This window comes from Brevundimonas sp., from assembly GCF_018608325.1.
Taxonomy (GTDB): Bacteria; Pseudomonadota; Alphaproteobacteria; order Caulobacterales; family Caulobacteraceae; genus Brevundimonas.
Window position 1 is genome coordinate 3,521 of the sequence record NZ_JABAZW010000013.1, and the last position, 51,092, is coordinate 54,612.

The following is a 51,092-nucleotide window of genomic DNA, read 5'->3' on the forward strand; positions in this document are numbered from 1 at the left end:
AGGTCGCGACGACCCGAGGCGGCTTACCGCGCTTCTTGAGGTCTGCTTTCGCGGTTTCAATGGCGACGCGAGAGGGGTTGCCGAACAAGCCTAGGGTCGCGACGACAACCCCGTTGTGCGGTTCGAGAAGCTTGTCCATCTCTATGATGCAGGAACAGGTCATGCTGCAGCTTCCATGCTCACCGGAACAGCCAGGGCCGAACCCGATGGATTGTTGTCAGGGGAAAAGCCGTCGTCGTTCGTTGCGCGGAGGCGGCAGTTCATGGCCTCGCCAAGACGGACGGCGCGTTCGACAGAGCGGACCTGAAGCTCGATCAACGTCCCGAGGATTTCACGGGTGAAGGCGTCTTCCTCAGGGTGGTTGAGATGGCCCCAGAGCTGCTGCTCCTTGCGGATTTCCTCAATGGCCGCGTCGATTGCCGACATGGTCGCACCCTCTTTGAGGGTGTTGATGCATTGGGCGCGGTTCATGCTGCGTCCTCGAAGACGCTCAGCCGAAATACAGGTCGAGCATCGATCAGCACGAAGGGTGGCTTTTGCCGGGCGTTGAAGCGCTCGAACCGGGCGTAGGTCACCGCCACATGTTCGGGTGAGTTCCAGCGCGTGATCGTAACGGTTCGGTCGGCGCGATCCTTCGCCGCCACCGGCGTGTCATGGACCTCTCCGTCGAACCAGCACTGTGTGATTGCCAGGTCGAAGTTGCTGACCAGTTGTTCGCCCGTGAATGGGCCGACGCTGGGGCGGGCGATAATCTGGACCGGAAAGCCCCGGAACGTGCCGTCAAGAACACCCTGGACAGCATTCACCCAATCAGGCGCGTCCTCGTATTCAGTATGATCCATCAGCGAGATTTCAAAGCCCGCCGCCGCCAAGGCGACGATCTCTGACTCCAGCTCGTATGCGCTGCGAACATCCACGAAGATGTCGATGTCCTTGGCGTCTACGTCCAAGAGATGGTCGCGCACCGCGCCGCCAGCGATGACCACGCCAGTGCCGAAGGCGGCTACGACAGGCGCCATCATGGCATCCCAAAGCGCCGGACCATTTTCAGCAGCCGGGATCATGCCGCCACCTGCGTGATGGTCGGCTCGCCACGGATCGCGGCCCAGCAAGCGTCTTCGCTCGCATAGACGGTCAGATCATCAGTCTGGTCGTACTCGTTTTCCCAGCCGTCATTGGTGCGGGTTTCGGAGACTTCCATCACCAGCCAGCCGCCGAAGACGGCAACCGGTCGGACGGAGCGAAACTGGCGGCGACCGAAGTTGTCGGTCGTGCGGAGTACGTAATCGTCAAACTTGACGGCGACGTAGGCGCTGGGGGTGTTGGATTGGGCCTGCATCACGCCACCGCCTGAAAGCTCGGCGAGACCATCGCGCCAGCGACTTGCAGCAGGACGGCGCGTTGAGCGGGGTGCAGTGCGGCGTACAGCCTTTGGAGTTCATCCGAACCCGGTGGGTTGCCAGTCGACAGGTCGCCCATCGCCTCCGCGAGAAACTCCACCGGGGAGCATCCCAGCGCCTTGCACATGGGAACCAGCGTCGAGATGGCGACGCGATTGACGCCCCGCTCGTACTTCTGAACCTGCTGAAAGGTCACGCCAGCTGCCGACGCGACCTGCGCCTGGCTTGCTCCGCGCTCGCCGCGCAGACGGCGGATCGTTGCGCCGATCTTCTGGTCGATTTCGTCTTGGGTTTGCATCAGCGCGCCCCCAGCGGAGCAGCGGTCTTGGCGACTAGCTGGCGTTGAAGAGCAATCTGTTCGGCAAGACCGCGGAGAGCGGCTTGGTAGGCGGTCTGGCGATCTGTGGCGGCGGTCTGCATCAGTCCCTCCTTGGGCGTGGAGGAATATTCACCTGAGATGAATGTTCACGTCAAGTGAAAAGTTCACCTGTGGTGAATACACGACCGATCCTGACGCCGACGTTCTGGACAACGTCGGTTCGCCACGGAATCAGTGGGCCGTTAACGAATGGGCGGGATATGAAGAAACAGCCTCGATACTGCGTAGCTCCGTTCCGCCGCCGAAAGGGCGAGTTGGAGCCACGCGATATCGTTGAATGCTTGGACGAGAACACAGCCTTCCGGCGCGGAAAGGCCATGATGCCGCGCGTGGACGGCATGGTCTTTTTCAAGATCGAATGCCGCGAAGACGGCGACATCTGGAGTGAGGTCGAGCTTCTAGCTACGGTTGGGGAGGTTCCGCCAGAGACAGAGGCCGCCTAGTCAAAGCTGTTGTTCACCTTTGAGGTGCCGGAGCGGGGGCATAAAGAGCCAAGGCAACACAACCAGACTCGACTCTTCGACCCAACCTTGGATAGTCAAAGCTACGCTTGGGAGGGCTTGATGCCAAAGAAGGTCACAATTCAGTATCGCCAACTGAAAACGGAAGGGCTGTGGGAGGGCGTCGAGCTCAAGAACATGCTTGTAGACGTCCTGCGCCGACAAGGGCGAGGCGGTAAAGTCGTCGCTGAGAATGCAAAGTTGCGGATCATTGATATTGATCAGGACAACAGCTTCGTAATTCTGAACAAACTATCAGATCCGACAACCTGGGACGGACCAATTCTGTCCGGACAGGTCATTCACTTGCAGGAAGGTTCAGACGTTCACGCCGTCCTGCAGTCACTCGATGACGACACAAACGAATTCGTCGTCCAAAACCTGAATGTCGGCGAGACCGCACGGGTGCTCAAGGGCGCCCTCTATTTTGCCATCGTCGGCAATCACGTAGGCCTTATTGAAGGCCAGCAAGTCCGAGGGCGAACGCTTGAGCGATACCTGACGGCCCTTTTGCAGCAGTCCGAAGAGCTCGAACCGGGGCAGGCAGTCATCCTAACAAGCAAATTCCTAAGTGGAGACGGGAAAGAGCTGTCTGAATCGTCCGAGATCACCGTCGCTGCCGTCCCCAACAAAGGCGACGGAACCCCAAGCACCGACCGCGCGACACAGATAATAGAGCGGGAGGCGGCTAGGGCGCGTGAAGAGGGCGCAACGGTTTTTGACGTGCTGCGCACTTTGAAGTGGGCACCCGAAGCCATTGAAAGCCTGAGGGCCGAAGTGCCAGATGATGGGTGGATTGAGGGCTTCTTCAAGGTGCTAATTAAGGAGAAGAAGAACCGCAAAAAACCCATCAGTCGCGCCACCATCAATGAGGCTTTACGCAATATTGACGCAGCAGACCTTGGGCTGCGTGGCGAAGGAAGCGAAAAAGGCGGCATTGTTAAGCTGTCAACGCAGCGCCAAGTGGAGACCGACGGGTCGCTTCTAAATCCCACCAGTGCTATGGAACAGATTGTGAACGCCCTTAGGGACTGGTCTGTCGCTGGAAAGATCGATTGCGCCTTCGAATAACAGACGCGCTGGCAATTTTAGTTGGCCTCGCATTGGGGGTCGCTCTGCCGTCAGGCACGTTTAACGGCGATCCTGGTCGTTTCTTGGTCACGTTCCTAGGATTGATGGCAGCAAGCATTCTGCCATCAATCTCATTGATTCTTGGTAGCATGACGGCGCAGGGGCGGTCGGTCCATGCGCTAGGGCAACTGGGCGATGAGCTGGAAGCGGCGGTCGATGCCCTCTTTTTGATTTTCGGTACAACGGCCTTGGTAGTCATGGCCCTGATTGCCCTTGCGATCCCTACGCCGGCCTTTTTGGGGCCACCACTAGTTTCTGTGATTTTGGAGCGAACTGGCCAAGGATTTGTGGCCGCCGCGACTGGGCTAATTTTGGTCCGCAGTAGCCAAATACCAGCAATACTTCGCCGAAGCTTAGCTATCCGTCGTCAGATCGCGATTGAGGAGGCGAAGCGTCAGACCTTGGCCAAGGCTCCACCAACGCATGCCACACGAAGCGGCTTTCCGACACATCCTGATTTTGGCAAGACGGTCGACCTGAAGGACATTCAGAAAGAGTGACGCTCAGCCATTCGGCAGATTAACTCGCCTTACGACGCGACGGCTTTGCTGTGGGGGGAGCCACCGCTTCCGCGACATGAATGGCCGCTGGCGCAACAACCTCGTTCAACACGCTCTTGAGTCGACGAAGCTTCATCGCCTCCTCTGGGGGCATTAGAAGCTCATGAGGCGCTATGTTGATGAAGGCAGCGATCTCGTGGATCTCCGACGACTTCGGCTCCTGAACGCCATGCCAGACCTTGTTCGCCTTGGCGGGAAGCCAGTCCAGTCCAGTCACCAGATCGCGCTGCTTCTTGCCCGCGACGGCGAACCATTCCTGCAAATACCAAAGAGGCGTCTCGGGTGCGGCCATGTTCACATCATGCGAACACGCGCTTGAGACGTCTGTAAGCCCTAAGTGAAAATCTTTGCTTGACCGAATGTTCACCTGAGGTGAATATACGTCATGACCCTCGCTCAACACCGTAAGTCGCTCGGACTGTCGCTTGAGGCGCTGGCCATCAGGCTTGACCTCGCCCCATCTAGCAAGAGCTGGCTGAGCGAAATCGAAAATGGACGCCGTGACGCGTCGCTACGTTTGGCGCTGAAGATCGAGCGCTGGAGCAATGGCGCCGTCCCCGCCGCATCCATCTGTGGTGAACTTCGCAAGATCGCGAACGACCCGTCACCCCCATCCGCCGAGGCCGCATAGATGGCCCAGGCTCCGAAATCACGCCGCGTACAGTCTGGCGTGACCGTCTCGCCGGGAGGATGGCCCCTCCCCCTCCACCGATCCTCTCGGCGGGACACCCTCACATGCTGACCCCGGATGAACTCGACGAGCTTCGGGAGGTGTTGCGCCAGGAACTGGCCCGCGCCCTTCACCCGAGCGTCCTGCGCCCGGCCACACCCCTTCCCGCCAACGACAGGGCTCCGCTCACCCCAGAACCGCCCGAGGCCGCCTAAACAATGACTGACACCCGGACAATTCCGCTCACGAAGGGCTACGAGGTTGTCGTTGATGCCGCTGACTACGGCTGCCTGGCAACCTACCGCTGGCAAGCAAAGGTGGTAAGGCGCACTCCAGCCTCTAAGCCGCATATCTGCGCCGTTCGATCCACCGGCGGCGGTGGCCGCAAACGCATGATCTACATGCACCGTGAAATTATCGGCGCAAAAGCGGGTGAGATCGTCGATCACATAAACCGCAATCCTCTCGATAATCGACGAGTGAATCTTCGGATTGCGACGCGGTCTGGCAATGCGGTGAACCGTGAGTACGTCAATCCGACAGGATTCCGGGGCGTCCATCCGGTCAAGCGGCGCTTCCGCGCGTCGTTGTCGGTGGACGGCTTCGTTCACCGGACCGCCATTTACGACACCCCTGAGGACGCCGCTCGTGAATACGACCGGCTCGCCATGGCGCACCACGGCGCGTTCGCCGTCGTCAACTTTCCAACGCAACCCACAGAACCTCCGCCTCTGAACGCTGCCTGAGTAGGCCCGAACAGACGAGCGGTCAGCAAATAACGAAACCAGATCAAACGGAGAACACTGTGAGCGCCGCGTTCGTCAAATCCCTGACCCGACAGATTGAAGATCGTATGGGCGGAAGCGCCAAGGCCGCTGCAGCTGCTGGCGTCTCTCAGGGCCGCTGGTCCAGCTACGTCAACGAAGGCAACGACGCCTACGCCACCACGACCATCCCGCTCCACCGCTTCATGAAGGTAGCGGGACCGGACGAGAAGTCGGCCCTGCTGAGTGTCTGGAGCCACGACTTCGCCACGCCCGGCGATTGCCTGAACACCGAGGCCAGCCAAGTCACCGAGGCGTCGGCGGAACTGCAGCGCGTCGTGCGTGAGGCCAAGGCCCGAGCTGGCGACGGCCCGATCTCACAGATCGATCAGGCCCGCATCCTCAAGCTGGTCCTGATCGTCCACGCCGAAGCTGACGACGTGCGCTCCACCCTGATCAACAAAGGGGCTGCGTGATGGGCGCGCTATGCCAGACGCCCACCAATCAGGGGCAGCACGTCTTTCGCATAGGCGACGACCGGGCCGTAAAATCGGTAGCTGGTCACCGGCTGCTGGCTGATGGGCTGGTCTCACTAACTCTTCCGCCAAGGCCGCTGACCGAGTCGGAAGCTAAGCGGCTGGCTTGGGGAATCCTGGCAGACCTTGCGCCGGATGAAGTGGCCCCTATTCCGCAGGTGGTGAACTACCGCGAAAGCGGTCGCTGTCAGGTCCTAACCCATCTGGCCGAAGGTCCCCGCCGCATACCCCAGTTGGCGGACTTGCTGAACTGGAACAGGCGCACCGTCGAGAGGCGGCTGGCAGAACTGATAGGCGACGGTCGCGTCAAGCGTGTCGCCCACTCACCCTACGACATCACTTTCGAAATCGACCGGGAGGCTGCGTGATGTTCGGCTTCCGCTCCCGCAACCGCGTCACTCGCGCCAAGGCCGCTTTCGAGGCGGCTCACACCGAGCACAAAGCCGCCCAGCGCCGCCAAGACACCCGCCGAATGTCAATCGCAGCGGCAAACCTTCGGGCTGCGAACACTGAGTTGATGGCCGCCGAAGCCGCCGCTCATCCCAAGCCCGCACACCTTCCAACCCCACACGGAGCCTGAACATGGCTGACGACGCTAATTTCGATGCTGGACCTGACGTCCTGAACTCTGCCGCCCAAGGTCGCCTGCGCAGCATCATCGAGCGTGTCGAGCGCTTGGAAGAGGATAAGGCCGCCGTCCAGAACGACATCAAGGAGGTCTTCGCCGAAGCCAAGGGTGAAGGCTACGACGTGAAGGTGCTGCGCAAAGTCATCCGCATCCGCAAGCAGGACAAGGCCAAGCGTCAGGAAGAGGAATCCATCACTGACCTGTACCTCTCCGCCCTTGGGGAGATCTGACCATGGCTGGATCAGTCAACAAGGTCATTCTGGTCGGCAATCTGGGCCGCGATCCGGAAATCCGCTCCATGCCGAACGGCGACCGCATCGCCAACCTGTCGATTGCGACCTCGGAAACCTGGCGCGACAAGTCCTCGGGCGAGCGCAAGGAAAAGACCGAATGGCACCGTGTCGTCGTGTTCAACGACAACATCGTCAAGGTCGTCGAGAACTATGTGAAGAAGGGCTCGACCGTCTATATCGAGGGCGCGCTTCAGACCCGCAAATGGACCGATCAACAGGGCGTCGAGAAGTACTCGACCGAGATCGTGGTCAGCCGCTTCAAGGGCGAACTGACGATGCTGGGCGGCAAGCCTGAGGGCGCCGATCGCGCCGACGACACCCAATCTCACCAATCGACCAGTCGTCAGGACAGCTATGACCTGAACGACGATATTCCATTCTGAGGGCTCGCTCATGGCCCGTCCTCAGACCCACACCGTTCAGCAGGCCTACATCGGGCGTGACGGCAAGCCCCGCTGCTTCGTCAAAGGCCACACGCTCCCCCTGTTCACGGACAAAATCCTGAACGAGGGCGACGCCGTCGTGATCCGCGGTAATCGCGCGGAGCGTCCAGCATGACCCGCGCCACCAACAGCGGACACCCCGGCGCTGGCCAGTACGCCACCAGCCGTCGCGGCGGCGTGTCCATGAACGACATCTGGCAGGCACAAGAAGCCATCGGGCAGCGCGCTACGCCGTCGATGATCGCCCGCTACCTGGGCCGCTGCGAGATCGACGTGCGCGTCCTGATGACGCCGGAGGCCGCAACGTGAGTGCCGGTCCTGAAGCCCGCCTGCAATTTGCCGTCGCCCGCTTCCTTGGCGTCGCTTGCCCAGACCTTCTGTGGTCGCACTTCCCGGCTGGGGAAGACCGCAATGCTATCGTGGGCCGCAAGCTGAAGGACATGGGCCTCAAACGGGGCTGGCCTGACATCATCCTATGCCTGCCGGGCGGTGTTTTGGGCGCCATCGAACTGAAAGCCCCCACTGGTCGCCTGTCGCCGGATCAAATCGCCTTCCGCGAAGCCCTGATCGCCGCTGGTGGTCAGTTCGCCCTGTGTCGGTCACTGGACGACGTAGAGGCCTGCCTTGCCGCCTGGAACGTCCCGCTACGAGCGAGGGCGCAATGAGGGTCACTGGTCAGGAAGTCATAGCCTATGTGGCGGAATTCTACGATCTGAGCGTTGGCGACCTGAAGGGAACCAGTCGGGCAAGGCGTCTGGCTCGGCCACGCCAGATCGCTTGCTATGTGATGCGGTGCGTCTGCCCGCATCTGAGCTTTCCAGCCATAGGACGCCTTCTTGGGGGGCGCGACCACACGACTGTGCTTCACGCAGTGAGCAAGGTGTCGGAGTTGATGGCTGACGCCCACGGATTTGAATCCGATGTCGCCGACATCCTGGCCCACTTTTATCGGCCAACGTCAGCGGACCTATACCTGCGCGCACGGATCATTGACGCTGAGCGTCACCTTGAGGCGCTGAAGGCGCAGGCTGCTGGATCACCCGCCCTGTTCGAGGCCGCAGCATGAGCGCCATCGCTTACTTGCAGCGACTTCTCGACGCCGGACTAGCCCTGGACGTCGCCATGATCGCTGCGCGTGAGCATGAGGCAGTGATGGCTGAATCCGGCCCACGCCGGTCAAAGGGAGCGCTACGCCAAGCTCGATACGAAGAGCGAAAGCGTCAGAAAGCGTCAGAAAGCGTCAGAAATGACGCTTCTGACGATACTCCTTCCCTCCCTTCTTCCCCCCACACCCCCCAACAACCCACCCATCCACGGGGAGATATATCTACCCCGCGCGAGAAGGCCGTTTCGAAGGCTGACCACGCCAAGGCCTTCGTCGAGTTCTGGACTGCCTACCCCCGGAAAGTCGGCAAGGACGCGGCGGCCAAGGCGTTCACCAAGGCGCTGGCGCGGGCAGACGGTCCAGACCCGATTTCAACGATCCTCGACGGCCTGCGCAGAGCCCTCCCCGGCTGGGACGATCCGGAATTCATCCCCCACCCGACCACCTGGCTGAACCGAGGCAGCTGGAACGACGACGCCCCCATACCCCGCCGAGATCACCATGACCGCCCTGCAAACGATCACCGCCCCCGCCCTTCCAACGCCGCGCCTTCCCGTGCCGAGCGTGGTCAATCAGCCGCTCTTGCAGTGCTTGCTCGCCGGGGGGCTCTACCGAGACAAGATCAAGGCTGGAGTGCTTTCGACGAACCACCTTCCGGACCTGCGCCAGCTGGTGGCGGAGCTGGAGCCTTCGGTTCGCCCCGCCACGCTGCCTGAGGCCGCAGCAGTTCTTGACCGGCTGTTTGCCCACTACTTGCGGCCAGACCTGCCGAACCACATCGAGGAGAACCGCCTCGACGACTGGTACGACGACCTGGAGGGCATCCCGCTGGACATCCTGCAGGCGGCTGCGCGGGACTGGCGCCGGAGCGAGGCCAAGTACGCCCCGACGCCCGGGCAGTTCCTCGAAAAGACCAAGCGCTACACCGACCCTCGGACCTACGCCTACAACATCGGACGCATGGTGATTGAGGCTTTGGAACAGATCGAAACCCAGAAGGCCGCAGCATGAGCAAAGCCCGCATAAAGAACGGCAAGCCCAAGATCCGCTCCAAGGGCGGCCGCCCACGCAAGGAAGGCGCACGCTATCCCTCAGGAGAGCTTCGCCCCGCTGGTCCGAACCCCGAGGTCATCGTCCGCCGCAAGGCCCTATGCGGAGACATCACCATGGCGACGAACCCCATCGACGTGATGCTGGCCAATCGCTGGATCACGGAGGACCAGCACCGCACCGCCGCGCGCTATCGTCAGGACCATCGATCGGCAGCCCTGTGCGGTCCGACCGTACCGACCCAGCGCGACCTTTCAGCCCCAGAAGGCGTCGACACCCGCGACCAGTCTTTCGCCACCATGCCCGACAAGGACATCGCCGCCGTATGGGATAGCGCCATGAGCCGCACGCCGCCTGCCGCGAATGACCAGCACGCCGGTCAGGCCCGCGCGATGGACCGCTACCGTGAGGCCAACCGTATCCTGACCGTGGCCCAGCGCAACGAGGTCAACGACGTAGTGCTACTCGACAGTTGGCCCCAATGGGTTCTCCAGCGCCGCGCCGGGAACTTCACGTCGTCATGGGAGAGAAAGCGCGAGCTGTTGATCGACGGCCTGGACTTGATCCAGGAGATCTATGGCCCACGGAGGAAGGCGGCATGAGCAAGGATCTGCGCCCGAGACGCTCCCCTTGCTCGACCCAGGTCGCCCCTTGATCAAGCCAACTTCTCCAGCGAAGCGTCATACCTCTCACGAGCCACTGCGAGCGTAGCGCGGGCCTGTGTTCTGGATGGCTCGTCCAGACTCTGGCGGAAGCCTTCATGAGCGGCGCACAGAGCAGCTAAAGCGCAGTCCCACTCGACAATATCCGGGTCATTGAAGTCGATCATCTGCCCGATCCTTCCCTCACATTCTGAGTAGGAACGGCCCAGACTGATAATCCGACCTGCGGCCAAACTTCGCGGCAGACCGAAGCGTGCCTATGAAGGATGCTCCTGCGCAGCCAATGCCTCCACGAGATCGGTAATCGCCTCGCGCTGACTGGCTGGAAGATCACCCCACGCCCTGAGCAACCGCTCAGCGCCAATGACCGTGGTCTCTTCGGTGCCGTAAAGCTCTCCAATGCTGCACCGTAGCACCTTGGCTAGAGCAGGCATTTTGTCGGAGGGCACCCGGTTCTTGCCTACAAGGTATTTCTGCACTTGCTGGAATGAGACCCGCAGGGCGTCGCCAAGCTGGGCCTGGCTCAAACCAAGCTCAGCTCGACGACTGTTTATATTCTCCGCAATTCGAGTCGTGACTTCCTTATCTTCCGCCATCTCGGCCATGCCGCACTCCCACTGAAACGCTTGATCACAAGGGCGCCCGACTGAAAGCTAACGCAACGGCACCCTCAGCGAAATGACGTCTGGTTATTCGAGGCGTTGAAACCCTCCAGATGCGTCAAGGTGATGTGCCGATTGGCTGCAGAAGCCGCGCCAACCTTCTCAGTCGGAACTATGTAGTCCAGTCACGTAGTCGCATCCGCCTGAGTCTGGCGTAGCACGCCCTCAACAAGCAGCAAGGTTCGCAGACGTAGCAATAATTTACAGTTCAGGACGATAATTATTCGCAATCAAGCTTTACTGTATCGCAAAACTCTCTAACGGTTTCGCCGCGCAACTTTAGGGGGCGTGGGGTGAGTGCCGAACCTTCATTGGCTGCGGCGCTAGGGGCGGCCCGTCTTCCCTCCAAACATGAGGCCGGGCCGCTCTTCCTCTTTTTTCTGACCGAGTGAGTGCGGCATTCTTACTCAGCGAAATACGGCGAGACCCCGTATTTCTACGTAATCAGAATTCAGAACCAGTTAACCGAGCAAGCGCAGCCTCAACGTGCCAGCCTATGGAGGGAAAGATGGCGCGTAAGATCGGCTTTGACCAAGCTGTGAAGCTGCTAGGACAAGCGAGACTTCTTCCAGAGGAAGAAGCCCCAGACACTGACGATCTTGAGAAGATCGTATTGCGCCAAACGCCCATGCACTGGGAACAGGCGGCCACCATTCTCGACGAAGTTGCGTACAATATGCAGGCAGGCGCCAGGTGCGACGGCTTGGACATCGCTGCTGTAAACCGCATCGGGTTCTGGCTACGTCAGCTTGACGTTGATGAGCGCATCAAGACCGCGACCTCTGTTCACGCCGCACGCAACAAAGCTGCTTGACGGCGAATCCGAACCAGCCAATAATTCGGCAAATGAAAGCCTCGGAGTTTTGCGCTCCGGGGCTTTTTCGTGCCCGACGCACACGCCAACCTGCGACATTCCGTCAATCGGGCAACCATCTCCCTGCGTTGACTCCAGCGTGTAGACAAGACGATCCTCAGTTGCCCCAATCAGAGGGCTCAGGAGGATGATTTGTTCAACGCCAAGCGAATTGCCGTAGGTTTGTCTTCTCTATCCATTCTTGCTGCTGCCGTTGCAGTAGCAGCTACCGCGCCCGCTCAACCCGCAGCGGCTGCCGGTCAGAGCTCCTTCCGGATCTACGAGTTCACCTACTACTCGGATGCAAATCATTCGACCGTCGTTGGATATGCCCGGCAGGCTTGCTCGCCAAATGATCCCGGCTTCCAACAGTGGGGAACGGTGACGCAGTACGTCGTGTCCAATCCAATAGGCTACTGCAGCCCTGATGATGGCGGTGTGATCCACTAAGCTTCGGCTGACGAATAGCTGGAAGGCCCCAGGCGTCGCCCGGGGCCTTTTTCGTGAACCAGCCTAGCAGGTAAAGGGCTGGAACGTTTGATGAAGCGTCCTCTGGCCATATGGCCCGCGAACGGTCCCATCACATTCTACAATGCGATAACCGGTCTCGTTGGTGTGCTCGTAGGTTGAATACCAACGGTAGACACCAGGCGTTCCGGGGGGCGGATAGTTTGGATCAAACTGCGCATTGGCCACGGTCGTCGGCACAACAAAAGCGGCGGCAGTCAACGCTGCTATAAAGAGCTTCTTGAACATTCTTTCCTCCACAATCCCCGCACGTGCGGAAACCAACCCAATCATCAATCGGTGATTGTGGCAGTTAAAAACCTTGTCATTGCGGTTGACTGGGAGCCCGCTGACCATGTTCGGAACTACGGGAATGGCTGGATCACCAAGGTCACCCTATCAACCACAGGTTTGCGCGGAGATTTTACCAAGCCTTAACTCCCGGCAACTGAAGCAAGAATTCTTTTCTAGAAGCGGGGGCTTCAGTTGCAGATCATCAGCGGCTTTTCAGAGGTGTTGCACCGTGAACTGATGGTTTCAGGACACGAGCACGTCTCCAGCACCAACGAGATTGCCTTCAGCGTGGGCGGCGTCAGCGCCAAGATGCGAACCCGTGAACCCATCATCTTGGCCACCGGAGATCGGATTGCCGTTTGCGGAGAGTTCGGCAAGGGCGGCGTGTTCAACGCCTACGCTTTGATGAACTACACACGCGGCGTCTCCGCCAGCTGCGCCGCCAGCGCAAACGAGATACTTGGCGTAATCTTCATCATCTTTGGTGCCGCGTTCGCAATCGTGGGTGTCGGCCTTCTGTTCGTGGCACTCGGCATCTGGCTGCTGAGAGAAAACAAAAAAATGAAGGCGGCCGAGACAATGCTGCACGATCCACATAGTCGAGATGCTAGCGCGGGGTCGGCGGCGTAGCATTGCGGTTCTCACCGCCTTGGAAGATTATCAATCGCAGGTCGGACGGGAGAGCGTCGCCCGAGGTAACCGCCCCGCCGATCTGAGGCTATCCTGCGTCGCCGTCCCGCTACAGCGGACTTGAACGGGACCGGCCGGACGTGACCGGCCGGCAGGGTCGAAAGGTCCGTCCCGTGAGAATACGGAGGGCCGATGCCCGCTCTCTCCAACCCCAAGCATGAGCGGTTCGCTCAGGCCTTGGCCAAGGGCAAAAGCCAAGCCGAGGCCTACGCTGACGCTGGCTACAAGCCCAGCGAGCCGAACGCGTCTCGCCTGACAAGTAATGACAAGGTGCAGGCGCGCCTCTCAGAGCTTCAGGAACGCGCCGCAACTCGCACCGAGATCACGGTCGCCAGTATCACTGAACGCCTGCTCGCCATCGCCACCAAGGCTGAGAAAAGCCGGGAGGCTCCGATGCTTCAGGCCGCACGAGCCAGCCTCATGGACGCTGCGAAGCTGAATGGCCTCGTCGTCGACAAGTCATCGATCGACGCCCGGGTTACAACGCCCAAGACGCTGAACGACTTCTATGGCGGCGAGAGCGACGCTTAACCCGGCGCTTCGGGATTTCTGGCGCACACCCGCCCGCAACAGGGTTCTGAAGGGCGGCCGGTCTTCATCGAAGAGCTGGGACGCAGCAGGGTTCGCGATCTTCCTCGCGGCGAACTATCGGGTTCGGTTCCTCTGCACCCGCCAGTTCCAGAACAAGATCGAGGAGAGCGTCTACACGCTCCTCAAGATCCAGATCGAACGCTTTGGCCTGAAGGCCGAGTTCACGATCCTGAACAACCGGATCGTCCACAACACGACCGGGTCAGAGTTCATCTTCTACGGCCTGTGGCGCCACATCGACGAGATCAAGTCGCTCGAGAACATCGACGTGTGCTGGATCGAAGAGGCCCACAACCTCACCAAGGCGCAGTGGGAAATCCTTGAGCCGACCGTTCGGAAAGACGGCTCGCAGTTCTGGATCATCTTCAACCCACGCTTGGTGACGGACTTCGTTTATCGGCGCTTCGTCACGAACACGCCACCTGACACCGTCGTCAGGACGATCAACTACACCGACAACCCCTTCCTCTCGCCTACGATCCTGAAGGTGATCGAAGCCAAAAAGGCGGAGGACGAAGAAGAGTATCGCCACACCTACCTCGGCGAGCCTCGGGAAGACGACGACGCGGTCATCATCAAGCGCTCGTGGATCCAGGCAGCGATCAACGCGCGGAGTGTGCTTGGACTGCCTGCGTCGGGACGGCGCCGCATCGGTTTCGACGTTGCTGACGGCGGCGATGACAAATGCGCCACGGTCGAGGCATGCGGGATCGAAGCTGTCCGGGTCGATGAATGGAAGGCCGGTGAGGACGAACTTCTCAAGTCGGCGTCTCGCGTTCACGTCCAGGCCGTCGAGAGCGGTGCCGAGATCGACTACGACAGCATCGGCGTCGGGGCCTTTGCAGGCGCCCATTTCGCCAGCCTGAATGAACAGAAGGCTGCGCAGGTCGCCTATCACAAGTTCAACGCCTCGGGCGCGATCCTGAACCCCAAGGCTCGGATCGACCCAAAGGACCCGAAGAGCCCGCTCAATGCGGACTTCTACCTCAACCTCAAGGCTCAGGCGTGGTGGGAAGTGGCGGCCCGGTTCCGCAACACCTTCAACGCGGTCAACCGGGGCATGCAGTTCGACGAGGGCGAGTTGATCTCGATCTCTCCCGACTGCGATCACCTCGACACCCTGATCGATGAGCTTTCGACGCCACGGCGCGACTACGACGGGAGCGGCAAGGTGAAGGTTGAAAGCAAAAAGGACCTGGCCAAGCGGGACATTCCGTCGCCGAACAAGGCTGATGCGTTCGTGATGGCGTTTGCCCAGCGCGAGGCTGGCTCCACCGTCGCCATGTTCCTGAAGAGCAGGCACCGCTGATGAGCGCCCGCCATATGCTCGTGAACCGCGCCGTCCGCACGCTGCAGGCCATGTTCCCCGGCTTCGGGTTCGGCAGCCAGAAGCACAACCACGCGGCGGACTTCGGCTATCCCGACCAGATCACGTTCAACGAGGCCTACGACGCCTACTGCCGCAACCCTCTGGCCCATGCCGCTGTCGAGAAGACGGTCGGCAAGACCTGGGAGGACAACCCCTTCCTCCAAGAGTTCCAGCGGGACGGGACCGAGAAGGGCGACCAGGGCGAAACCAAGGGCGAAGCAGCCATCCGCCAACGGTTCGCCGATCTGCGCGTCTGGCAACATCTCGCCGAGTGCGACCGGCGTGGCCTCGTCGGCGGCTATTCCGGCCTGATCCTGCGCCTTGCCGACAACAAGCAGCTACGGGAGTCGGTTGACCGGGTTCCGGGTGGTCTGGACGGTCTGGTCGAGGTCATCCCGGCATGGGAAGGCCAGCTCACAGTCAACGAGTGGGACCAAGACGAACGCTCGCCCACCTACGGTCAACCGAAGATGTACGCCTTCGCGGAATCGGCGGTCGGCGACGCCAAGCAGCCCCGCCAGTTCAGCATCCACCCCGACCGGGTCATCATCTGGTCGCGCGACGGCACGCTGAACGGTCGCTCAGCTCTTGAGCCCGGCTACAACGCCCTGCTCGACCTGGAGAAGATCAGGGGCGGCGGCGGCGAAGGCTTCTGGAAGAACGCCAAGTCCGGTCTCAGCCTGGAGATCGACAAGGACGCCAAGATCGAGAACATGGCCCAGGCCATGAGTGTCCCGGTCACGGAAGTGGTCGACAAGATCGACGAGCAGGTCGAGGGCTTCAACAAGGGCTTCGACAAGTCGCTGCTGCTCCAGGGCATCAAGGCGACGCCCGTGCAGGTCACCCTGCCGTCGCCTGAGCATTTCTTCGGCGTCGCGCTTCAGTCGTTCGCTGCGTCCTGGCTGATCCCGCTGAAAATCCTCGTCGGCTCCCAAACCGGAGAGCGCGCCTCGACTGAGGACAGCGAGGAATGGGCCAAGGTCAACATGGGGCGCCGCACCAATCAGGCGATCCCGGCCATCATGTCGTTCGTAAACCGGCTGGAGCGCTTCGGCATCCTGCCCGCCAAGGACTGGCACCTCGATTGGTCGGACCTCACTGAGGCTTCCATGGGCGAGAAGATCGAACGCGCCTCCAAGATGGCCGACATCAACCAGAAGATGGGTGATGAGGTCGTGTTCACCGGCGACGACATCCGCGGCGTTGTCGGCATGGAGCCGCTGAGCGACGCTGAGAAGTTCCGTGACGAGCCCTCAGATGACGATGAGGCTGACGCCCTCGGCGCACCGAAGCCCGCCCCCAAGGCCGATCCGGCAGACGCGGCCTAGCCGCACCATCCACATTTCAGGAGGCCGCCTTGAAGCAAGTCAGGGTGAACATCCGCTCGGTCGCCAACGCGGCCACAATCCGCCGCGAGCAGCGCAACGGTCGAGACCTGATCATCGTCCCCAGCGCAACGCTGCCCGATGACGTGGTCATGAACGGCATCCTCTATCCAGCGGATGAAATTGCCAAGTCGTTCAAGGGCCTGGAGCGCACTCCTGCACCATTGGGTCACCCGACCCTAAATGGCCGTTTCCTGTCCGCCCGCGACCCCGAAGGACTGAACGCCCACTACATCGGCGCCTGGAACGAAAACGTCCGTCAGGAAGGCGGCCGCGTGCTGCTGGATAAGGTGATTGACGTAGAGGTCGCCAACCGCACCGAGGGTGGCAAGTCCGTTCTGAGCGCCATTGAGAAGGGCGGCCCGATCCACACCTCCACAGGCCTGCTCTGCCGCCTTGAGGCCGCAAATGGTCAGGCGGGGCACTCCAAGATCGCACGCTCCATGGAGTTCGACCACGACGCCATCATGCTCGATGAGCAGGGCGCGGCCACGCCGGAGCAAGGCGTCGGGATGCTGGTCAATGCTCAGGGCGAGCAAGAAGAAATCGAGGTGATCAACTCGGCTTTGGCTGAGGCGGATCGCGACCTCGATTGGGCGCTGGAATCCGTCGCCCGGGCCTTGGAGAAGCGTGAACGCGCGCCCCTCCTCGACCGAATGAAGACCGTTCTCCTCCAGGCGCTTGGCCTTGAGGGGTCTCCCTCTGAACAGCTCAATAAGGACGCTGAAATGACTGTATCGAAAGAACAGCTCGACGCGCTGTCCGCGAAGGTTGACGCCCTCTCGGAAAGCCATGCGAGCATGGTTGCCTCTCACAACGAGGTCGTGAACTCCATCAAGGTCATGACGGACGCCCACGCTCAAGCCGTGGCGAACCAGAAGGCGCAGGACGTCGCCGAGCACACCGATCTGGTGGGCAAGGTCGTCGCCGCCAACCTCCTCGACGAGGACACCGCCAAGGAGCTGACTCTGAACGCCCTGCGCAAGCTGGCGCCTCAGGCCACTCCCGGCAAAGCCGCCGCCCTGAACGCCGCCTACAAGCCGACCGGCGCAAAGGCCGAATACCAACTCCCGGAAGGTGACTGATCATGGCTCGCTACAACAAGATCTTCGCTGGCCCCTACACCGAGGCCACGCCTCAGGTAGCCGAGCGCCCCGCCGCCGCCGCCATCACCCCCGGCCAGCTGATCGTCATCACTGCCGGCCAGTTCACGCCTGCGGGCGCTACGACTGTCGGCAAGGTCTACGTGGCGCAGGACAACTACCTCGCCATGGAAGGGGTCGATACGCCCTACGCCATCGGCGACACCGTTCTGGGGCTGGAGCTGCTGGATGAGCAGTTCTTCAACGTCCGCGTCGCCACAGGCGTGAACGTCGCTCGGGACGCTGCTCTCGTCCCCGGCGCTAACGGCACGGTCGCCCTGGCCACGGCTGGCGGCAAACAGGTCGTCGCCACGGCCGAAGAAGCCTTCAACAACACTTCAGGCTCTGCCCAGTTGGTCCGCGTTCGCGCGGCCAAGGGCTACCTGACCGCCGCCACCTAAGGAGGATTGGCAATGCGCTATTTCGACAAGCAGCTCGTCGCCAACTCCAAGCTTCATGCTGGATGGTGGCAGGACGTCAACACCGACCGCAACTGGTTCCACAAACAGGAAAACGACATCGCAGCGGTGGCCAACGCCGCCTCTGTACTGCCGCGCGACGCCTGGCTGGACCTGGACGGCATCACGCGCCGCGTCATGCGCGCCGATGAAGGCCAGACCTGGATGGGCGACCTGATGCCGCTGGCCAAGGCTGTCGATATCGGCAAGCTGGTCCACCTGACCCGCGTGTCTTCGGACGCTGGTTCGGTCACCCGCTCCATGAGCGGTCAGGTTCCGGTCGCACTGGACAAGGTGACCTACGACTATCGCGGCACGCCGGTTCCGATCTTCTCGACCGCATACGGTCGCGAATGGCGTGAGTGGAACACCCTGCAGTCCGAGAACTTCGACGCCCTGTCGGACGATCAGGAAGCCCACACCGCCAAGATCCGCCGCGATCAGGCGCTCTACGTCCTCGACGGCGACCCCACGATCTCGGTCAAGGGCTACAAGGCGTTCGGCATCCGAAACCACCCCCTGTCCAAGGCGATCAACCTCGGCTCGGGCGCTGGCGGCGCGAACATCAATCTGGTCACCGCCACGCCGGATCAACTGGACGCGTTCTTCACCGGCCCGTTCGGAGCCATGCTCGACGCCAACCTGATCGTCGGCAAGGTCAACCTCTACATCTCGCCTGAGATCGCCCGCTCCTGGGACCGTCAGCTGTCCGGCTCGGACGGCCTGAAGGAAGGCAAGATCATCGACTTCCTGTCGAAGAACCGCCGGATCAACAAGATCTCGGTGACCTACGAGCTGACGGGCAACGCCTTCTTCGGCTTCGTGCCGAGCGCTGAGTACATCCGCCCCCTGGTCGGCATGGCGCTCAACACCACAGCGAAGGCCCGCCAGAACCCCACGGACAACTACCAGTTCCTGATCATGGGCGCGCTGGGTCTGGAAATCCGCGCCGACTTCAACGGCAAGGGCGGGGTCTTTTACTCCACCGTCGTCAACTAACACGGTCGGGCTCTGGCTTCGGCTGGAGCCCTTCCCACAGGAAGGATCGCATCATGCGCATCAAGATCACAGGCGGCGGCATCTTCGACGGCAAGGGCCAAGAGATCGCGGCCGGCAAGGAATTCGACATCGCCGACCCCGAACTGAACGAGGACGGCTCCGAGGTCGCCCCGCACCCTTGGGCAGGCCGTTTCGAGGTCATCTCGGGCGGCGAGAAGCCCGGAAACGATCAGCCGCCACCCGAGTTCGTCGCTCCTGTCGGCCCGTTCACCGCCAAAGAGAAGTCGCCGGGTTGGTGGTCGATCTTCGACGGCGCCGACCAGCCGGTTGGCAAGGCAGTCCGCAAGGCTGATCTGGACGGCTTTGACACCCTGTCGGATGACGACAAGCTGGAGTTCGCCACGGCGAGCGCCAAAGCCGCTTTCGACAAGGCCTGATCCGATGGCGGGCTATGGAACAGACGCAGCATTTCAGGCGTGGTTGACCGAGAACGGCCACACCCTGCCCGCTGCCGCCCCATTGCCCGCCATCCTTCGCCTCAGGGCGTCCAACTACATCGACGGGCTGTATGAGGCCCGATTTCTCGGTGACCGCACCGATCCGCTGAACCAGGAGCGCGCATGGCCACGCACCGGGGCGGTCGTCCAGAAGGTCGCCGTCCCCTCTGACGTCATTCCCCCTGCCATCGACAAGGCCGCATACGCTGCCGCCCTGTTTGAAGGTCAGAACCCCGGTGCCCTGTTCGTCTCCGCGTCATCGGCTGGCGCGATCAAGCGCGAGAAGGTGGACGTGCTGGAAACTGAGTATTTCCAGGGCACAGGCGACGCTGCGGCAGACGCCACGATCAAGCTGAGCGCCGTTGAGGGCCTGCTCGCTCCATTCCTTCGCCCCATCGTGACCGGCGTCAGCCTTGGCTTGTGGGCCGTTGGATGACCGCGTTCGACTACGCCAAAGCGGCGAGGACATCAGAGCGCCTGCTCCGGAAGTTCGGCGCGACCGGCGCGATCCGACGCACCACCACTGAGGGTGGGTCATCATTCGACCCTGAAAGCGGCACCGAGGTCGTCACAGACCACCCAGCCATCATGGTCATCACCGCCTATTCCTCGCGGGACATCGACGGCACGCGCATCCTGGCGACGGACCAGAAAGCCCTGCTTGAACCCGCGCTGGGCATTGAGCCCACAACCTCCGACTTGCTGGTCACCGCCGATGGGTCCACATTGACCATCGTCAACGTCGATGTGCTGAGGCCTTCGACCACGACGGTGTTGTGGAAGCTGCAGGTCAGGCGATGAGCACGAAGAACTCGATGATTCTGGCGACCGCCACTCTGCAGGACATCATCAGCAAGGGCGCAGCCATGAACGGCAGCGCTTTACGCGGAGACGGCGCGGAACGCCAACAGCCGATCCGTGAAGAAGCCCACGCCCTGCTTGACGCCTACCTCGACCACATGGCCGACGCTGGCACCCACGCAAGAGTACTGCTCAAGGACTGATCCATGGCCAGAACCCGTGCGACCCGGCAGGTCTATGCCGACCTGCTGGCTCGCTATGGGCAACAGGTCGCCGATGCATTCTTCGAAGCGCTCGACACGATCAGGTCAGGCGTCGAAATCCAGCGGGTCACAGCGGCCCTGGCGAATGGAGACATCGAGGGCGCCATTGAGGCCATGCACCTCGACCCGCAGGCCTTCAACGGCATCGCTGACAAGCTGAGAGACGCCTACTCCGAGGGTGGCAGGGTCACAGCGGAGTTCATGCCGAAGCGCCTGCCGAGCGGGGCCGCATTGGTCGTGCGGTTCGATGGCCGAAACCTCGCCGCCGAGGCCTGGCTCTCTCGCCACTCGTCGGAACTGATCACCCGGATCACCACGGAGCAGGTCCAGTCGGTCAGGGCGGCGCTCACGGAATCCATGCGGCGGGGCGTGAACCCGCGTCAGGCCGCTCTTGAGATCGTCGGACGCATCAACCGGGTGACCGGCAAGCGCGAAGGCGGCATCCTCGGCCTCTCAGCGCCTCAGGAAGCCTATGTCCGCACCGCTCGGGACCAACTCGCCTCCGCCGACCCCGCAGGACTCAGGGCATATCTGACGCGCTCACGTAGAGACAAACGCTTCGACCGATCGGTAACCAAGGCCATTCGTGAAGGAAAAGCGGTTGATCCTGAGATCGCCGCCAAAGCCGTCACCGCCTATGAGCGCCGCCTCCTGAAGCTGAGGGGCGAAACCGTCGGACGGGTCGAAGCGATGACCGCGCTCCAGCAAGCCAAGCACGAGGCCTACCGCCAAGCCATTGAGGCCGGGAAGCTGGAAGAAAACACCGTGACGAAGGTCTGGCGCTCCGCTGGCGACAACCGGGTCCGTCACACCCACGAGGCCCTGAACGCCGAGAGCGTCAGGATCAACGAGGCCTTCCAGAGCCCGTCAGGCGCCCTGCTCCGTTTCCCGATGGACACCAGCCTAGGCGCTGGACCGGAGGAGATTGTCGGATGTCGTTGTGATTGCGAGTATCGCATCGATTTCTACGCAAACCTCCGGTGAACCATGGACGAAGCTCGTATCCGCCAAATCGTACGTGAGGAGCTTCGGGCCGCTCTGGCGGAGCAACGCGGCGCCCCCGCGTTCGGACAAGCCTTACAGACAACACCAGACATAGGCGCTCCACGGTCACCTGATTGGGAGGAGCCCGCTCAAACAAACACGAACCCAAGATTAGCTCGACGCTTTGAGAGGTGATCCATCATGGCCCAACGCTCGTTCTCCGCAACGGTCAGCGAGTGGGTGGCCAAGACCAAGCAGCGTCAGGAGGCGGTCTATAAGGGCAGCGCCCAAACCATCGTCTCGTATATGCAGACGACGCGGGCGGCCGGGGGAAATCTCCGGGTCGACACCGGCTTTCTCCGGGCCTCACTGGTCGCCACGACCGGCGCCATCCCTGCTGTCACCTTCAAGCCCGAAGGCATCGACCAGTTCTACTACGACTCCGGACCGATCAATTTGGTGATCAGCGGCGCGGCGATCACCGACCCCATCATCGTCGCCTACACCGCGAACTATGCCCGCGCCCGCGAGTACGGTGCCAGAGGTCAGCCGGGCGACCGCTGGGTAGGTCTCGCCGCTCAGCTCTGGGTCGGCGTCGTCCAAGCTGAATGCGCCAAGGCTCAGGCCTCCGTTGCTTCCCGTGGAGGGTGACCCATGGCCGATCCCGCAATTGTCGCCCACCTGCTGCTGACGCGCTGTGAGGCGCTGAACGTCGGGACGCCGAAACTGCCGGTCGCCATGCCGGATGTGAAGTTCGTCCCTCCCGTGGACGCATCCAAGAACCCACTGCCCTACCTCCGCGTCGATCTCTTCGACAATCAACCCGTATGGCAGGGCCTCGCCTCCGGCCGCATCGACCAGGGCCTGCTCCAGATCATGATCGTCTGGCCCAAGGGCAAAGGCGTCGTCGCGCACCGCCGCGCCGCCAAGCAGGTCATGGATCACTTCGCCAAGGGCACACGACTGTTCGGTCCAGCCACCCGCATCACCGTGAACCGTGAGCCGGTGCTGGCCTCTCCGATCATGGGCGATGTCTCGACCGAGACGCCTGTGACGATCTTCTGGACTGCCGTTTAGGCGACCAGACGCCCTAGCCGAGATGGGCGCGGCTTCATCACAACTGAAGGAGCCTCCCATGGCAGAAACCACTTCGGCCGGCACCATTGTGTCGATCGGTCCCGTAACCAGCGCCGCGACCGAAACTGCACTCAAGGCGTTGACCTATGTCGTCGTCAACAGTGCCGAAAGCCTGGGCGAAATCGGACCTCAGGCGCAGGACGTGACGTTCACCCCGCTCGGCGGCGCAGACGTTCAGCACCTGAAGGGCGCGACCGATAACGGCGCCACGACCGTCACCTGCGCCCGCGATCCGCTCGATCCCGGCCAGCTCGCTCTCCGAGCCGCGTCCAAGACCAAGCTGCAATACGCCCTGAAGATCGAACTGGCCGACGCCGCTAAGGCCGGTGACAAGAACACGATCATCTATGTCCGCGGTCCCGTGATGAGCGGACGCCTGAACGTCGGCGGGGCCAACGACGTGACGAAGGTCACGTACGCGGTGGGCAACAACGTCTTCATCGAAGTGCCCTCGACCACCACCCCCTAATCGTTTCCCCCAAACTCTAACGGTCAGGTCGCGCCTGACCGTCCTTTTGAAAGGACATCACCATGTCGCTCGCCGCCCTGAACACCGCAGCAGCCGCCAATGAAGGCCGCGTTCTGACGGTCCTGCACCCAACCGAACGCACGCCTCTGGTGGGGCAGAACGGCAAACCCGTCACTATCACCCTGCTCGGTCAGGACTCGGACATCTTCATCAAGGCTGAGAACGCCGCCCGCGCCCGCGCCATGGAGCACCTGTCGGAAGGCGGCAAGTTCTCGCCCGCCGCCTCCGATCTGCAAGCCTGCGAGGCGCTGGCTCGGTGCACTCTGGACTGGTCCAATATCCCCAAGGGATGGATCGACGGCACCGACGACGAAACCCCCGCCAAGCACTCTCACGAAACCGCCGTGGCGCTGTATCAGAACCCTGGCGTGAAGTGGCTTCGGGACCAGACCGACAAGTTCATCGCGACCCGCTCGAATTTCTTGAAGGCCTCGCCGAAGACCTGATCCGCTTCGCCGAGGCCGTTCACCGGAAGGGCGCGAAACCGCCCTTCCCGCCTATGCCTGGGGCTCTAAGCTTCGTCTGGCTGGCGTTCGTGGATCTCGCCGGAACCCGCGAAGTCGGCATGGCAATGGGACCGATCAGCTTTCGCGAGATCGAGGCCTATCAGGGCCAAACGCATGCCCATCTTACAGCTTGGGAAGTGAAGCTGATCCGTCGCCTGGATGCGGCGGTCAGGGTGGCCATGACCACCACGGCCCAGCCTCAGGGGGTTTCACTCAAGGACACGGACGGCTTGAAGGCCTTGTTCAAGGGCATGGCCGCCCGGAGGGTTAAAGCGGACAGTCCCGCTTAAGCCTCCCCTTTTTCCGGCTCTCTACCTCGGCGTTTCTAGGGACGTGTCTTCGAAATCGCAGTTCCCGCATTTGCGCGTGACGTCTTTGGCACCCAAGCGCCCAAAACGGCCCGTTGAGGCCACTGACCTAGTCACGCGAAACTCAGGCGCTCCGCAGGATGGACAGGGCGCCCCTTGAGCTTTGGCTGGCCTCCCCTCCAGCTCAGCCAAGCGTCGTTCTAACTGGTCCACTCTATCCGGCAGCTCTTGTAGTCGCCGCCAGACCGGAATTTTATCCAATAAGGCAAGGAGATCGCCTGTGAGCGAAGCCATTCAGATTTCCCCGTTTCATCATAGCCAAAGCGGCATGACTCGATATCCGCCGAACGTGGAGCAACTGACGGTGGAAAAACAAGGGTCGTTCTGGATTCTGACCGCGCGGCGAAACGACGTTACCCTTCGTTTTCCACTGGACGAAACAGATCGGACGAAACTTGCCGCCCTGCTGTCCGATCATGGCGAGGCGTCATGAGCCTGTGCCCCTCGGCGTGACGGATCAACGTGACCGTGCCACCTTCCCGCCCCTTAATGGAGGGCGATATGTGGATTCGAGGATTGATTGTGGGTCTTGGGGTCGTGGCGCTGGGAAGTTGCACTCGAGAGGGCAATGCCGAGGTCAGCGCTGAGGCAGTGGTGCGCGCCTCACTTCGGGACCCGGATTCCGCAAAATTCAGCGACGTCACCGCGCACAGGAGCCCAGTGGGGACGGGAGCGTCACCGGCTCCCATTCAGGTTTGCGGCACAGTGAATTCGCGAAATGGTTTCGGCGGCTACGTCGGCCCCCGGCGGTTTATCGTCACCGATGGCACGGGTGTAGCGATCATCGACCCAGCCGGTGACGGCGGAAACGAAGTGTTTGAGGCTCTGTGGGCAAGCCACTGCATCAAATGACTCTCAGCGCCCCCTCCACTTGACCAACCAAGGCTCGCTTCGGCGGGCCTTTTTCTTTGGAGGTCACCATGGGTGATCTGGCAGTCCTTGGCCTTCGCATCGAGAGCCAAGAGGTTGAAGCGGCGAACCGTCGCCTCGACAGCTTCACGAGCTCGGCAGACGGCGCCCAAAGGGCAACCGATCTCTTGGGAACAGGATCGGACAAAGCTCACAGCGCGATTGCGCAGTTGATGGCCTCCATCGATCGCACCACCAAGGAAATGCTGGAGCTCCAGCGGGCCCAGCGACTGGCCACCGGGGCAGCAGCGGATCAAACGGGTGCGACCGCTGCTCTGACCAAGGCGACAGCCGACCTCAACGCCCAGATGGCCCAAGCATCAACCTCGCACCTGCGGTTCGGCTCTTCGTTCAAGACGACGCAGGATGGGATGGGGGGCGCTGCCGCTGCAGCCGGGAACTTCGGCAACGCCATCGAACAAGCCGACGCTCATGTTGCAGCGTACCTAGCCAGCATGGCCTCGGGGGACAAAACCCACAAGTCCGCCGCTAAGTCCCAGGCTGAAGTCACCAAAGGAGCGAAAGACCTCGGAGCGGCTCTTGGCCGAATGGCCGGTGACGCCGTGACGGGGCGAGCATCACTAGATGGCCTGGCCACCAATGGTGAGCGCGCTGGTCGGGCGCTATGGAGCATGGGTGGACGCGCCGCTCTGCTTGGCGGAATTCTGACCGGCGTAATCGTTACAGTAGGATTGCTCGCCAAAGCATTCCGCGATGGCGAACGAGACTCCAATAAGTTCGCCAATGCCATTGCCATCACAGGCAACTACGCCGGCATCACCACGGCCCAGTACGAGACCATGGTGAAGGCTGTGCAGGGCGGCGCAAACAGCGGATTTGGTACGGCTAGGCAGACTCTTTTGGGGTTGGTTTCAACTGGCAAGTTCACCAGCGAGACGATTCAATACCTCAGCCAGGACATCATCAAACTCGCGCGCTTCACAGGCCAGTCAACGACCCAAATGTCCGGCTATTTTGCTGAAATGGGCGACAAGGTCGGAGACTTCGCCGTAAAATTTAACAGCAGCTACCACATGCTCACGCTGGCACAGATTGAGCACATCCAGTTGCTCGAAAGCCAGGGCAAGACGACAGAGGCGCGGCTTGAACTGGCTATCGCCATTCACAAGAGGCTCGGTGAGATCGGCCCCGAGAATCTTGGCTATCTTGAGCGGGCCTGGAGAGGCGTAGGCAGCGCGATTTCGTGGGCCTGGGAGCAACTAAAGGGCTTCGGTCGTGATTCTGGGATTGAAGCTCAAATTGACCGGATAAACGGGGCTCTCGCTGCAAACGAAAAGAAGATCGGCGTTTCGCCTGCTTTTACCCAGAGGCTATTAGCCGAGAGGGCCGCGCTGCAGGCAACACTGGACCAAAACAAAGCCGCCAGCGACACGGCCCGCGTCCAGCAGGAGGGCGTTGACGCAGCGGAGCGCCTACGGACGACTTGGGCCGGCATGGGCGACAACGTCGCTCGGGCGCGCACTGAAATCGCCAAGTACCGCGCTGACATTGATGCCGTCCGGCAAGCCAATCCCAACAGCCACAACATTCCGTCTGCCGCTCAACAGGCGGCAGCTGAAGCGGCGATCATGAAGAAATACACCCCCGAAGCCACCGCGGCGGCAAACAGGGCAGCTAGCGCCGCCCGAAGCGCTGCTGCTGCGGCAGAGCGTCGAGCTGAGTCCTTGGCGCGCGAACTAGAAGGAATGAGGCAGACCGCACGGGCCAACCATGATCTTGCCGCAGCCTATGGCGTTTCCGATGTCGAGGCGCTGAAGGCTGCTGCTTCAGCAGAGGCAGTAGGCCGTGCCATCAGGCGCCAGGGAGAGGTCTCGGCCTTTGTGGCGGCCCAGCTTGAGTTGAACGCCTCCAAGCTGGCGGCATCATCGGCGCAACAGGCATCAGATCTTCGGTTCGCCGCCGAGGGCCAGGAGCGCATGAACGCGGCAGTCGCCGCTGGTACGACCACGACGCAGGAAGCCACTGAGCTACTTTCTCTGGAGGCGCACCTACGCCCGTTGATAGCGGCTGCTGCTGCCGTCGAGGGAGGTGCCAAGGCCGACCTGCTCCGCCAGATCGAGGCTGTAACGGCCGCGACGAAGCGGATGAATGCTGCGACGCGCGAAGCGTCGATCATCCAGGCTCAAACCAACAACCGCGACCGCCTCACCGTCCTGCAGTTGGAACGAGACCTCGTCGGCGCCAATAACATCGAGCGCGCCCGCCAACTAGCGATGCTGGAAGAAGAAATCCGGCTCAGGAACCAATACGGCAAGGACTTCATCAACTCGTCGAAAGGCCAAGGCCTGATCAACGATGCGGGCAACAACGCCGCATTCGGAGAGCAGACCCAGCGTGACGTGGCTCGGTATAATCTCGCCCTGGTGGAGCAACTCGATCTGCTGCGCCAGATCGACGACCAGACCCGCAGCGCCGCTCAGGGCATGGCCGATTCCTTCGGCAGCGCAGGGCGAGCTGTAGGAGATTTGGCCGTCTCGATGACCTCCTACCAATCACGGCTAGAGGAAATCCGGGTCGCCCGTGAACAGATGTCGCGCGAAGGCACGCTGAACAGCCAGCGCGAGGCGATGTTCGCCCGCGACGCAGCGCAAGCCCAGATTCAGTCCTACGGCGACATGATGGGCGCGGCGAAAGGCTTCTTCCGAGAAGGCTCCGATGGATTCAAAATCCTGCAGGCCGCCGAGCAGGGCTACCGCATCTTCCAGTTCGCAATGGCCCTGCAATCCATGGCGCTCACCGGACAAGAGACCGCCTTCACCGTAGGGCAGAACCTGATCCGGTCGGCCAGCCACGGGGTTGTCGCTGTTGCTCGTGCACTGGCCTCCCTTCCCTTCCCGCTGAACCTCGCCGCTGGCGCCGCAACCGTCGCCGCTCTGGCGGCCATCGGCGTCAAGATCGCGGGCAAGTCGGGTGGAGGTGGAGCAGGCACGAATGCCGTCGAAGACTCGGTCAGCACAGCTCAGGGCTACGCCGAAACCGCCGACCAAGCCCGAGCCAGCGCGGCTCAGGCTGTGGCCACTCAGGTCAAGGTCCAGATCGAACTGAACGACCCGATGTTCAAGGCGCGGGTCCAGCAGGAAGCTGTTGGCGTCGCCGCCCCCATGGTCGCCGCTGCCGCTGCTGGAACCAAACGCGACGTGATGGACACCTTGAAGAACCAGCAAGTCGGTAACCGGAGGGCTATGGTCTGATGCCAATCCAACTCCCCGCCTCCCCTGAACCGTGCGCGCCGTACACCCCTCCCTGCGTCGTCGCCTTGAGCAATGACGTGACCAGCCTGATCGGGGGGAACCGGCAGAAGAACCGGCGCAAGGGCGACCACTACGCCGTGGACTTCACCCTGCCGCCGATGAACCACGACGAGGCTCGCGAATGGCGCTCTCTCATGAGCGCTGGCGACACGGTCGTGATGAAGGTTCCGCAGCCAGGCATCGGGACCGGCACGCCGGGATCGCCCCGCATCAACGGCGGCAACCAACTCGGCGACACCCTGAACCTGAAGGGCCTGACGCCCAGCTACGTCCTGCGCAAAGGCCAGATGATCACCATCGTGACCTCCGGCCGGAAATGGCTCTATGGCGTCGAGGCTCAGGCCACCGCCAACGCCTCGGGTCAGACCTCTGTGAAGCTGGAGGTGATGATCCGCACCCTCCACGCCGACAACGACACGGTGCTGATCGCAGAGCCCGAGATTGAGGGGTTCGCCACCTTCAGTGACGACACCTTCAAGCTGGACGACAACGGCTATTGTCAACCGTCGTTTATGATCGAGGAGCGGGGCTGAGACGCTACTTGAGCAGCTTGGCGAGCAGCGTCCAGATGCTGACGGTCGAACGGCTGTAGACCCGGTTATAGGCCGCACGCTTGGGGTTCGTGACCCAGCCAGCGCCGCGGGGAGCCTTAAGGCCAAGGTTGTGGCGAACCATACGTTTCACTGACGTTCTCGCCGCAAAGCTCTTGCGTAGGCTTGGCTTCCGCACTCCGAACTTCATTTCCGTCTCCGAGCAAACACCGATCGCTGGTTGCAGAAAATGCATCAAGCGTGACCGTTCGTCACCCCGAACAGAATTCGAACAGGCTCGCTTCAGGCGGGCCTTTTTTCATGGAGGCAGCATGGAAGCCGCCCTCATCGCAGAACGGCGCATGGCCGTTTCGATCCGATGCATTCTGGTCCGCATCGCCGCGCCTACCGGAGCGATCTGCTGGACGGACGGCGGGATCGCTGTCTACGACGCCGGTTCGGGCCTGGAGCCCTATTGGGGTGAACACCCGACCTACGGGCTCCTTTCGTCTGTCTCCGGCCTCAGCAACGGAATCGGCGACCAGACAACCCGGCCCAGCCTGACGATCCTGCCGAAAGACCCGACTGCGACAGCAATCCTCGGCTCGCCTCTGATCCAGGGCTCCAAGGTTCAAATCTGGTCGGGCGCCATCAACCGCTCCACTGGCTTGCTGGTCGGGGCTCCGAAGCTGGAATTCGTCGGCAAGGTCGATCAGCCCGCCGTCAGCGCCGGAACGCAGTTCAGCATGACCATGCAACTGATCACAGACGGCGCGCTCCAGAAGGAAGCGAACGCCGACTACCGCCAGAACCATGCAGCGCACATCCGCGTCTGGCCCGGCGAGAACGGCTTCGCCAACGTCGCCAATGCCGTCCAGGCGACCCGCACCATGGAATGGCGCACCTAAAATGAAGACGACTATTGGAGAGCGCCGCGCTGCAGCCGTTGCAGCGTGTCGGGACCGCTTTGTCGGAAAGCCCTACGATCCCAAGGCCAACCGCGACTGCATCAAGCTTGCCGGCCACTCGGCACACAAGCTGGGCCGCCGCGTCAGCCTGACCAAGGGTCTACGCTACACGACCGAGGCTGGCGGCCTGAAGGCCATGCGAAAGCTGGGGTTCAAGACCCTGATGGACGCCGTGGAGGCCGGAGGATTTGAACGCATCCCTCCCGCCGCCGCACGCCCCGGCGACATCATCGCCCTGAAGACCGAGGACGGCAACGCCTTCGGGTGTGCGCTGACGGTCGCCTTCGACAATGGCCGGGTGATTGGCTTCGTCGACGGCATCGGCGCTATCTGCCGGGTCGATGATCCTTCAGCCTACATCGCCGCCTGGCGGGTCATTGGCGACGCCTACTCTGGCCCGCGCTTTCTCGCCCCTGACGCCGAGACGCAAGACTAGCCATGCCTCAGATCATCCCTCTGGTCGTCACCGCCATCACGACGGTGACCAGCGCAGTCGTGGCCGCTGGTCCGTGGGCGGTTGCCGCCTTCAACGCCGTCAATGTCATCGGTGCGGGCATGCTCGCCAACGCGGCCTTCGGTGCGATCCAGCCAGAGGTGAAGTCGTCCAGCACCGCCCTCGAATGGAATGCGGACCCCAACGCCCCTAACCGCTTCCCGTTCGGTCGTGTCGGCGGTGCGGGCAACATCATCCACAACGCCACCTACGGCCCCGACAAGATGTTCGTGTCGTTCGTTGGCGTCATGGGTTCGTCTGGTCCGATCCGATCATGGGTGGGTTTCAGGGCCGACGACCAGCCCGTTTCGTTCGACGGCAGCGGCAAGGCCAACTCGACACAGTACGCCAACGTCATGTGGCTCAGCCGCCAACTGGGGCGGCAACCTGAGGCCTCGGCCCTGTCGTCGCCCTCAGGCCTGAAGAATGGCGCCACCCTTCCTGGCTGGGGCAACAGCTACCGGCTGAGCGGCAAGGCAGCGTTCATCTACACCCTGTCGGAGAACTCCAAGCGCTCTGCCTACGGCGGCAAGGTGCCGACCCCGATCAACACGATTGAGGGCCTATACTGCCACGATCCCCGCTACGATAGCACCTATCCGGGCGGCTCAGGCTCCTGCCGCCTGAACAACCCGGCGACATGGGTCTATTCCACCAATGCCTACATCCATGCCTTGAACTGGGCGATTGGACGCTGGGAGGGGCTGACCGCTGGCGCGGCTGGCGCGCCCTACGCCTCCATGAAGGTCGGCGGCATAGGCGCCAGACCCGATGGTATCGACTTCGCCGCCTATGTCGAAGCGGCCAATGTGTTCGACGAGAACCGCTGGGCCTGCGCGGCATGGCCTGACGCCGATCAGTCCAAGGCTGCAGTGCTGGACAGCTTTCTGCAGGCGGGCGGCGGCATCTACGCCGAGCGTCAGGGCCGGATCTCATGCGTCCACCGCGCCGCGCCGCGCACATCGATCGTCACCATCACGACGGACGATACCGCTGGCACCATCGAATACGACACCACCACGTCGCTGCTGGAGCGGATCAACACCATCCGGCCGAAATACTGGTCGGAAGCCCACGACTGGCAAATGGTGGAGACGCTGAAGGAGGTCACTTCCTCCATCTGGCGTGAGGAAGACGGCCAAGGCGTTGCGGTCACCAAGTCCAAGGGCGTGGACTTCAACTACGTGCCTGGATCGAAGCAGGCGCGCGAACTGGCGGCCCTGCAGATCTCCCACACTCGAGAGGGCATCAAGGGCACCGCGCCGCTCCGTCACTACCTCGATCTGGATGTCGGCGATTGCTTCACCTGGGACGTGCCGGAAGCCGTCCTGAATGGGCTGAAGTGCATAGTTCTCAACGTCGATCCTGACTTGGAAAACGACACCATCAACGTCACGTTCTGCTCTGAAAGTGATGGGAAATATCCGTTCGCGTTCGGACAAGCCGCGTCGCCGCCGCCAGCTCCGGCCATCGTTCCGCGCGACCTGACCTATGTCGCCCCGCCCCTTCCCGGCGACTGGACTCTTGCAGCCGAGGTGCTGGTCGAGAACGGAAGCTCCATCCCCATCCTCGCCTTTGTCGGCTCCTGCCAGAACGACACTGCCGACGCTGTTGTCTTCGAGTTCCGCCCCGTCGATACCCCGCCCCGCCTATGGGCTGGCGCCGGTGTTGAGGGTCCAGCCGTTGAGCGGAAAGAGGTCGGCGGCCCGATCACTCAAGGAACGGCCTATGAGGGGGCTGTCAGCTACCGGCGCGGCAACAACGTCTCAGAGCGGCTTGTGCTGGGTCCGGTCACGGTCGGCCAATATGCCGTCTCGCCCGGCCCGGCCGCGCGACGCCTGATCAGTTGGTCCACGAACCCGCTGACCAGCAACTCATCGTCAATCGCCGTCGCCGCTTTCTCGGGCGTGGTCGAAGGTTCCGGTGACGAGATCGGCTTCCCATCAGGGACCATCGCCAGCCTGTCGCCCTCCACTCAGTACGGCGTCTTCTACAGGCCTGACCTTGGCTATCAGGCCGCCCCCTACCCCGCAGTCTCGTACATGACGACGGGATCGTGGGTGTTCATCGGCTGGCAGGCCACACCCAACACATCGGGCTCCTACCCGGTCCCTCCCCCTCCACCTCCCGGCTGGGGCGGTGGCGGGACGTCGCCTGTCGCGAACCAAGTCTAACCCGAAGCTCGGACACCCAACATGATCACCCCAGGACACCTGGACCTCGTGGTCCAGCGATGGACGCCGTTCGTCTATCAGATCGATTTCGAAGGCCTCGACTTCACCGGGGCGACGATGGCCATGCAAGCGCGTCTTTATCGGGATGCGCCCGGCGCGCCGCTGATCAGTCTCGTCAATGCTGCAGCCAACGCTGAAGGGCTGAGCGTAACGGTCACGAATCTCGATGGCGTCCCCACCTCGCACGTTCAGATCCGCATCAATGAAACGACGGCCGAGGGCTTGCTCCTGAACGCAGGCGCGCCCGGCGACGACGTGAAGCTCGTCTACGACCTCCACATCACCGGCGGCGGCCTGCCCAAGACGCGCTGGGTTGAAGGCTCTCTCATCATCCGCGCAGGAGCGACCCAGTAATGGCCGATGCAATCGTAAGGGTCGTTGAGAACCGGGCGACCGTCGTCATTCCAGGCGTCGAGGCTCTGGCGCCGTTGGTGGCCGCCACTCAATCCGCTGCCGACGAGGCGACGGCGGCGCGGGATGGGGCGGAGGCCGCTGCTGCCCTGCTGAACATCAAGCGGATGGTGCAGGACCATTGGCTCAGGGCATGGACCGATCAGGACAGCAACCTGCTCGGCGGCTGGCTGCGCGACGGCAAGTTTCTTGCGGCTTTGTCTGAAGAGTCTGTCGTTCCCTTCGCAGCGCTCGCGGCCGAAGCGCAAGCGCGAATGCTTGCAGGCTCAACTGCGGAAGAACGTTCGGCGTTCGGTTCTTGGCTTCGCGCCTGGACCGATCAGGACAGAAATATCCTCGGCGGCTGGCGGCGTAACGGCAAGTTTCTGGCGGACTTTGATCCTGCCTGCCGGTTTCCTCCCGGCATTGGCCTGCCGAACGGCCTGCAGGCGGCCAGCGGACCGGACATCTGCTGTTCAGGGGATTCCATGACCGCTGGGGCTGGCGGCCAGGGTGTGACCATGCCTGCCGAGTTGGCGGTTCTGACGGGTCGCACAGTCCGCAATTTGGGCGTCGGCGGTGAGACCAGCCGAACAATCGCTGGGCGCCTGGGCGTGCGACCGATGATGATCACGGTTCAGGCTGGCGTCATTCCGGCTGCGGGCGGCATTACCGTAACTCTCGCGGCTGACGACGGCGGCGTGGTCGCTCCGCTGCTGCAGGGTTCATCGTCACAGATCAACCCGTGCGTCGTCGCGGGGGTCACAGGCACGCTAAGCCTGTCCGACGGGGTCTATACGTTCACCCGAACAGAACCGGGCGCAGCGGTTCCGGTTCGCCGTCCCGCGCCCCTGATCCCGCCGAACCGAAATCGGCTCGGGGACATCCTGATCCTGTGGTGGGGTCAGAATGACGGCTTCACCGAGGCCAATGCGCCGGGGATCATCGCGCGGCAGAAGGCCACGCTGGAGGCCGCGCCAGTCATCAGAAGGCGGTATCTCATCGTCGGGGCTCCTTCTGGCACTGACGTCAGCCAAGCAAATGCCGATGCGCTGTTCATCCAGGCGTTCGGCCGTCGATACGTGAACATCCGCAAACTGCTGTCGTCCGCAGCCTCATTCGATGAAGCCGGGCTGACCCCGACCTCCGACGATCTGACCGCGATTGCCGCTGGCAGCGTCCCGCCGTCGCTGCGGAGCGATGCGATCCATTTCAACGCAGCCGGATACCGGCTGACCGCACAACACATCAATGCACGGCTCACAGAGCTGGGCGATCTGGAGGTTTAGAACATGGCCACGGTCGAGGTTGTTCAGGGCGCGATTTCTGGCGCGGCGCCATTTGGCAAGCTGTATCCGTACGACGGCATGACCGGCGGCACGATTGCGCTGATCGATTTCGGATATGCACCCGCAGCATCAGTGCCGATCAATCCTGCATCCTTGCCAAACCTTGTAGCGGATCAGGCCGCAAAGCTTACTGGCCTGACGCCCGCGCAATGTGGATTTGATATTACGGTTGCGACGGGTCACGGCTCGGTAGTTGAGGTTACCTCTAAAGGGGCAATCCATGTCGCTTCAACCCACGGCGGAGATCAGACGTCCGATGATGGTTGGGGCGTATCGATCTCTGCGCCACTGGCCAACTGGCTGTTGGCGCAAAACAATATCGCTGTCGTCACCACCCTGTTCTTGAGGCTTACAAGGTCTCAGATCGCAGACGCGCAGGCGCCGCAGTCTATAAGCCACATCACGGCCCCGGCGTCGGCCACCGGAAACTTCTTCCATCACACCCAAGGCGGCCTTCCTGCGCCCGGCGCAGCATTGGCCAACGGTGTAAGGGCGCCTACCATTGTAGGCCAAGGGGGACTGTTAGCGGTAGCTACCCAAGGGTGGACAGGCACTAAACCCAGCAACATTAACGGCGCCGCTCAGAGGCGTCTGTTTGTCAGCGGCGCGAGAGATGCGTGGGCGGTTTTCAACCGCAATAAGGCACCCAGCTATGTGGTTTACCGCGCGCAGATGGACCTGATTGCCCTGTCGGATGTGCCGGGCGCGACGGTGGCTGAAAAGGCCGCCAATCACATTCAGGCCATGTCCGCGATGGCGGCGGTCGATTTCGGCTCCGGGGGCAGGTTCCACGGCGACGTGTACACGCCTGCTGAAACGCTGAAGCCGTAAAATTCAACTCGGTTAAACAGGACATCCACATGCTTTCTTTGCTGGACCCGGATCGTCTCCGGGTCGGCCTCGCCGCATTTGCCGGCGCGGTCGTCTATGGCGTCTTCACGTTGGTCACCCTGTTCATGACCGGCGCCCACGTCAGTCGTGTGGACTTCGTCCGCGCGGCCCTGAATGTGTTGGCGGCGGCCATGTGCGGTGTTCTGACCGCTGTAACCATCGCCCCGGCCATCGCCGCCGTCATTCCGTGGTCAGCGGCGCGCGATCTGCCGACCATCGGCTTCTTCATCGGCGCACTGTGTTGGGAGGTCATGCCGTTCTTTCTGGCTGGCGTCCGCAATCGCGCCCGGCGGGAATCTGAAAAGCAGGGAGGCGTGTGATGTTCGGGTCCGTTCTGGCTGCGACGTTCGCCATCACTGCAGCGGTCTTTCTCGGGCTGCGGGCGCAAATGCTCAAACCCGACCTGGCGGCGTGGCCTGATGCGCCCCGCTGCGTCCGATGGGCGACCTTCGTCCTGTCCGCCGCCTTGGGTGGATACGCCGTCGCGGTGATCAACGGTCATCCTGCCCGGTTGCTGGAGACGGGCTTACTGGGCGTGATCGCCGCCTACGCCTTCCTGCTATGGGTCAATCTGTACCGGCAGTTGGCTGGGCGCTGACGAACCCGGTTCGCGGCTAAGCCGCACGAGCCATCAGCCACACGACCCCGGCTGTCACGACCCAGAGGCCCACGCTGATCCCGACCGCGACAGCGAGCCGAATGGCGGGCGGCCAGCGCTTAATCGGCGTGTGATCCTCGGCCATCAACGTCATCCTGGGTCAAAACCGGATGACGGCCCGCTGAGCCGTTGGGGGGCCGGAGCGGGCCGTCGTGTCGAGCGGTTTGGGTCGCGGCGACACGCGAGAGTTGCTGAATGCGCCACCTTTGGCAACTCCAACTTTTAATCAGACAATCTGGAGACTGAACATGAGCTTCCGCTTTTCCAAGCGGTCGATGGACCGTGCGCGGTCGGTCGATCCGCGCCTGATGGCCTTGGCAACAGCGGCGTTGGCCCGATCCAGCGTCGATTTCGGACTGACCGAGGAACAGTCGCGCACCTGGGCCGAGCAGGCCGAGAAGGTGCGGCGCGGCGTCTCGAAGACCATGAACAGCAAGCACGTTATCAAGGCGCCGAAGAAGGTTTCCGAAGGCGTCGATCTGGTGCCGTTCGTCGATGGCGTCTTCACATGGGGCGACAATCAGTGGCGGGTCAAAACCAAGGCTGGCCCGACGATAGAGCCGTTCTACGAGATCGCCGCCGCCATGCGCGAAGCCGCCATCGCCGCCAACCTGCGGCTGACATGGGGAGGCGTTTGGGACCGTTGCCTGAATGACCTTCCCGCTGGCCCGGCCGCGATGAAGGCCGCGGTCGAGGCCTACAAGGCGCGCCGCAAGGCGGCCGGGGGGGCGGCCCTGCTGGACGGACCGCATTTCGAGTTGGTGAAATGATCCAGTCCGTCATTCGCACCCTCACCCCGACCGCTTGGCTGATCGTCGGCGTCCTCGCCGCCTTCCTGCTGTTTGGCGCCTTCTGCTCATACAGGGGCGGACAGACCGAAAGAGATCGTCAGGCCGCCTCTGCCGCCAAGATCGAGGCGAAGGCCTCCACGGCGCGGGAAACAGCCGCCAGCGAGCGCCACAACGACAACACCACCATCAACACCCGCGAGAAGGAGCTTTCCAATGCGGTCCAGTCGCTTCCTGATGCTGCCCCTAGCCCTCGCCGCGTCCGGCTCGCTTGTGAGCGGCTGCGTCAGCAAGGGTCTCGCCTTCCCGCCGAGTGTGGACCTGCGGGTTGAGCCCAAGCCGGTCCTGGCGCCTGATGCGATTTATTCGGAAGCCGCGCTCGACGCCTACGACATCGCCATCGAGGCGCGAGGAGATCGGCTGGCGGCCCAGGTCGGGCGGCTATGCCGGTTCTTCGACACCATGGGTATGAAGGGTCTAGACTGTCCGCCGCCAGAGCCCCGACCGAAGCAGGGCTAGGTCCATGGAAATCCCCACTGACCGTTTTCTCTGTTCAGCGAAAATGGTCCAGCGTCGAGCCATCAGGCTCCGCTACGGGTCCGTCATCCGAAGGGGCGGCGGGCTTTGGCGCGCTGAGAGAAACTTGCAATCCCACGGATACTATGACGCAATCCAAGAGGGAATCCATCCCACTTGGAGATGCCGGTGAAGAGCTTGCTCAAAACGATCAGTATTGGCGCGATTGCAGTGACGGCAGCGGCCTTATCTGGACCAGCCCTTGCGTTGCCAGCAGATTACGTATGGTTTACCTACTATAGTGACGCCACATATACAGTGGAAGTCGGAGAGAAACACATTCTGTGCTCCGGGAGAACAGTTCGACTTGGTGAAACAACGCCATATTATCAGATATACACAACGCCTTGCCCGAACCCTCCGCACACCGGACCGTGGTAGGGTACAAATAACTATAAGCACCTGCGATCAGCCCCCCATCCGAAAGGGTGGCGGGCTTTCCGCCCTTACGAACAATCACTGATTGTTCTAGCCACAATCTTATGTATCCATGCGCATAGGGAGGCCTGTCTCCCGCTTGGAGAGTTGTCGCGATGAAAAAGATATATGCGGGCGTTGTTTTGGCGGCAGCCATCATGGGCGTTGCGACGTCATCCATCGCCGGGCCAGACTGCGATGCGCCTTCGATAGGTAATAAATGCGACGAGGCTTTCAACGATGAGGTGCTGATTTGCGGCTTCCTCACCGAACATGGAAGCGAAATCGCGCAGGGCTGTATCGAGACAGCCAGGGCCAAACATAACGCATGCATGAAGGCCAACAGTTGTTCGGGCTGATCAAGCTGAACTGACAGTTCGGGGCCGCTCTGTTCATCAGGGCGGCCTTTCGTCATTCAGGCCGTCATCAAATCCCGATAAGGCTCCCCGCGCTCCCCCGCCTCAGCCCGCGTCAGCACCTTCGTCTCATTGTTCGCCCCGACCGCGACCTTGATGTCCCGGATGCGGACGCCGTCTGCGATGGTCTTTGGACGCCCTGGCTGCATAGCGCTCAGCCGCTCAATCCATTCGTCAGTCTGGACCGTGATCAGGCCGGGTTTCTGGCTGTCATCGCTGGCCGCTGCCTGCATGGCGTCGAGGGCGGCGTTTAGTTCGTCGGGGCTCATTCAACGACGTGTAGGCCGAGTCGCCGGGAGGGATTGTAGGGAACCAATCTCTCAAGCGACGGTTCTCCCCTCATGATCGGGCTTGCCCTTCCTGGTCAGCGTAGCAGTCTGAGCCGCCGCTTTGCACCGAGAGCGGCGGCTTTCTGTTTCAGGCGTTAGCCGTAAACCACTGTCGGAAGGCGTCGGCATCAAACGACGACCCGAAGTGGAAGTTGTCAGCCATTACGTAGAACCATCCGGCGCTTGGCCTCGCCTCCAGCCACTCGATCATCTTGCCGCGCGCGACGGGTCCGCGATCCGGCAGGCTTAAGGTCGTGATCTTGTCGCGGGTGCGTGCCCACTCGGTCTGCGTCAGTTTTTGCATCGGCGGCTTAGGAGGGCGGTTCGCCGGTCCTGTCGATGCGCCGCGGCGGGTTCTCAACAGCTCAGTTGAGGCTATGCAAAGCTCCGTCAGGCAACGGGCGTTGCAGGGCCTTCGCCTCGGCCCATGGCGCTGTCATCCAGGCCTCGAACTCGTCTGGCTCGGTCAGGATCACCGGCATGGCCTTGGGGTGGACCGCCTTCACCGGCTCGCTGGGATCGGTCGTCAGGAACGCCATGAGGTCGATCGTCTCCTTGCCGGTCTTGATCTTCCGAACCCCGGTCCAGCCCGACAGGTGGATGCCCGCGAAGAAGGCCAGCGGTTCGTCGCCCGGCAGACTGAACCACACCGGCTTGTATTTGCCCTCCGCATCCCGCCCTGGTTCGCTGAAGGCCGTGAATGGGACCAGACAGCGGTTGGCAGGCTCTAGCCACGGCTTCCAGTGCGACGAGGTCGTGTTGCGGACGTTCGTCGTTCCGCTGTCCGGCTCCACCTCCAGCAGGGCTGGGAAATCCACGTCCTTGCCCTTGGCGCGTAGCTTGTCGGCCCGCTTGGTTGCGGCGTCGAAGATCGCTTTCTTGGACGACGGCATGCCCCAGCGCGCCAGCGCCAGCTCTCGGACGCCGTCAGATCCTACACGGACGATGGGCGCGGCATAGTCGGGATAGATGTCGCCCGGCGCCAGGTTTCCGACCGTTGACCGCATAGCCTTCGACAGGTCCATGATCGCCTGAGGGCCGCTGCGCTGTCTGTAGAGATTGCACATGGCCGAACGGTCTCATGGTCTCGCGGGTTTGTGGAGTCGGTTCAGGCCTTTGGCGACTTACGTTCCCACGGCAGCAGGCCATCAGGATCGGCCCAATGCCCCATTTTCAGGGTCCATCCCGCCGCCTGCAGTCGCTTTCGCTCCGCGTCGTTGAAATCCCACCACGCGTCATCCCGATCTGTGATCGTGTCCAGCGCTGCTGGCCAGAGGCGCGTTCCGTCCACAAACTTCACACGACCTGGACATTTCCGACAGCGTGGGCGCCGGTTCACAAGGCTGAAGGCTGGCCCCTTTACCGCTAGGATGGCGTTGAGATCGACGGGGCCGGTTTGCTCACACACCGAGCATCGCCAATAAACCTTAGCCTGCCGCTCTACGAGGTCGGCAATCGTGCTGGTCATCGCACCCGAAACCGTCCCAGTCCCATAGCGATGGCCTGACTGACCAGCCGGTCGTTCTCAGCCTTGGACACGTAGGCGACGTTTGAGCCGGGGGCCAAGACCTCGGGCAGGCTCGGGTGTGGTCGTGGATGCGGTGGGGTGGACGCTATCCGAGCGTCCGGTTCAGCGATCAGCAGAAGGCGCTCCGAGAGCGGCAAGGGGTTCGACATCGTCAGGCCCTCAGGTGGTGGACGTTGGAGGCCGGCGTGGCTCCAGTGCAGTGATCAGCCCAGGCGTTCATGAGGCCGGCCCTCTTTTCCAGTGCGTCAGATCGCCGATAGGCACGCTCCACCGCATTTCCAATCTGATGGGCTAAGGCCTCTTCGATCAGTTCACGCGGGTATTGAGTGCAATCCCCCGCCCAATCTCTGAACGTCGAGCGAAATCCGTGCACAGTTACGCTCTCTGAGCAATGCAGCCGCAAAGCCTTGGATGCCGCAACATCTGTGAGCGGCTTTCGGCGACCGCCAGAGAAAATGAATTCTCCGCGGGCTTCCTTCGGGATTCTATCAAGAACCGCTATGGCCGCTGACGACAGGGGGACGCGATGTTCCTTCTTGGCCTTCATGCGTTCAGGCGGAATGGTCCATATCTTTCCAGAGATCTCGGACCAGCGTGCTCCCCTCACCTCACCAGATCGACAGGCTGTCAGGATCACAAACCGGAGTGCCAATGCTGAGACGCTGTCCAGCGATTCCAGCTTGGTGATCAGCGCCGGGACGTTGCTGTAATCAAGTGCGGCATGGTGGACCTTTTGTCGCTTTCCGCCAGACAGCAGGGCTGACAGATGCCCCTTCCAACGTGCTGGGTTTTCTCCCTCACGAAGTCCCCGCACCTTTGCTGCATCAAGAACGCGCTCGATCCTCCCGCGTATGCGCTGGGCTGTCTCCGGCAGTTCGTTCCAGATTGGCTGCAACGCCGAAAGCACCATCTCCGTATCAACGGTTGCGACATCCGCCTTCCAGATTCTCGCAGCGTGCTGCTGGAGAGAGGCTTCCCACTGCGGTCGCTGCTTCGGTGACTTCCATCCACGCTCAAGTTCGTCCAGCAGCTTACCCGCTACCTGTTCGAAGGTTTGCCCCTGGGGAGCGGCTTTCGTCGCATTGCGTAGAGCGATGGGGTCGCGGCCATCCTCAACGTCCTGACGCGCCATGCCTGCTTTCTCACGAGCACGGGCCAGCCCTACGGTAGCAAGGCTACCCAGGCCCATTTCTCTACGGCGTCCGTGATGGAAGAAGATGAAGACCCAACTCCGCCCGCCAGCCTGATCGACGCGCAGGTAGAGGCCGCTGCCATCGGCGTGCATGCCGGGCGGCTTCGTGGATAGGCCACGGGTAGTCAATCTGTTGGTGGTTGTCGCCACGCTTCCTCCAGAACGAAAACGGAACATACACCAACGACAGGGGCGGACGCTTCCCTAAGCTCTTCCCTAAGGCCCTGCGCTGGCTTCCCGCGAAGTTCAGCGAAGTCTGGCGATGAAAAAACACCGCAGCGCAAGGGTTTAAGGGGTGGCGGGGTGACCCCTAGCGAAGGCTAGCGAAGGTCGTTCCGGCGGACACCCTCTCCGCCATTCAACAAATCCATTTAAAATTGATCCAAACCGCATTCTGACGCAGGCGATTGCCTGCATCATATGCAGAGCTGAGCGCGCGCTGGCGCACATGAAAAGGGGCCGCGCAGTCATCTGCGCGGCCCGTCTCATTTCAGCATCTGCCGCGACTTACGTCGGGCAGCGGGTTTCGGTCTGGCTGGCGTCCAGCTTGATCTCGGAGACCGAGATGGTCAGCGAGCCGGGGGTGGTTAGGTGGAACGGCACCTCGACGCGGGACAGGTCGCCGCCGTCGGTGCGGAAGCAGGTCAGCGGGATGCGCGCGACCTGCCAGCGGGCGGCCGGGGCCGACTTCAGCAGGTTGGTGACATCGACAGCGCCGCCGCCCAGCGACAGGCGCACCGTATCACTGGGCGCCGCGTCGATGCGGTAGCGGAAGCTGAGGGCCACCGCGCCATTGGCCTGACGGATCAGATCGACGGGCGTGCCCCAGATCTCGACGCTGGCGGGGCCGGAACCGGCATAGGCGAACTGCTGGCCGCTTTCCTGCGCCAGATCGTCGATGGGGCGCGAGATGACGCCGCTGCGCGGGCTGGAGGCGGACTTGGCCGTGCCCGGGCGCGTCTGGCCACCCGCATCGTTCAGCAGCAGGCCCCACGGCGACACGAACCGGCCATCAACGAAGTAGCGGTCCAGATTGGCCGCCGCGACGGCGACGCCGCTGTCTTCCGACAGACGACCAACGCGCACCGGGTGGGCGTAGCTGAGGCCGTAACCATAGGCGAACTGCGGGTCATAGCCGGGCTGGCCGACGTTCAGCGGCTCACCCTTGGCGTCCTTGGGCCAGCTGAACGACAGCTTGCCGGTGAAGTCGTGGCGCGGCTTGCCCGCACGGTCGCCGATCAGCAGGTCGGCGACCCCCGCCCCTTCCGTGCCCGGCAGCCATGCGGCGACGAAGGCGTCGGACTGGTTGATCTCGGGATTGGTCCACATCGGGCGGCCCGACAGGAAGACCGAGACGGTGGGAATGCCCGCCGCCTTCAGACGCTTCAGCGTTTCCAGCGGCGCGGTCGGCACATAGGCCAGATTGTCGACGTCACCCTGGAACTCGGCATAGGGGGACTCGCCGAAGACGACGATGGCCACATCCGGCTTGGTCGTGAACGATCCGTCGGCGCTGAGGGCCGCCGTACCGCCCGACTGGCTGACGGCCTCATTGATGCCTGCCCAGATCGACTGCCCCTGCGGGAAGTCGGCGTTGGTGTTGCCCGTGCCCTGCCAGCTGAGCGTCCAGCCGCCAGAGGCCTGGCCGATGTCGTCTGCGGCCGTTCCGGCGACCAGAACCCGCGCATTGGCCCGGATCGGCAGAACGCCTTCGTTCTTAAGCAGCACCAGCGACTTCTGCACCGCTTCACGCGCCAGGGCGCGGTGGGCGGGCGAGGCCAGCTCTTCGAACCGGCCTTCGACCGGGCGTTCAGTGTTGAACAGGCCGGTCTTGACCTTGGCGGTCAGGATGCGGCGCACGGCGTCCTCGATGCGAGCAGCCGGGATTTCGCCCGAGCGCGCCTGGGCCAGGGTGCTGGCGTACAGCGGCTTCCAGCTGTCAGGCGCCATCAGCATGTCGATGCCGGCATTGACCGCCAGCGCGCAGCTTTCGTTGGTGCAGCCCGGCAGTTGGCCGTGGGCGTTCCAGTCGGAGACGACGAAGCCCTTGAAGCCCAGCGGCCCGTGCAGCACGTCGCGCAGCAGGGTGTCGTTGCCCGAATGCTTGTAACCGTTCCAGCTGGAGAAGCTGGCCATGATCGACAGCACGCCCGCGTCGATCGCCTGAACATAACCACCCAGATGGATGTCGATCAGCTCCTGCTCGGTGCCGATGAAGTCGCCCTGGTCCTTGCCGCCATCGGTGCCGCCGTCGGCCAGGAAGTGTTTGGCCGAACCCGCGATATGGCCGGGCGCCAGCGGCTGACCCGCAACCAGTTGTCCCTGCAGGCCCAGGGTCATCGGTCCGGCATAGGCGCGCTGGACCTCGGGGTTCTCGGCATAGCCTTCGTAGGTGCGGCCCCAACGGTCATCGCGCGGCACGGCCAGCGTCGGGCCGAAGGTCCAGTCGGCGCCGGTCACGGCGACTTCCAGCGCGGTCGCCACGCCGATGCGGTGGATCAGGTCAGGGTCACGCGCGGCGCCCAGACCGATATTGTGCGGAAAGATGGTCGCGCCCGGCACGTTGTTGTGCCCGTGAACGGCGTCGATGCCGTAGATCAGCGGGATCACCGTGCCGCCGCGCGCGGCGTTGGCGGCGCGGAAGGCCTGGGCCAGCTCCAGCCATTTTGGCGGCGCGGCCTTGTCGTCACCCCACGGGCCGGAACTGCCGCCCGCCAGGATCGAACCCAGCGGATAGGTCTTCAGGTCTTCAGGAGTGATCGAGGAGATGTCGGCCTGGATCAGCTGCCCCACCTTCTCCTCCAGCGTCATGCGGCGGATCAGGTCGGTGACGAAGGCGTCGGTCTGCGCATCGCTGATGGCGGCGGGGGTCGCGGCGTGCGGCCAGATGGCGGGATTGGCGCGGGCGGCCTCGGGCACCGGAATGGTCTGGGCCAGAACCGACGAAGCGCCGCCCAGGGCGATCGTCAGGGCAATCAGGGAAGCGGCTGTGCGACGCATGAATCTTCCTCGTGTTTCCAAACGAGGACGTGCGGACTGTTCCGGAAGGCACAGGCCGACCTGTGGCGGAATGATCCTCATCCCTGCCCGACCGAACGGCGCGTCTGCTCCCGAGCGATCGATCCGCCGCCCTTACCTCACGATAAGGGCGGCAGAGCGGGGGTATCGTCAAGCTATTTTTGAGAACGTTCTCAAACATCCGGGGCGCAGATTGACGCACGCCACAGGATAATCAGCTTTTTGAGAGACTTAGTCCGGCAGGTCTTCGGCCAGGATCGCCATTTCAAACATGAACGAGCCTTCTTCGTCCTCGTCCTCGAAGACGATGCCGATGAACTCGTCGCCGACATAGACTTCAGCCGAGTCGTTCTGCTTGGGACGGGCCTTCAGGATGATGCCGCCGGTGTTGAAGGTGCGCTTGAGGTGGGCCTCGATGCGCTTCAGGTCGGTGTCTTTCACGGGTGGCCTCATAGTCCTTGGATTGGCGGCGGACCCTAGAGAAGTCGGGCCTTCAGGGGAACTGGCAGATGCATTTTTCGCGCAGGCCTGAAAAACAGCGTCTGTGCGTAACGGATAGTCAGACGCCCCGGTCAGGCTTGGGGCTGCTCATTTCGATCAGAGCCGCCATGACCCGCTCCCTAGCGGCTGGCGGCAGGCCGTTCGGGTCCTGGGCCTGCATCAGCCACAGCCCGTCCGACGCCAACCCGGCTATAAATCGGGCCATGGCCGCCGCATCGCCTTCAACTGGAACGGACGGGGCCGCGCTGTCACGTACCTCAGACCATATGCTCGCCACCCTGTCGTTGTGGGCGCTGTCCAGCATCAGCACCATCTCGGCGCGGCTGGGCGCTTCCCCGCCGCTCAGGATATAGGCCTGCTGTCGATCACCGCCTGTCCGTCTTTCCGCCAGTTCGTCAAGCTGCACCCGCCAGCGATCCGCCAGGAAGGCGTGGCTGGCCGTGATCAACTCATCGCGCGATCTGAAATGATAGATCAGCCCCCCGCGCGTAATGCCCGTTTCCGCCGCCACCGCGTCAAAGGTCACCGCCGTCAGCCCGTCGCGTTCGATGATGGCGATGACGCCTTCCAGGATGCGGACGCGGTTGTTGGCCTTCATGATCGTCTCAGTGCGGGTACAGGGTGGATTGAGAACCGGGACCATAGCGTCGCAACAGCACGCCCGTCACGACCGCTCCAAAACCGAGAACGGCGGCGACTACATAAAGCACGACGACATAGGAGCGATCAAAAGCCGTCGCCGCAGCAGTCCACAGCGCCTCGGACTGCGGCCCGCCTGCCTCTGCAATGGTCAGGGCTTCAGACAGGCTGGACCGCGCCGCCTCCGGCGCTCCGGCGGGCAGGACTAATCCCAGACTGTAAAGTGCGGCCAGAAGACTGCCCAGCAGAGCCACCGCCAACAGGGCGCCGAACTCAAAGGACACCTCCTCCATCGACGCCGCCATCCCGGCCTGCTCCACTGGCGCATTGCCGATGATCCCGGTGGAGGCGACCGACATCGATGCGCCAAGCCCGATACCCATGGCCAGAATACCGATGGCGACCCACAGCACCCCGTGATTCAGCCCCACAGCCACGCCGACAGCCGCCAGCGCCGCCAGCCCCAGGCCGCCTGAAATCAGATTGCGCAGTCCCAGCCTGTGCAGGAAGGCGCCGCCGATCAGCGACATCGGGATGGCCCCCAGGATGACGACGGACACCAGCAATCCCGCCTCAGTCGGCGTGAAGCCTGACACCAGTTGGAACCGCTGACTCGTGATCAGTTGCAGCCCCGCAAAGCCGAACAGACCTGCGGCAGCCGCGATGATGCCCGCGCTAAGGGCCGGGTTACGGAACAGGTTGAAGTCCAGCGAGGGGTGCTCAAGCCGCCCCTGACGCCGCACAAACAGGAAGCCGAACACGACGCTGATGGCGAGCGCCACGGCAGGCATCTGCCAGCTTGCCGCCGGATTGACCGCTTCCTTGATCGCCAGAACCAGGCCGCCCATCGTCATCAACGACATCGCCGACGACTGGAAATCCCACGACTTGCTGACATCCGGCCTGGGCTTTGGCGCGTACAGGATGACGCCGATCACCGCGACAATGACGACCGGCACGTTGATCAGGAAGACCGAGCCCCACCAGAACCAGTGCAGCAGCAAGCCGGACAATATGGGGCCCAGCCCAAAGCCCACCAGCGACATCGAGCCCCAGATCGCGATGGCGAAGGTCCGCTCCCGCTCATCCTGAAAACTGGTTCGGATCACCGCCAGCGTCGCCGGCATCATCGCCGCCGCGCCAACCGCCAGGAAGGCTCGCGCGGCGATCAGCGCTGCGGCTGTCGGCGCAAAGGCGGCAACCAGCGACGCCACGCCGAAAATGCCCAGCCCCGCCAGCAGCATGGTGCGATGACCGACCCGGTCGCCCAACGTCCCCGCCCCCAGCAGCAGCCCCGCCATCACCAGCGGATAGGCGTTGATGATCCACAGGCTCTCGCCGGGCGAAGCGCCCAGCTCCCGCTCCAGCGTCGGCAGGGCCGTATAGAGGATCGAGTTGTCCAGAGTGATGAGCAGCAGCGCGGCGATCGCCGTCGCCAGCACATGCCATCGTGATTTGGTCGTGAAGGTCATGCGCAAACTATACAAACATGTTTGTATAGTTTCAACCCGAACTCCATCGTCGCATCATCGCCAAACCGCACACGCCAAGGCGCATCATCAAGCCGACCGGCTTGACGCGAACACCCCCGATCTGCTCATCGCGAGATCGATCGATTTTAGAGATTGCGCGCCATGAACAAGAATATCGGAGCCAAGGCCGCTATCGGCTTTCCGCTGGGGATCTGCATCGGCATCATCTTCGGCGCCCTGATCCACAACATGGCCATAGGCATCATCATCGGCCTTGCACTGGGCTTCGGCGTGGTGAAGTTCGGCCGCAGGAAGCCCTGAACGGCTTCAGATCACGAAGTCGTACACGACCTCGGCCAATGTGTGGTCCATCGTCCGGGCAGGCTCGGCGCCTGTGGGGCAGTTGACCAGGCGGGCCGGGACACCTGCGACGGTGCAGCCGGTCGGCACATTCTTCAGCACCACCGAACCCGACGCCACCTTGGCGAAGTCGCCGACGTGGATATTGCCCAGCACCTTCGCCCCCGCGCCCAACAGGACGCCGTTGCCGATCTTGGGGTGACGGTCGCCGCGTTCGGCCCCCGTGCCGCCCAGGGTCACATTGTGCAGCATGGAGACGTCATCACCGACCACCGCCGTCTCACCGATGACGATGCCGGTGCCGTGGTCAAGGAACAGTCCCTTGCCCAGACGCGCCGCCGGATGGATGTCCAGTTGGAACAGTTCGGAGATGCGGCTCTGGAAATGGAAGGCCAGCGTCTCGCGCCCCTGCCCCCACAGCCAATGCGCCACGCGCCAGGCCTGCAGCGCCTGGAAACCTTTGAAATAGAGGAAGGGCTGCAACAGATTGCGGATCGCCGGGTCGCGCTCGGCGACCGCCTGCAGATCAGCCTCGGCGGCCTCGACGATGCTGGGATCAGCCTTGAAGGCGGACAGGCAGACTTCGCGCACCGACATGGCGCTCATTTCGCCATCGGCCAGCTTGCGCGCGATCTGGAAGCTGAGAGCGCCGGACAGGTCGTCGTGCGACAGGACGACCGCGTTCATCTGCGAGCCCAACTGCGGTTCTTCGCGCGACGCAGCCTCAGCCGAGGCGCGCAGCTGACGCCACACGCTGTCGTTCTCAGCGACGATTTCCAGCTTGGCCATGATCGGCTCCTTCGGGGGCATCATACGCGCCCAAGCAAGGCGCGCGCCAGCGCTTCGGGCAGTTCCCCGTTCTGGGCCATATGGTAGGCGCGATAAGCCGTCGCCACCGTCAGGCCGTCCCGTACAGTCCCCCGCCCGATTTCCTCCAGCAGCGCGGCAAATGGGACACGCACGATGGCGATGACCTCGGTGGGATCAGGCGCGACCGGCACGGGGCTGAGCCCCCAGGCGATCCAAGTATAGGCCATCTCGGTCGTGACCGAGTTTGACACCTCCATTGTCAGCGCAGGCGTCCAGTGCGCCGCCTCCAGCCCGGCTTCTTCGGCCAGTTCCCGCCGCACGCCGTCGAAGGGATCCTCGCCCACCGGCGCGCCGCCCTCGGGTATTTCCCAGGAATATGTGCCCAGGGCGAACCTCTGCTGGCCGACCAGAACCACTGTCCCGTCATCATGGATCGGCAGCACCCCGGTCGCGACATTCTTGGGCTGCATGATCGTATAGTCGCTGGCCAGCCCCGTCGGCGCGACGACCTGATGCTGGGTCAGACGCATCCACGGGTTCTCGAACACCGTCCGCTCGCTCTCGCGACGCCACGCAGGCGGCTTGACCAGCCCCTTGGCCCAGCTCGGTTCGTCGACGATTTTCAGCGTATTGTTCATCACGCGGGTATGGCGGATCAGGGGTCGAAAGCCTAGCTAGGCCACATGACCGATTTGCCCGTTTTCGCCCTGAACGACGCTGTCCCCCTGCCCGTCCCCTCGGCGGAGTTCCGCCAGCGTCTGGCCCAGCGCCGCTCGGCCCCGGCGCAGTCCCTGATCGGCCCCGGCCCGACGGACGCCGAACTGGACGACATCCTGCGTCTGGGCGCCCGCACGCCCGATCACGGCAAGCTGTTCCCCTGGCGGTTCGTGGTTCTGGGTCCGCAGTCGCGTGCAGAGATCGCCGAACGTCTGGCGGTGCTGGCCGAGGTCCGCAACAAGCCCGCAAAGGATCAGGCAGTGCTGGCCAAGCTGACAGCGGCGCCGGTCACCATCCTGGTCATCTCCACCCCCATCCCCGACGCCAAACCGATCTGGGAGCAGGAGTTGTCTGCGGGCGCCGTCTGCATGAACCTGGAACACGCCGCCAGCGGCTTCGGCTATTCGTCCAGCTGGATCACCGACTGGTATGCCTATGACGCGCAAGGCGCCGCCCTGTTCGGCGTCAAGGATGGCGAGAAGATCGCCGGCTTCATCCACATCGGAACCCTGACCGAAGCGCCTCTGGAGCGGCCCCGCCCAGAAATCGCCATGAAGGTCACACGCTTGCCGTAACTCGGCGGCATAAAGTCGCTTCACGTCGGTTTAGTCTCGACCGGCGCCGCCTCCTCCCCCAAGGCCTCAGTATGGATTCCCTGTTGCAAGCCGTGGGCGACTTCATCGCCCGCAATCATATGTGGGCCGGCGTTCTTCTTGGCCTCATCACCTTTGTCGAATCCCTGGCGGTGATCGGCGCCTTCGTGCCCGCGACCGGTCTGCTGGTGGCGGCGGGCGGTCTGATCGCAGCAGGCGTGCTGGACCCCGCCAACGTCATCATCGGCTGCATCATCGGCGCCGTTCTGGGCGACGCCGTCAGCTATTGGGCGGGCCGTCGTCTGGGCATCCGCTTCCTGCAGCGCCCGATGTTCAAGCCGCACCGCCGCCGCATCGCCTGGACGCGCCTGTACTGCCGTCGCTACGGCGTGCTGTCGATCTTCGTCGGGCGCTTCTTCGGCCCTCTGCGCGCCTTCGTGCCGCTGACGCTGGGGATGCTGCGGATGCGCCAGCGGGCGTTCCAGTTCGGCAATGTCACCTCGGGCATCGTCTGGGTGCTGGCAATGCTGGCGCCGGGCTATCTGGCGGCGAAGGGTCTGGCGCAGCTGGAGCTGCTGAGCGAAGCCCACGGGCCCACCCTGCTGATCGGCGCCATCGCCGTGGCCATTCTGGCGGTCGCCATCATCTATCGCGCGGTGAAGTCCCGCATGACCCGCAAGTCGGCCATCCTCAAGGGCGCGCTGGAGAGCCGCTGATCGCTTCTTCTTCGGGCCGGTGCACGATCGACACCAGCACCACCGAAATGATCATCAGCAGGAACCACGCCCCCAGCTTGCTCAGGGACACCATCTCCCATCCGTCCGTCTGCCCCGGATAGGTCCAGGCCCGGCTCAGCGTGCCCAGGTTCTCGGCGAACCAGATGAACAGGGCCACCAGCCCATAACCCAGCAGCAGCGGCATCGACCTGCGCCTGCGGTCCGCCGTGAAATAGAACCAGCCCCGCCCGAACAGCAGCGCCGTCGCCACGAACAGCCCCAGCCGCACGTCAGGCAGCCAGTGGTGCGCAAAGAAATTCACGTATATGGCCGCCGCCAGCACCCAGGTCGTCCATAGCGGCGGATAGCGCCTGACCCGGATGTGGAAGATGCGCTGCACCCGCGCGATGTAGCTGCCGACCGCTGCATACATGAAGCCCGAGAACAGCGGCACCGCCCCGATCCTGAGCAGGCTGTCCTCGGGATAGACCCACGACCCGTGCGCCGTCTTGAACAGCTCCATGATCGTGCCGGCGATGTGGAACAGGAAGATGACCTTGGCCTCCTCCATGCTCTCCAGCCTGAAGGCCAGCATCGCCGCCTGAATGACCAGCGCCCCGACCACCAGAACGTCATAGCGCGACACCGCCGCTCCATCCGGCCAAAGCATCCAGGTGCCCATGATCAGCACCAGCATCAGCCCGCCAAACAGACAGGCCCACCCCTGCTTCAGCCCGAACCAGAGGAACTCATAGACGTAGCCGTTGAGGCGGGACCGATCGGCCCACGCCTCCGCACGGGTCATCAGACGGCGCCCCCACACTTCGAGCGGAAGACGGGAGAGTGAAGTCATGACCGTAGGCTATGCAGAAGAACCCGGGCAATGTCAGATCAAGTTTGTCGGAGCAACCGCCCCCAAACAGGACAAATCCTAAAGCAGCTCCAACCTCGGGCCACTCCGCAGATTATTGTTGCCCGCGATCATGTTGGACGCCAAAGCAAAATCGCCCGTCGCGGAAATCACCCGACGCTCAGCGTAAATCACCTGAAGCGAGTTATAGTATTCCATACTTTTAGCGTTGCTGATCAGAGGCTTTTGGTTTCGGATCGCATCCAAATCCGCCCGCAGAGCTTCAATACTCGCGCCCAAGTTCGCCCGCTCCTTTCGCA

General features: G+C 62.6%; 75 protein-coding genes and 1 pseudogene (1 of these 76 cut by a window edge). 54 read left to right on the forward strand and 22 right to left on the reverse strand.

Annotated features, from left to right (window positions below):
• Positions 1 to 159 precede the first annotated feature (159 nt).
• Genes QZ281_RS01400 through QZ281_RS01420 form a run of 5 tightly spaced genes read right to left on the reverse strand, consistent with a single transcriptional unit; the run spans position 160 to position 1,820 of the window.
• On the reverse strand, positions 160 to 471 hold the full coding sequence (locus QZ281_RS01400) for a hypothetical protein (RefSeq protein WP_292223823.1): 312 nt from the start codon (positions 469 to 471) through the stop codon (positions 160 to 162).
• The gene (locus QZ281_RS01405) at positions 468 to 1,064 is read right to left on the reverse strand and encodes a hypothetical protein (RefSeq protein ID WP_292223825.1); all 597 of its coding nucleotides are present in this window, start codon (positions 1,062 to 1,064) and stop codon (positions 468 to 470) included. The genes QZ281_RS01400 and QZ281_RS01405 overlap by 4 nt, the downstream gene beginning before the upstream one ends.
• Positions 1,061 to 1,339 carry a hypothetical protein gene (locus tag QZ281_RS01410; RefSeq protein WP_292223828.1) on the reverse strand — a complete coding sequence of 93 codons (279 nt, stop codon included), beginning with the start codon at positions 1,337 to 1,339 and terminating at the stop codon, positions 1,061 to 1,063. The genes QZ281_RS01405 and QZ281_RS01410 overlap by 4 nt, the downstream gene beginning before the upstream one ends.
• Positions 1,339 to 1,698 carry a helix-turn-helix transcriptional regulator gene (locus QZ281_RS01415; RefSeq protein WP_292223831.1) on the reverse strand — a complete coding sequence of 120 codons (360 nt, stop codon included), beginning with the start codon at positions 1,696 to 1,698 and terminating at the stop codon, positions 1,339 to 1,341. Before QZ281_RS01415 ends, QZ281_RS01410 begins: the two co-directional genes overlap by 1 nt.
• Positions 1,698 to 1,820 (reverse strand): hypothetical protein, encoded by a 123-nt coding sequence (locus QZ281_RS01420; protein ID WP_292223835.1) that lies wholly within the window; start codon positions 1,818 to 1,820, stop codon positions 1,698 to 1,700. The genes QZ281_RS01415 and QZ281_RS01420 overlap by 1 nt, the downstream gene beginning before the upstream one ends.
• Before the next feature lie 276 nt (positions 1,821 to 2,096).
• Between QZ281_RS01420 and QZ281_RS01425 the strand changes: the two genes are divergently transcribed.
• The 3 genes from QZ281_RS01425 (at position 2,097) to QZ281_RS01435 (ending at position 3,910) form a co-directional block, all read left to right on the forward strand.
• Complete coding sequence (locus tag QZ281_RS01425; RefSeq protein ID WP_292223838.1) at positions 2,097 to 2,222, forward strand: hypothetical protein; 126 nt, start codon at positions 2,097 to 2,099, stop codon at positions 2,220 to 2,222.
• A gap of 120 nt (positions 2,223 to 2,342) precedes the next feature.
• Entirely contained in the window at positions 2,343 to 3,350 is a 1,008-nt protein-coding gene (locus tag QZ281_RS01430; RefSeq protein WP_292223841.1) for a hypothetical protein, read from the forward strand.
• Positions 3,351 to 3,454: 104 nt separating this feature from the next.
• Positions 3,455 to 3,910, forward strand: a complete 456-nt coding sequence (locus QZ281_RS01435) for a hypothetical protein (RefSeq protein ID WP_292223844.1) — start codon at positions 3,455 to 3,457, stop codon at positions 3,908 to 3,910.
• A 19-nt stretch (positions 3,911 to 3,929) separates the two neighbouring features.
• Here the strand turns inward: QZ281_RS01435 and QZ281_RS01440 are convergent, their stop codons facing one another.
• Positions 3,930 to 4,262: a hypothetical protein gene (locus tag QZ281_RS01440; RefSeq protein ID WP_292223846.1), complete on the reverse strand. Its 333-nt coding sequence runs from the start codon at positions 4,260 to 4,262 to the stop codon at positions 3,930 to 3,932.
• Positions 4,263 to 4,355: 93 nt separating this feature from the next.
• Here QZ281_RS01440 and QZ281_RS01445 point away from each other — a divergent pair, with 93 nt between their 5' ends.
• The 14 genes and pseudogenes from QZ281_RS01445 to QZ281_RS01510 all read left to right on the forward strand — a co-directional run bounded on the left by QZ281_RS01445 (position 4,356) and on the right by QZ281_RS01510 (position 10,061).
• Positions 4,356 to 4,601 (forward strand): helix-turn-helix transcriptional regulator, encoded by a 246-nt coding sequence (locus tag QZ281_RS01445; RefSeq protein ID WP_292223849.1) that lies wholly within the window; start codon positions 4,356 to 4,358, stop codon positions 4,599 to 4,601.
• A gap of 104 nt (positions 4,602 to 4,705) precedes the next feature.
• Complete coding sequence (locus QZ281_RS01450) at positions 4,706 to 4,855, forward strand: hypothetical protein (protein ID WP_292223851.1); 150 nt, start codon at positions 4,706 to 4,708, stop codon at positions 4,853 to 4,855.
• Between the two features lie 3 nt (positions 4,856 to 4,858).
• A complete protein-coding gene (locus QZ281_RS01455) occupies positions 4,859 to 5,386 on the forward strand; it encodes an HNH endonuclease (RefSeq protein ID WP_292223854.1) in 528 nt (175 codons plus the stop codon).
• Positions 5,387 to 5,445: 59 nt separating this feature from the next.
• Entirely contained in the window at positions 5,446 to 5,880 is a 435-nt protein-coding gene (locus tag QZ281_RS01460) for a hypothetical protein (protein WP_292223856.1), read from the forward strand.
• Positions 5,880 to 6,308: a hypothetical protein gene (locus QZ281_RS01465; RefSeq protein WP_292223858.1), complete on the forward strand. Its 429-nt coding sequence runs from the start codon at positions 5,880 to 5,882 to the stop codon at positions 6,306 to 6,308. Before QZ281_RS01460 ends, QZ281_RS01465 begins: the two co-directional genes overlap by 1 nt.
• Before the next feature lie 214 nt (positions 6,309 to 6,522).
• Entirely contained in the window at positions 6,523 to 6,798 is a 276-nt protein-coding gene (locus QZ281_RS01470) for a DUF2312 domain-containing protein (RefSeq protein WP_292223861.1), read from the forward strand.
• A 2-nt stretch (positions 6,799 to 6,800) separates the two neighbouring features.
• Positions 6,801 to 7,244 carry a single-stranded DNA-binding protein gene (ssb, locus tag QZ281_RS01475; protein ID WP_292223863.1) on the forward strand — a complete coding sequence of 148 codons (444 nt, stop codon included), beginning with the start codon at positions 6,801 to 6,803 and terminating at the stop codon, positions 7,242 to 7,244.
• Positions 7,245 to 7,254: 10 nt separating this feature from the next.
• Entirely contained in the window at positions 7,255 to 7,419 is a 165-nt protein-coding gene (locus tag QZ281_RS01480; protein WP_292223865.1) for a hypothetical protein, read from the forward strand.
• Positions 7,416 to 7,613, forward strand: a complete 198-nt coding sequence (locus QZ281_RS01485; protein ID WP_292223867.1) for a hypothetical protein — start codon at positions 7,416 to 7,418, stop codon at positions 7,611 to 7,613. Before QZ281_RS01480 ends, QZ281_RS01485 begins: the two co-directional genes overlap by 4 nt.
• On the forward strand, positions 7,610 to 7,969 hold the full coding sequence (locus QZ281_RS01490; protein ID WP_292223868.1) for a VRR-NUC domain-containing protein: 360 nt from the start codon (positions 7,610 to 7,612) through the stop codon (positions 7,967 to 7,969). The genes QZ281_RS01485 and QZ281_RS01490 overlap by 4 nt, the downstream gene beginning before the upstream one ends.
• A pseudogene (locus tag QZ281_RS01495) lies at positions 7,966 to 8,175 on the forward strand (helix-turn-helix domain-containing protein); the annotation flags it as partial. The gene QZ281_RS01490 and the pseudogene QZ281_RS01495, both read left to right, overlap by 4 nt.
• 21 nt (positions 8,176 to 8,196) lie before the next feature.
• Positions 8,197 to 8,370 (forward strand): hypothetical protein, encoded by a 174-nt coding sequence (locus tag QZ281_RS01500; protein ID WP_292224061.1) that lies wholly within the window; start codon positions 8,197 to 8,199, stop codon positions 8,368 to 8,370.
• Between the two features lie 540 nt (positions 8,371 to 8,910).
• Positions 8,911 to 9,420, forward strand: a complete 510-nt coding sequence (locus tag QZ281_RS01505) for a hypothetical protein (RefSeq protein ID WP_292223870.1) — start codon at positions 8,911 to 8,913, stop codon at positions 9,418 to 9,420.
• Positions 9,417 to 10,061, forward strand: a complete 645-nt coding sequence (locus QZ281_RS01510) for a hypothetical protein (protein WP_292223872.1) — start codon at positions 9,417 to 9,419, stop codon at positions 10,059 to 10,061. The genes QZ281_RS01505 and QZ281_RS01510 overlap by 4 nt, the downstream gene beginning before the upstream one ends.
• Before the next feature lie 53 nt (positions 10,062 to 10,114).
• Here the strand turns inward: QZ281_RS01510 and QZ281_RS01515 are convergent, their stop codons facing one another.
• Both QZ281_RS01515 and QZ281_RS01520 read right to left on the reverse strand, forming a co-directional pair.
• Complete coding sequence (locus QZ281_RS01515) at positions 10,115 to 10,288, reverse strand: hypothetical protein (RefSeq protein ID WP_292223874.1); 174 nt, start codon at positions 10,286 to 10,288, stop codon at positions 10,115 to 10,117.
• 90 nt (positions 10,289 to 10,378) lie between these two features.
• Positions 10,379 to 10,726 (reverse strand): helix-turn-helix transcriptional regulator, encoded by a 348-nt coding sequence (locus QZ281_RS01520; RefSeq protein WP_292223877.1) that lies wholly within the window; start codon positions 10,724 to 10,726, stop codon positions 10,379 to 10,381.
• A 565-nt stretch (positions 10,727 to 11,291) separates the two neighbouring features.
• Between QZ281_RS01520 and QZ281_RS01525 the strand changes: the two genes are divergently transcribed.
• Together QZ281_RS01525 and QZ281_RS01530 are read left to right on the forward strand one after the other, a co-directional pair.
• Entirely contained in the window at positions 11,292 to 11,597 is a 306-nt protein-coding gene (locus QZ281_RS01525; RefSeq protein WP_292223880.1) for a hypothetical protein, read from the forward strand.
• A gap of 192 nt (positions 11,598 to 11,789) precedes the next feature.
• Positions 11,790 to 12,086, forward strand: a complete 297-nt coding sequence (locus QZ281_RS01530; RefSeq protein ID WP_292223881.1) for a DUF6289 family protein — start codon at positions 11,790 to 11,792, stop codon at positions 12,084 to 12,086.
• A gap of 63 nt (positions 12,087 to 12,149) precedes the next feature.
• Here the strand turns inward: QZ281_RS01530 and QZ281_RS01535 are convergent, their stop codons facing one another.
• Positions 12,150 to 12,392: a hypothetical protein gene (locus tag QZ281_RS01535; RefSeq protein ID WP_292223884.1), complete on the reverse strand. Its 243-nt coding sequence runs from the start codon at positions 12,390 to 12,392 to the stop codon at positions 12,150 to 12,152.
• Between the two features lie 237 nt (positions 12,393 to 12,629).
• On the opposite strand from QZ281_RS01535, the gene QZ281_RS01540 reads away from it, so the two are divergent.
• The 20 genes from QZ281_RS01540 to QZ281_RS01635 all read left to right on the forward strand — a co-directional run bounded on the left by QZ281_RS01540 (position 12,630) and on the right by QZ281_RS01635 (position 28,870).
• On the forward strand, positions 12,630 to 13,067 hold the full coding sequence (locus QZ281_RS01540) for a hypothetical protein (RefSeq protein ID WP_292223886.1): 438 nt from the start codon (positions 12,630 to 12,632) through the stop codon (positions 13,065 to 13,067).
• Between the two features lie 192 nt (positions 13,068 to 13,259).
• The gene (locus tag QZ281_RS01545; RefSeq protein WP_292223889.1) at positions 13,260 to 13,658 is read left to right on the forward strand and encodes a terminase small subunit; all 399 of its coding nucleotides are present in this window, start codon (positions 13,260 to 13,262) and stop codon (positions 13,656 to 13,658) included.
• Positions 13,636 to 15,027 (forward strand): PBSX family phage terminase large subunit, encoded by a 1,392-nt coding sequence (locus tag QZ281_RS01550; RefSeq protein ID WP_292223892.1) that lies wholly within the window; start codon positions 13,636 to 13,638, stop codon positions 15,025 to 15,027. The genes QZ281_RS01545 and QZ281_RS01550 overlap by 23 nt, the downstream gene beginning before the upstream one ends.
• A complete protein-coding gene (locus tag QZ281_RS01555) occupies positions 15,027 to 16,415 on the forward strand; it encodes a phage portal protein (protein ID WP_292223895.1) in 1,389 nt (462 codons plus the stop codon). Before QZ281_RS01550 ends, QZ281_RS01555 begins: the two co-directional genes overlap by 1 nt.
• 44 nt (positions 16,416 to 16,459) lie before the next feature.
• On the forward strand, positions 16,460 to 17,557 hold the full coding sequence (locus tag QZ281_RS01560; RefSeq protein WP_292223898.1) for a hypothetical protein: 1,098 nt from the start codon (positions 16,460 to 16,462) through the stop codon (positions 17,555 to 17,557).
• 2 nt (positions 17,558 to 17,559) lie between these two features.
• On the forward strand, positions 17,560 to 18,015 hold the full coding sequence (locus QZ281_RS01565) for a hypothetical protein (protein WP_292223899.1): 456 nt from the start codon (positions 17,560 to 17,562) through the stop codon (positions 18,013 to 18,015).
• 12 nt (positions 18,016 to 18,027) lie between these two features.
• Complete coding sequence (locus QZ281_RS01570; RefSeq protein ID WP_292223903.1) at positions 18,028 to 19,071, forward strand: major capsid protein; 1,044 nt, start codon at positions 18,028 to 18,030, stop codon at positions 19,069 to 19,071.
• A 53-nt stretch (positions 19,072 to 19,124) separates the two neighbouring features.
• A complete protein-coding gene (locus QZ281_RS01575) occupies positions 19,125 to 19,508 on the forward strand; it encodes a hypothetical protein (protein ID WP_292223906.1) in 384 nt (127 codons plus the stop codon).
• A 4-nt stretch (positions 19,509 to 19,512) separates the two neighbouring features.
• Positions 19,513 to 20,004 (forward strand): DnaT-like ssDNA-binding protein, encoded by a 492-nt coding sequence (locus QZ281_RS01580; protein WP_292223908.1) that lies wholly within the window; start codon positions 19,513 to 19,515, stop codon positions 20,002 to 20,004.
• Complete coding sequence (locus tag QZ281_RS01585; protein ID WP_292223910.1) at positions 20,001 to 20,369, forward strand: hypothetical protein; 369 nt, start codon at positions 20,001 to 20,003, stop codon at positions 20,367 to 20,369. Before QZ281_RS01580 ends, QZ281_RS01585 begins: the two co-directional genes overlap by 4 nt.
• Complete coding sequence (locus tag QZ281_RS01590; RefSeq protein ID WP_292223911.1) at positions 20,366 to 20,572, forward strand: hypothetical protein; 207 nt, start codon at positions 20,366 to 20,368, stop codon at positions 20,570 to 20,572. Before QZ281_RS01585 ends, QZ281_RS01590 begins: the two co-directional genes overlap by 4 nt.
• A gap of 3 nt (positions 20,573 to 20,575) precedes the next feature.
• Entirely contained in the window at positions 20,576 to 21,616 is a 1,041-nt protein-coding gene (locus tag QZ281_RS01595; RefSeq protein WP_292223913.1) for a phage minor head protein, read from the forward strand.
• A 201-nt stretch (positions 21,617 to 21,817) separates the two neighbouring features.
• Positions 21,818 to 22,267 carry a hypothetical protein gene (locus QZ281_RS01600; RefSeq protein WP_292223915.1) on the forward strand — a complete coding sequence of 150 codons (450 nt, stop codon included), beginning with the start codon at positions 21,818 to 21,820 and terminating at the stop codon, positions 22,265 to 22,267.
• Positions 22,268 to 22,270: 3 nt separating this feature from the next.
• Positions 22,271 to 22,693, forward strand: coding sequence for a phage tail terminator-like protein (locus QZ281_RS01605; protein WP_292223917.1), 423 nt, complete (start codon positions 22,271 to 22,273; stop codon positions 22,691 to 22,693).
• 58 nt (positions 22,694 to 22,751) lie between these two features.
• Positions 22,752 to 23,222 carry a hypothetical protein gene (locus tag QZ281_RS01610; protein WP_292223918.1) on the forward strand — a complete coding sequence of 157 codons (471 nt, stop codon included), beginning with the start codon at positions 22,752 to 22,754 and terminating at the stop codon, positions 23,220 to 23,222.
• Between the two features lie 62 nt (positions 23,223 to 23,284).
• Entirely contained in the window at positions 23,285 to 23,728 is a 444-nt protein-coding gene (locus QZ281_RS01615; protein ID WP_292223921.1) for a hypothetical protein, read from the forward strand.
• 89 nt (positions 23,729 to 23,817) lie between these two features.
• Positions 23,818 to 24,078 (forward strand): hypothetical protein, encoded by a 261-nt coding sequence (locus QZ281_RS01620; RefSeq protein WP_292223924.1) that lies wholly within the window; start codon positions 23,818 to 23,820, stop codon positions 24,076 to 24,078.
• 298 nt (positions 24,079 to 24,376) lie between these two features.
• Positions 24,377 to 24,589 (forward strand): hypothetical protein, encoded by a 213-nt coding sequence (locus QZ281_RS01625; RefSeq protein ID WP_292223927.1) that lies wholly within the window; start codon positions 24,377 to 24,379, stop codon positions 24,587 to 24,589.
• A 487-nt stretch (positions 24,590 to 25,076) separates the two neighbouring features.
• Positions 25,077 to 28,277 (forward strand): phage tail length tape measure family protein, encoded by a 3,201-nt coding sequence (locus QZ281_RS01630; RefSeq protein ID WP_292223929.1) that lies wholly within the window; start codon positions 25,077 to 25,079, stop codon positions 28,275 to 28,277.
• Positions 28,277 to 28,870, forward strand: coding sequence for a hypothetical protein (locus tag QZ281_RS01635; protein WP_292223930.1), 594 nt, complete (start codon positions 28,277 to 28,279; stop codon positions 28,868 to 28,870). The genes QZ281_RS01630 and QZ281_RS01635 overlap by 1 nt, the downstream gene beginning before the upstream one ends.
• Positions 28,871 to 28,874: 4 nt before the next feature.
• On the opposite strand, the gene QZ281_RS01640 is transcribed toward QZ281_RS01635, so the two are convergent.
• Positions 28,875 to 29,012 (reverse strand): hypothetical protein, encoded by a 138-nt coding sequence (locus QZ281_RS01640; RefSeq protein ID WP_292223931.1) that lies wholly within the window; start codon positions 29,010 to 29,012, stop codon positions 28,875 to 28,877.
• Between the two features lie 187 nt (positions 29,013 to 29,199).
• On the opposite strand from QZ281_RS01640, the gene QZ281_RS01645 reads away from it, so the two are divergent.
• From QZ281_RS01645 to QZ281_RS01695, 12 genes are all read left to right on the forward strand, one after another.
• Positions 29,200 to 29,775: a hypothetical protein gene (locus tag QZ281_RS01645; protein WP_292223934.1), complete on the forward strand. Its 576-nt coding sequence runs from the start codon at positions 29,200 to 29,202 to the stop codon at positions 29,773 to 29,775.
• A gap of 1 nt (position 29,776) precedes the next feature.
• Positions 29,777 to 30,271: a hypothetical protein gene (locus QZ281_RS01650; protein ID WP_292223935.1), complete on the forward strand. Its 495-nt coding sequence runs from the start codon at positions 29,777 to 29,779 to the stop codon at positions 30,269 to 30,271.
• A 2-nt stretch (positions 30,272 to 30,273) separates the two neighbouring features.
• Entirely contained in the window at positions 30,274 to 32,502 is a 2,229-nt protein-coding gene (locus tag QZ281_RS01655; protein ID WP_292223937.1) for a phage tail protein, read from the forward strand.
• A 21-nt stretch (positions 32,503 to 32,523) separates the two neighbouring features.
• A complete protein-coding gene (locus QZ281_RS01660; RefSeq protein ID WP_292223940.1) occupies positions 32,524 to 32,916 on the forward strand; it encodes a hypothetical protein in 393 nt (130 codons plus the stop codon).
• Positions 32,916 to 34,241: a hypothetical protein gene (locus tag QZ281_RS01665; protein WP_292223943.1), complete on the forward strand. Its 1,326-nt coding sequence runs from the start codon at positions 32,916 to 32,918 to the stop codon at positions 34,239 to 34,241. Before QZ281_RS01660 ends, QZ281_RS01665 begins: the two co-directional genes overlap by 1 nt.
• Positions 34,242 to 34,244: 3 nt before the next feature.
• Positions 34,245 to 35,132 carry a hypothetical protein gene (locus QZ281_RS01670; protein ID WP_292223945.1) on the forward strand — a complete coding sequence of 296 codons (888 nt, stop codon included), beginning with the start codon at positions 34,245 to 34,247 and terminating at the stop codon, positions 35,130 to 35,132.
• 29 nt (positions 35,133 to 35,161) lie between these two features.
• On the forward strand, positions 35,162 to 35,512 hold the full coding sequence (locus QZ281_RS01675) for a hypothetical protein (RefSeq protein ID WP_292223947.1): 351 nt from the start codon (positions 35,162 to 35,164) through the stop codon (positions 35,510 to 35,512).
• Positions 35,512 to 35,790 (forward strand): hypothetical protein, encoded by a 279-nt coding sequence (locus QZ281_RS01680; RefSeq protein ID WP_292223949.1) that lies wholly within the window; start codon positions 35,512 to 35,514, stop codon positions 35,788 to 35,790. Before QZ281_RS01675 ends, QZ281_RS01680 begins: the two co-directional genes overlap by 1 nt.
• Before the next feature lie 308 nt (positions 35,791 to 36,098).
• Positions 36,099 to 36,620 carry a M15 family peptidase gene (locus QZ281_RS01685; protein ID WP_292223951.1) on the forward strand — a complete coding sequence of 174 codons (522 nt, stop codon included), beginning with the start codon at positions 36,099 to 36,101 and terminating at the stop codon, positions 36,618 to 36,620.
• 234 nt (positions 36,621 to 36,854) lie between these two features.
• Entirely contained in the window at positions 36,855 to 37,157 is a 303-nt protein-coding gene (locus QZ281_RS01690) for a hypothetical protein (protein WP_292223952.1), read from the forward strand.
• Between the two features lie 180 nt (positions 37,158 to 37,337).
• A complete protein-coding gene (locus tag QZ281_RS18185) occupies positions 37,338 to 37,595 on the forward strand; it encodes a DUF6289 family protein (protein ID WP_363297202.1) in 258 nt (85 codons plus the stop codon).
• A 152-nt stretch (positions 37,596 to 37,747) separates the two neighbouring features.
• Complete coding sequence (locus tag QZ281_RS01695) at positions 37,748 to 37,990, forward strand: hypothetical protein (RefSeq protein ID WP_292223953.1); 243 nt, start codon at positions 37,748 to 37,750, stop codon at positions 37,988 to 37,990.
• Positions 37,991 to 38,046: 56 nt separating this feature from the next.
• On the opposite strand, the gene QZ281_RS01700 is transcribed toward QZ281_RS01695, so the two are convergent.
• The 8 genes from QZ281_RS01700 to QZ281_RS01735 form a co-directional block, all read right to left on the reverse strand.
• Positions 38,047 to 38,316 (reverse strand): hypothetical protein, encoded by a 270-nt coding sequence (locus tag QZ281_RS01700; RefSeq protein WP_292223955.1) that lies wholly within the window; start codon positions 38,314 to 38,316, stop codon positions 38,047 to 38,049.
• A gap of 148 nt (positions 38,317 to 38,464) precedes the next feature.
• Positions 38,465 to 38,680, reverse strand: coding sequence for a hypothetical protein (locus tag QZ281_RS01705; RefSeq protein WP_292223958.1), 216 nt, complete (start codon positions 38,678 to 38,680; stop codon positions 38,465 to 38,467).
• A 61-nt stretch (positions 38,681 to 38,741) separates the two neighbouring features.
• On the reverse strand, positions 38,742 to 39,443 hold the full coding sequence (locus QZ281_RS01710) for an SOS response-associated peptidase family protein (protein ID WP_292223959.1): 702 nt from the start codon (positions 39,441 to 39,443) through the stop codon (positions 38,742 to 38,744).
• A gap of 612 nt (positions 39,444 to 40,055) precedes the next feature.
• Positions 40,056 to 41,246 (reverse strand): site-specific integrase, encoded by a 1,191-nt coding sequence (locus tag QZ281_RS01715; protein WP_292223962.1) that lies wholly within the window; start codon positions 41,244 to 41,246, stop codon positions 40,056 to 40,058.
• A 357-nt stretch (positions 41,247 to 41,603) separates the two neighbouring features.
• The gene (locus tag QZ281_RS01720) at positions 41,604 to 44,096 is read right to left on the reverse strand and encodes a glycoside hydrolase family 3 N-terminal domain-containing protein (RefSeq protein WP_292223964.1); all 2,493 of its coding nucleotides are present in this window, start codon (positions 44,094 to 44,096) and stop codon (positions 41,604 to 41,606) included.
• Positions 44,097 to 44,345: 249 nt separating this feature from the next.
• Positions 44,346 to 44,555, reverse strand: a complete 210-nt coding sequence (locus tag QZ281_RS01725; protein WP_292223966.1) for a DUF3126 family protein — start codon at positions 44,553 to 44,555, stop codon at positions 44,346 to 44,348.
• A 118-nt stretch (positions 44,556 to 44,673) separates the two neighbouring features.
• Positions 44,674 to 45,213 (reverse strand): TetR/AcrR family transcriptional regulator, encoded by a 540-nt coding sequence (locus tag QZ281_RS01730; protein WP_292223968.1) that lies wholly within the window; start codon positions 45,211 to 45,213, stop codon positions 44,674 to 44,676.
• A 7-nt stretch (positions 45,214 to 45,220) separates the two neighbouring features.
• A complete protein-coding gene (locus tag QZ281_RS01735) occupies positions 45,221 to 46,726 on the reverse strand; it encodes an MFS transporter (protein ID WP_292223971.1) in 1,506 nt (501 codons plus the stop codon).
• Positions 46,727 to 46,888: 162 nt separating this feature from the next.
• Between QZ281_RS01735 and QZ281_RS01740 the strand changes: the two genes are divergently transcribed.
• The gene (locus QZ281_RS01740; RefSeq protein ID WP_292223973.1) at positions 46,889 to 47,047 is read left to right on the forward strand and encodes a hypothetical protein; all 159 of its coding nucleotides are present in this window, start codon (positions 46,889 to 46,891) and stop codon (positions 47,045 to 47,047) included.
• 6 nt (positions 47,048 to 47,053) lie between these two features.
• On the opposite strand, the gene cysE is transcribed toward QZ281_RS01740, so the two are convergent.
• The gene (gene cysE, locus QZ281_RS01745) at positions 47,054 to 47,875 is read right to left on the reverse strand and encodes a serine O-acetyltransferase (RefSeq protein WP_292223975.1); all 822 of its coding nucleotides are present in this window, start codon (positions 47,873 to 47,875) and stop codon (positions 47,054 to 47,056) included.
• A 20-nt stretch (positions 47,876 to 47,895) separates the two neighbouring features.
• A complete protein-coding gene (locus QZ281_RS01750; RefSeq protein WP_292223978.1) occupies positions 47,896 to 48,534 on the reverse strand; it encodes an NUDIX hydrolase in 639 nt (212 codons plus the stop codon).
• 45 nt (positions 48,535 to 48,579) lie between these two features.
• Here QZ281_RS01750 and QZ281_RS01755 point away from each other — a divergent pair, with 45 nt between their 5' ends.
• Together QZ281_RS01755 and QZ281_RS01760 are read left to right on the forward strand one after the other, a co-directional pair.
• On the forward strand, positions 48,580 to 49,188 hold the full coding sequence (locus QZ281_RS01755) for a nitroreductase (protein ID WP_292223981.1): 609 nt from the start codon (positions 48,580 to 48,582) through the stop codon (positions 49,186 to 49,188).
• Between the two features lie 71 nt (positions 49,189 to 49,259).
• A complete protein-coding gene (locus tag QZ281_RS01760; RefSeq protein WP_292223983.1) occupies positions 49,260 to 49,922 on the forward strand; it encodes a DedA family protein in 663 nt (220 codons plus the stop codon).
• Here QZ281_RS01760 and QZ281_RS01765 read toward each other — a convergent pair.
• Positions 49,897 to 50,727, reverse strand: coding sequence for a DUF817 domain-containing protein (locus QZ281_RS01765; protein ID WP_292223985.1), 831 nt, complete (start codon positions 50,725 to 50,727; stop codon positions 49,897 to 49,899). The two genes, QZ281_RS01760 and QZ281_RS01765, sit on opposite strands and share 26 nt — an antisense overlap.
• Positions 50,728 to 50,853: 126 nt before the next feature.
• Positions 50,854 to 51,092 carry the 3' portion of a DUF4238 domain-containing protein gene (locus QZ281_RS01770; protein ID WP_363297192.1) on the reverse strand. The gene runs 832 nt beyond the window's last position, so 239 of the gene's 1,071 nt are visible here — the last part of the coding sequence; the start codon falls outside the window, past its right edge; its stop codon occupies positions 50,854 to 50,856.

What these genes read in the sequence shown, in the direction of transcription:
- QZ281_RS01400 (WP_292223823.1), bottom strand. Translation starts at nt 471, where the DNA reads ATGAACCGCGCCCAATGCATCAACACCCTCAAAGAGGGTGCGACCATG.
- QZ281_RS01405 (WP_292223825.1), bottom strand. Translation starts at nt 1,064, where the DNA reads ATGATCCCGGCTGCTGAAAATGGTCCGGCGCTTTGGGATGCCATGATG.
- QZ281_RS01410 (WP_292223828.1), bottom strand. Translation starts at nt 1,339, where the DNA reads ATGCAGGCCCAATCCAACACCCCCAGCGCCTACGTCGCCGTCAAGTTT.
- QZ281_RS01415 (WP_292223831.1), bottom strand. Translation starts at nt 1,698, where the DNA reads ATGCAAACCCAAGACGAAATCGACCAGAAGATCGGCGCAACGATCCGC.
- QZ281_RS01420 (WP_292223835.1), bottom strand. Translation starts at nt 1,820, where the DNA reads ATGCAGACCGCCGCCACAGATCGCCAGACCGCCTACCAAGCCGCTCTC.
- QZ281_RS01425 (WP_292223838.1), top strand. Translation starts at nt 2,097, where the DNA reads ATGATGCCGCGCGTGGACGGCATGGTCTTTTTCAAGATCGAATGCCGC.
- QZ281_RS01430 (WP_292223841.1), top strand. Translation starts at nt 2,343, where the DNA reads ATGCCAAAGAAGGTCACAATTCAGTATCGCCAACTGAAAACGGAAGGG.
- QZ281_RS01435 (WP_292223844.1), top strand. Translation starts at nt 3,455, where the DNA reads ATGGCAGCAAGCATTCTGCCATCAATCTCATTGATTCTTGGTAGCATG.
- QZ281_RS01440 (WP_292223846.1), bottom strand. Translation starts at nt 4,262, where the DNA reads ATGGCCGCACCCGAGACGCCTCTTTGGTATTTGCAGGAATGGTTCGCC.
- QZ281_RS01445 (WP_292223849.1), top strand. Translation starts at nt 4,356, where the DNA reads ATGACCCTCGCTCAACACCGTAAGTCGCTCGGACTGTCGCTTGAGGCG.
- QZ281_RS01450 (WP_292223851.1), top strand. Translation starts at nt 4,706, where the DNA reads ATGCTGACCCCGGATGAACTCGACGAGCTTCGGGAGGTGTTGCGCCAG.
- QZ281_RS01455 (WP_292223854.1), top strand. Translation starts at nt 4,859, where the DNA reads ATGACTGACACCCGGACAATTCCGCTCACGAAGGGCTACGAGGTTGTC.
- QZ281_RS01465 (WP_292223858.1), top strand. Translation starts at nt 5,880, where the DNA reads ATGGGCGCGCTATGCCAGACGCCCACCAATCAGGGGCAGCACGTCTTT.
- QZ281_RS01470 (WP_292223861.1), top strand. Translation starts at nt 6,523, where the DNA reads ATGGCTGACGACGCTAATTTCGATGCTGGACCTGACGTCCTGAACTCT.
- ssb (WP_292223863.1), top strand. Translation starts at nt 6,801, where the DNA reads ATGGCTGGATCAGTCAACAAGGTCATTCTGGTCGGCAATCTGGGCCGC.
- QZ281_RS01480 (WP_292223865.1), top strand. Translation starts at nt 7,255, where the DNA reads ATGGCCCGTCCTCAGACCCACACCGTTCAGCAGGCCTACATCGGGCGT.
- QZ281_RS01485 (WP_292223867.1), top strand. Translation starts at nt 7,416, where the DNA reads ATGACCCGCGCCACCAACAGCGGACACCCCGGCGCTGGCCAGTACGCC.
- QZ281_RS01500 (WP_292224061.1), top strand. Translation starts at nt 8,197, where the DNA reads ATGGCTGACGCCCACGGATTTGAATCCGATGTCGCCGACATCCTGGCC.
- QZ281_RS01505 (WP_292223870.1), top strand. Translation starts at nt 8,911, where the DNA reads ATGACCGCCCTGCAAACGATCACCGCCCCCGCCCTTCCAACGCCGCGC.
- QZ281_RS01510 (WP_292223872.1), top strand. Translation starts at nt 9,417, where the DNA reads ATGAGCAAAGCCCGCATAAAGAACGGCAAGCCCAAGATCCGCTCCAAG.
- QZ281_RS01515 (WP_292223874.1), bottom strand. Translation starts at nt 10,288, where the DNA reads ATGATCGACTTCAATGACCCGGATATTGTCGAGTGGGACTGCGCTTTA.
- QZ281_RS01520 (WP_292223877.1), bottom strand. Translation starts at nt 10,726, where the DNA reads ATGGCCGAGATGGCGGAAGATAAGGAAGTCACGACTCGAATTGCGGAG.
- QZ281_RS01525 (WP_292223880.1), top strand. Translation starts at nt 11,292, where the DNA reads ATGGCGCGTAAGATCGGCTTTGACCAAGCTGTGAAGCTGCTAGGACAA.
- QZ281_RS01535 (WP_292223884.1), bottom strand. Translation starts at nt 12,392, where the DNA reads ATGTTCAAGAAGCTCTTTATAGCAGCGTTGACTGCCGCCGCTTTTGTT.
- QZ281_RS01545 (WP_292223889.1), top strand. Translation starts at nt 13,260, where the DNA reads ATGCCCGCTCTCTCCAACCCCAAGCATGAGCGGTTCGCTCAGGCCTTG.
- QZ281_RS01550 (WP_292223892.1), top strand. Translation starts at nt 13,636, where the DNA reads ATGGCGGCGAGAGCGACGCTTAACCCGGCGCTTCGGGATTTCTGGCGC.
- QZ281_RS01555 (WP_292223895.1), top strand. Translation starts at nt 15,027, where the DNA reads ATGAGCGCCCGCCATATGCTCGTGAACCGCGCCGTCCGCACGCTGCAG.
- QZ281_RS01565 (WP_292223899.1), top strand. Translation starts at nt 17,560, where the DNA reads ATGGCTCGCTACAACAAGATCTTCGCTGGCCCCTACACCGAGGCCACG.
- QZ281_RS01570 (WP_292223903.1), top strand. Translation starts at nt 18,028, where the DNA reads ATGCGCTATTTCGACAAGCAGCTCGTCGCCAACTCCAAGCTTCATGCT.
- QZ281_RS01575 (WP_292223906.1), top strand. Translation starts at nt 19,125, where the DNA reads ATGCGCATCAAGATCACAGGCGGCGGCATCTTCGACGGCAAGGGCCAA.
- QZ281_RS01580 (WP_292223908.1), top strand. Translation starts at nt 19,513, where the DNA reads ATGGCGGGCTATGGAACAGACGCAGCATTTCAGGCGTGGTTGACCGAG.
- QZ281_RS01585 (WP_292223910.1), top strand. Translation starts at nt 20,001, where the DNA reads ATGACCGCGTTCGACTACGCCAAAGCGGCGAGGACATCAGAGCGCCTG.
- QZ281_RS01590 (WP_292223911.1), top strand. Translation starts at nt 20,366, where the DNA reads ATGAGCACGAAGAACTCGATGATTCTGGCGACCGCCACTCTGCAGGAC.
- QZ281_RS01595 (WP_292223913.1), top strand. Translation starts at nt 20,576, where the DNA reads ATGGCCAGAACCCGTGCGACCCGGCAGGTCTATGCCGACCTGCTGGCT.
- QZ281_RS01600 (WP_292223915.1), top strand. Translation starts at nt 21,818, where the DNA reads ATGGCCCAACGCTCGTTCTCCGCAACGGTCAGCGAGTGGGTGGCCAAG.
- QZ281_RS01605 (WP_292223917.1), top strand. Translation starts at nt 22,271, where the DNA reads ATGGCCGATCCCGCAATTGTCGCCCACCTGCTGCTGACGCGCTGTGAG.
- QZ281_RS01610 (WP_292223918.1), top strand. Translation starts at nt 22,752, where the DNA reads ATGGCAGAAACCACTTCGGCCGGCACCATTGTGTCGATCGGTCCCGTA.
- QZ281_RS01615 (WP_292223921.1), top strand. Translation starts at nt 23,285, where the DNA reads ATGTCGCTCGCCGCCCTGAACACCGCAGCAGCCGCCAATGAAGGCCGC.
- QZ281_RS01630 (WP_292223929.1), top strand. Translation starts at nt 25,077, where the DNA reads ATGGGTGATCTGGCAGTCCTTGGCCTTCGCATCGAGAGCCAAGAGGTT.
- QZ281_RS01635 (WP_292223930.1), top strand. Translation starts at nt 28,277, where the DNA reads ATGCCAATCCAACTCCCCGCCTCCCCTGAACCGTGCGCGCCGTACACC.
- QZ281_RS01640 (WP_292223931.1), bottom strand. Translation starts at nt 29,012, where the DNA reads ATGGTTCGCCACAACCTTGGCCTTAAGGCTCCCCGCGGCGCTGGCTGG.
- QZ281_RS01645 (WP_292223934.1), top strand. Translation starts at nt 29,200, where the DNA reads ATGGAAGCCGCCCTCATCGCAGAACGGCGCATGGCCGTTTCGATCCGA.
- QZ281_RS01650 (WP_292223935.1), top strand. Translation starts at nt 29,777, where the DNA reads ATGAAGACGACTATTGGAGAGCGCCGCGCTGCAGCCGTTGCAGCGTGT.
- QZ281_RS01655 (WP_292223937.1), top strand. Translation starts at nt 30,274, where the DNA reads ATGCCTCAGATCATCCCTCTGGTCGTCACCGCCATCACGACGGTGACC.
- QZ281_RS01660 (WP_292223940.1), top strand. Translation starts at nt 32,524, where the DNA reads ATGATCACCCCAGGACACCTGGACCTCGTGGTCCAGCGATGGACGCCG.
- QZ281_RS01665 (WP_292223943.1), top strand. Translation starts at nt 32,916, where the DNA reads ATGGCCGATGCAATCGTAAGGGTCGTTGAGAACCGGGCGACCGTCGTC.
- QZ281_RS01670 (WP_292223945.1), top strand. Translation starts at nt 34,245, where the DNA reads ATGGCCACGGTCGAGGTTGTTCAGGGCGCGATTTCTGGCGCGGCGCCA.
- QZ281_RS01675 (WP_292223947.1), top strand. Translation starts at nt 35,162, where the DNA reads ATGCTTTCTTTGCTGGACCCGGATCGTCTCCGGGTCGGCCTCGCCGCA.
- QZ281_RS01680 (WP_292223949.1), top strand. Translation starts at nt 35,512, where the DNA reads ATGTTCGGGTCCGTTCTGGCTGCGACGTTCGCCATCACTGCAGCGGTC.
- QZ281_RS01685 (WP_292223951.1), top strand. Translation starts at nt 36,099, where the DNA reads ATGAGCTTCCGCTTTTCCAAGCGGTCGATGGACCGTGCGCGGTCGGTC.
- QZ281_RS01690 (WP_292223952.1), top strand. Translation starts at nt 36,855, where the DNA reads ATGCGGTCCAGTCGCTTCCTGATGCTGCCCCTAGCCCTCGCCGCGTCC.
- QZ281_RS18185 (WP_363297202.1), top strand. Translation starts at nt 37,338, where the DNA reads ATGCCGGTGAAGAGCTTGCTCAAAACGATCAGTATTGGCGCGATTGCA.
- QZ281_RS01695 (WP_292223953.1), top strand. Translation starts at nt 37,748, where the DNA reads ATGAAAAAGATATATGCGGGCGTTGTTTTGGCGGCAGCCATCATGGGC.
- QZ281_RS01700 (WP_292223955.1), bottom strand. Translation starts at nt 38,316, where the DNA reads ATGAGCCCCGACGAACTAAACGCCGCCCTCGACGCCATGCAGGCAGCG.
- QZ281_RS01705 (WP_292223958.1), bottom strand. Translation starts at nt 38,680, where the DNA reads ATGCAAAAACTGACGCAGACCGAGTGGGCACGCACCCGCGACAAGATC.
- QZ281_RS01710 (WP_292223959.1), bottom strand. Translation starts at nt 39,443, where the DNA reads ATGTGCAATCTCTACAGACAGCGCAGCGGCCCTCAGGCGATCATGGAC.
- QZ281_RS01720 (WP_292223964.1), bottom strand. Translation starts at nt 44,096, where the DNA reads ATGCGTCGCACAGCCGCTTCCCTGATTGCCCTGACGATCGCCCTGGGC.
- QZ281_RS01730 (WP_292223968.1), bottom strand. Translation starts at nt 45,213, where the DNA reads ATGAAGGCCAACAACCGCGTCCGCATCCTGGAAGGCGTCATCGCCATC.
- QZ281_RS01735 (WP_292223971.1), bottom strand. Translation starts at nt 46,726, where the DNA reads ATGACCTTCACGACCAAATCACGATGGCATGTGCTGGCGACGGCGATC.
- QZ281_RS01740 (WP_292223973.1), top strand. Translation starts at nt 46,889, where the DNA reads ATGAACAAGAATATCGGAGCCAAGGCCGCTATCGGCTTTCCGCTGGGG.
- cysE (WP_292223975.1), bottom strand. Translation starts at nt 47,875, where the DNA reads ATGGCCAAGCTGGAAATCGTCGCTGAGAACGACAGCGTGTGGCGTCAG.
- QZ281_RS01750 (WP_292223978.1), bottom strand. Translation starts at nt 48,534, where the DNA reads ATGAACAATACGCTGAAAATCGTCGACGAACCGAGCTGGGCCAAGGGG.
- QZ281_RS01755 (WP_292223981.1), top strand. Translation starts at nt 48,580, where the DNA reads ATGACCGATTTGCCCGTTTTCGCCCTGAACGACGCTGTCCCCCTGCCC.
- QZ281_RS01760 (WP_292223983.1), top strand. Translation starts at nt 49,260, where the DNA reads ATGGATTCCCTGTTGCAAGCCGTGGGCGACTTCATCGCCCGCAATCAT.
- QZ281_RS01765 (WP_292223985.1), bottom strand. Translation starts at nt 50,727, where the DNA reads ATGACCCGTGCGGAGGCGTGGGCCGATCGGTCCCGCCTCAACGGCTAC.